62 protein-coding genes and 2 riboswitches (2 of these 64 only partly in view) are annotated in these 53571 nt (G+C 70.8%); of the genes, 21 read left to right on the top strand and 41 right to left on the bottom strand.

Annotated features, from left to right (window positions below):
- Nucleotides 1–253, bottom strand: the 5' portion of a protein-coding gene (gene hspQ, locus EFJ44_RS08230) for a heat shock protein HspQ (protein ID WP_125256703.1). It extends 53 nt beyond the left edge of the window; the window shows 253 of its 306 coding nt (coding positions 1–253); its start codon is at nt 251–253; the stop codon falls past the left edge of the window.
- 145 nt (nt 254–398) lie between these two features.
- Between hspQ and EFJ44_RS08225 the strand changes: the two genes are divergently transcribed.
- Nucleotides 399–1514 (top strand): Ppx/GppA phosphatase family protein, encoded by a 1116-nt coding sequence (locus tag EFJ44_RS08225; protein ID WP_125256702.1) that lies wholly within the window; start codon nt 399–401, stop codon nt 1512–1514.
- On the opposite strand, the gene EFJ44_RS08220 is transcribed toward EFJ44_RS08225, so the two are convergent.
- The 5 genes from EFJ44_RS08220 to gyrA all read right to left on the bottom strand — a co-directional run bounded on the left by EFJ44_RS08220 (nt 1472) and on the right by gyrA (nt 7388).
- Nucleotides 1472–2383 (bottom strand): peptidylprolyl isomerase, encoded by a 912-nt coding sequence (locus EFJ44_RS08220; protein WP_241209720.1) that lies wholly within the window; start codon nt 2381–2383, stop codon nt 1472–1474. The genes EFJ44_RS08225 and EFJ44_RS08220 overlap by 43 nt on opposite strands.
- Nucleotides 2380–3213, bottom strand: coding sequence for a peptidylprolyl isomerase (locus EFJ44_RS08215; RefSeq protein WP_125256701.1), 834 nt, complete (start codon nt 3211–3213; stop codon nt 2380–2382). Before EFJ44_RS08215 ends, EFJ44_RS08220 begins: the two co-directional genes overlap by 4 nt.
- A gap of 2 nt (nt 3214–3215) precedes the next feature.
- A complete protein-coding gene (gene coaD / locus EFJ44_RS08210; RefSeq protein WP_125256700.1) occupies nt 3216–3698 on the bottom strand; it encodes a pantetheine-phosphate adenylyltransferase in 483 nt (160 codons plus the stop codon).
- Nucleotides 3699–3777: 79 nt separating this feature from the next.
- The gene (locus EFJ44_RS08205; protein ID WP_241209734.1) at nt 3778–4557 is read right to left on the bottom strand and encodes an aminotransferase class IV; all 780 of its coding nucleotides are present in this window, start codon (nt 4555–4557) and stop codon (nt 3778–3780) included.
- 14 nt (nt 4558–4571) lie between these two features.
- On the bottom strand, nt 4572–7388 hold the full coding sequence (gene gyrA, locus EFJ44_RS08200; RefSeq protein ID WP_125256698.1) for a DNA gyrase subunit A: 2817 nt from the start codon (nt 7386–7388) through the stop codon (nt 4572–4574).
- Nucleotides 7389–7450: 62 nt separating this feature from the next.
- Between gyrA and EFJ44_RS08195 the strand changes: the two genes are divergently transcribed.
- Nucleotides 7451–8005 carry a superoxide dismutase family protein gene (locus EFJ44_RS08195; protein ID WP_125256697.1) on the top strand — a complete coding sequence of 185 codons (555 nt, stop codon included), beginning with the start codon at nt 7451–7453 and terminating at the stop codon, nt 8003–8005.
- Nucleotides 8006–8016: 11 nt separating this feature from the next.
- Here the strand turns inward: EFJ44_RS08195 and EFJ44_RS08190 are convergent, their stop codons facing one another.
- The 8 genes from EFJ44_RS08190 to EFJ44_RS08155 all read right to left on the bottom strand — a co-directional run bounded on the left by EFJ44_RS08190 (nt 8017) and on the right by EFJ44_RS08155 (nt 15649).
- On the bottom strand, nt 8017–8916 hold the full coding sequence (locus tag EFJ44_RS08190; protein WP_125256696.1) for a DMT family transporter: 900 nt from the start codon (nt 8914–8916) through the stop codon (nt 8017–8019).
- Between the two features lie 62 nt (nt 8917–8978).
- Nucleotides 8979–9446 carry a DUF2269 family protein gene (locus EFJ44_RS08185; RefSeq protein WP_125256695.1) on the bottom strand — a complete coding sequence of 156 codons (468 nt, stop codon included), beginning with the start codon at nt 9444–9446 and terminating at the stop codon, nt 8979–8981.
- Nucleotides 9446–10735 (bottom strand): SDR family oxidoreductase, encoded by a 1290-nt coding sequence (locus tag EFJ44_RS08180; RefSeq protein ID WP_125256694.1) that lies wholly within the window; start codon nt 10733–10735, stop codon nt 9446–9448. The genes EFJ44_RS08185 and EFJ44_RS08180 overlap by 1 nt, the downstream gene beginning before the upstream one ends.
- Entirely contained in the window at nt 10732–11187 is a 456-nt protein-coding gene (locus tag EFJ44_RS08175; RefSeq protein ID WP_125256693.1) for a thiol-disulfide oxidoreductase DCC family protein, read from the bottom strand. The genes EFJ44_RS08180 and EFJ44_RS08175 overlap by 4 nt, the downstream gene beginning before the upstream one ends.
- A gap of 7 nt (nt 11188–11194) precedes the next feature.
- Entirely contained in the window at nt 11195–11665 is a 471-nt protein-coding gene (gene ssb, locus EFJ44_RS08170) for a single-stranded DNA-binding protein (protein ID WP_125256692.1), read from the bottom strand.
- Between the two features lie 73 nt (nt 11666–11738).
- Nucleotides 11739–12179 carry a hypothetical protein gene (locus EFJ44_RS08165; protein ID WP_125256691.1) on the bottom strand — a complete coding sequence of 147 codons (441 nt, stop codon included), beginning with the start codon at nt 12177–12179 and terminating at the stop codon, nt 11739–11741.
- Nucleotides 12179–12844: a hypothetical protein gene (locus tag EFJ44_RS08160; RefSeq protein ID WP_125256690.1), complete on the bottom strand. Its 666-nt coding sequence runs from the start codon at nt 12842–12844 to the stop codon at nt 12179–12181. Before EFJ44_RS08160 ends, EFJ44_RS08165 begins: the two co-directional genes overlap by 1 nt.
- A 78-nt stretch (nt 12845–12922) precedes the next feature.
- Complete coding sequence (locus tag EFJ44_RS08155; protein ID WP_125256689.1) at nt 12923–15649, bottom strand: transcriptional regulator; 2727 nt, start codon at nt 15647–15649, stop codon at nt 12923–12925.
- A gap of 127 nt (nt 15650–15776) precedes the next feature.
- On the opposite strand from EFJ44_RS08155, the gene EFJ44_RS13830 reads away from it, so the two are divergent.
- On the top strand, nt 15777–15914 hold the full coding sequence (locus EFJ44_RS13830) for a hypothetical protein (protein WP_164511883.1): 138 nt from the start codon (nt 15777–15779) through the stop codon (nt 15912–15914).
- A gap of 1 nt (nt 15915) precedes the next feature.
- Here the strand turns inward: EFJ44_RS13830 and EFJ44_RS08150 are convergent, their stop codons facing one another.
- From EFJ44_RS08150 to EFJ44_RS08135, 4 genes are all read right to left on the bottom strand, one after another.
- Complete coding sequence (locus EFJ44_RS08150; RefSeq protein WP_125256688.1) at nt 15916–16749, bottom strand: flagellin; 834 nt, start codon at nt 16747–16749, stop codon at nt 15916–15918.
- 133 nt (nt 16750–16882) lie between these two features.
- Entirely contained in the window at nt 16883–17164 is a 282-nt protein-coding gene (locus tag EFJ44_RS08145; protein WP_125256687.1) for a hypothetical protein, read from the bottom strand.
- Nucleotides 17165–17270: 106 nt separating this feature from the next.
- Nucleotides 17271–18104, bottom strand: coding sequence for a flagellin (locus EFJ44_RS08140; protein ID WP_125256686.1), 834 nt, complete (start codon nt 18102–18104; stop codon nt 17271–17273).
- Nucleotides 18105–18336: 232 nt separating this feature from the next.
- On the bottom strand, nt 18337–18615 hold the full coding sequence (locus EFJ44_RS08135) for a hypothetical protein (RefSeq protein ID WP_125256685.1): 279 nt from the start codon (nt 18613–18615) through the stop codon (nt 18337–18339).
- 16 nt (nt 18616–18631) lie between these two features.
- On the opposite strand from EFJ44_RS08135, the gene EFJ44_RS08130 reads away from it, so the two are divergent.
- Entirely contained in the window at nt 18632–18925 is a 294-nt protein-coding gene (locus tag EFJ44_RS08130; protein WP_125256684.1) for a hypothetical protein, read from the top strand.
- Here EFJ44_RS08130 and EFJ44_RS08125 read toward each other — a convergent pair.
- The 6 genes from EFJ44_RS08125 to EFJ44_RS08100 form a co-directional block, all read right to left on the bottom strand.
- Nucleotides 18916–19299 carry a M15 family metallopeptidase gene (locus EFJ44_RS08125; protein WP_125256683.1) on the bottom strand — a complete coding sequence of 128 codons (384 nt, stop codon included), beginning with the start codon at nt 19297–19299 and terminating at the stop codon, nt 18916–18918. The two genes, EFJ44_RS08130 and EFJ44_RS08125, sit on opposite strands and share 10 nt — an antisense overlap.
- The gene (locus EFJ44_RS08120) at nt 19296–19556 is read right to left on the bottom strand and encodes a hypothetical protein (RefSeq protein WP_125256682.1); all 261 of its coding nucleotides are present in this window, start codon (nt 19554–19556) and stop codon (nt 19296–19298) included. Before EFJ44_RS08120 ends, EFJ44_RS08125 begins: the two co-directional genes overlap by 4 nt.
- Nucleotides 19557–19708: 152 nt before the next feature.
- Nucleotides 19709–21181: a DUF2793 domain-containing protein gene (locus EFJ44_RS14070; protein ID WP_125256681.1), complete on the bottom strand. Its 1473-nt coding sequence runs from the start codon at nt 21179–21181 to the stop codon at nt 19709–19711.
- 277 nt (nt 21182–21458) lie between these two features.
- Nucleotides 21459–22175: an anti-sigma factor gene (locus EFJ44_RS08110; RefSeq protein ID WP_125256680.1), complete on the bottom strand. Its 717-nt coding sequence runs from the start codon at nt 22173–22175 to the stop codon at nt 21459–21461.
- Nucleotides 22172–22729: a sigma-70 family RNA polymerase sigma factor gene (locus tag EFJ44_RS08105; RefSeq protein WP_125256679.1), complete on the bottom strand. Its 558-nt coding sequence runs from the start codon at nt 22727–22729 to the stop codon at nt 22172–22174. Before EFJ44_RS08105 ends, EFJ44_RS08110 begins: the two co-directional genes overlap by 4 nt.
- A gap of 74 nt (nt 22730–22803) precedes the next feature.
- Nucleotides 22804–23283 (bottom strand): DUF4112 domain-containing protein, encoded by a 480-nt coding sequence (locus EFJ44_RS08100; RefSeq protein ID WP_125256678.1) that lies wholly within the window; start codon nt 23281–23283, stop codon nt 22804–22806.
- Between the two features lie 56 nt (nt 23284–23339).
- Here EFJ44_RS08100 and EFJ44_RS08095 point away from each other — a divergent pair, with 56 nt between their 5' ends.
- Nucleotides 23340–24299 (top strand): endonuclease/exonuclease/phosphatase family protein, encoded by a 960-nt coding sequence (locus EFJ44_RS08095; protein ID WP_125256677.1) that lies wholly within the window; start codon nt 23340–23342, stop codon nt 24297–24299.
- On the opposite strand, the gene EFJ44_RS08090 is transcribed toward EFJ44_RS08095, so the two are convergent.
- From EFJ44_RS08090 to EFJ44_RS08065, 6 genes are read right to left on the bottom strand one after another with little or no spacing between them, the layout of a single operon-like run.
- Nucleotides 24271–25473: a CCA tRNA nucleotidyltransferase gene (locus tag EFJ44_RS08090; protein WP_125256676.1), complete on the bottom strand. Its 1203-nt coding sequence runs from the start codon at nt 25471–25473 to the stop codon at nt 24271–24273. The two genes, EFJ44_RS08095 and EFJ44_RS08090, sit on opposite strands and share 29 nt — an antisense overlap.
- The gene (locus tag EFJ44_RS08085; protein WP_125256675.1) at nt 25470–26096 is read right to left on the bottom strand and encodes an NUDIX hydrolase; all 627 of its coding nucleotides are present in this window, start codon (nt 26094–26096) and stop codon (nt 25470–25472) included. Before EFJ44_RS08085 ends, EFJ44_RS08090 begins: the two co-directional genes overlap by 4 nt.
- Nucleotides 26093–26638 carry a DUF1285 domain-containing protein gene (locus tag EFJ44_RS08080; RefSeq protein WP_125256674.1) on the bottom strand — a complete coding sequence of 182 codons (546 nt, stop codon included), beginning with the start codon at nt 26636–26638 and terminating at the stop codon, nt 26093–26095. The genes EFJ44_RS08085 and EFJ44_RS08080 overlap by 4 nt, the downstream gene beginning before the upstream one ends.
- Nucleotides 26639–26676: 38 nt before the next feature.
- Nucleotides 26677–27174 (bottom strand): GNAT family N-acetyltransferase, encoded by a 498-nt coding sequence (locus tag EFJ44_RS08075; protein ID WP_125256673.1) that lies wholly within the window; start codon nt 27172–27174, stop codon nt 26677–26679.
- 44 nt (nt 27175–27218) lie between these two features.
- Nucleotides 27219–27986 (bottom strand): enoyl-CoA hydratase, encoded by a 768-nt coding sequence (locus tag EFJ44_RS08070; protein WP_125256672.1) that lies wholly within the window; start codon nt 27984–27986, stop codon nt 27219–27221.
- Nucleotides 27983–29050 carry an MBL fold metallo-hydrolase gene (locus EFJ44_RS08065; RefSeq protein ID WP_241209719.1) on the bottom strand — a complete coding sequence of 356 codons (1068 nt, stop codon included), beginning with the start codon at nt 29048–29050 and terminating at the stop codon, nt 27983–27985. The genes EFJ44_RS08070 and EFJ44_RS08065 overlap by 4 nt, the downstream gene beginning before the upstream one ends.
- Before the next feature lie 131 nt (nt 29051–29181).
- Here EFJ44_RS08065 and EFJ44_RS08060 point away from each other — a divergent pair, with 131 nt between their 5' ends.
- From EFJ44_RS08060 to EFJ44_RS08045, 4 genes are all read left to right on the top strand, one after another.
- Nucleotides 29182–30150, top strand: coding sequence for a hypothetical protein (locus tag EFJ44_RS08060; RefSeq protein WP_125256671.1), 969 nt, complete (start codon nt 29182–29184; stop codon nt 30148–30150).
- 71 nt (nt 30151–30221) lie between these two features.
- On the top strand, nt 30222–31019 hold the full coding sequence (gene xth / locus EFJ44_RS08055; RefSeq protein ID WP_125256670.1) for an exodeoxyribonuclease III: 798 nt from the start codon (nt 30222–30224) through the stop codon (nt 31017–31019).
- Between the two features lie 3 nt (nt 31020–31022).
- On the top strand, nt 31023–31538 hold the full coding sequence (locus tag EFJ44_RS08050; protein ID WP_125256669.1) for a hypothetical protein: 516 nt from the start codon (nt 31023–31025) through the stop codon (nt 31536–31538).
- Nucleotides 31539–31599: 61 nt separating this feature from the next.
- Entirely contained in the window at nt 31600–32502 is a 903-nt protein-coding gene (locus EFJ44_RS08045) for a cobalamin biosynthesis protein CbiG (protein ID WP_125256668.1), read from the top strand.
- Between the two features lie 6 nt (nt 32503–32508).
- Here the strand turns inward: EFJ44_RS08045 and scpB are convergent, their stop codons facing one another.
- The 5 genes from scpB to EFJ44_RS08020 form a co-directional block, all read right to left on the bottom strand.
- Nucleotides 32509–33168, bottom strand: coding sequence for an SMC-Scp complex subunit ScpB (gene scpB, locus EFJ44_RS08040; RefSeq protein WP_125256667.1), 660 nt, complete (start codon nt 33166–33168; stop codon nt 32509–32511).
- On the bottom strand, nt 33165–33992 hold the full coding sequence (locus EFJ44_RS08035) for a segregation and condensation protein A (protein WP_125256666.1): 828 nt from the start codon (nt 33990–33992) through the stop codon (nt 33165–33167). Before EFJ44_RS08035 ends, scpB begins: the two co-directional genes overlap by 4 nt.
- Entirely contained in the window at nt 33989–35035 is a 1047-nt protein-coding gene (nagZ, locus tag EFJ44_RS08030; protein WP_125256665.1) for a beta-N-acetylhexosaminidase, read from the bottom strand. The genes EFJ44_RS08035 and nagZ overlap by 4 nt, the downstream gene beginning before the upstream one ends.
- Before the next feature lie 40 nt (nt 35036–35075).
- Nucleotides 35076–35780, bottom strand: coding sequence for an SPOR domain-containing protein (locus tag EFJ44_RS08025; protein ID WP_125256664.1), 705 nt, complete (start codon nt 35778–35780; stop codon nt 35076–35078).
- A 74-nt stretch (nt 35781–35854) separates the two neighbouring features.
- Nucleotides 35855–37039: a deoxyguanosinetriphosphate triphosphohydrolase gene (locus EFJ44_RS08020; RefSeq protein WP_125256663.1), complete on the bottom strand. Its 1185-nt coding sequence runs from the start codon at nt 37037–37039 to the stop codon at nt 35855–35857.
- A 122-nt stretch (nt 37040–37161) separates the two neighbouring features.
- On the opposite strand from EFJ44_RS08020, the gene erpA reads away from it, so the two are divergent.
- From erpA to EFJ44_RS08000, 4 genes are read left to right on the top strand one after another with little or no spacing between them, the layout of a single operon-like run.
- Entirely contained in the window at nt 37162–37479 is a 318-nt protein-coding gene (erpA, locus tag EFJ44_RS08015) for an iron-sulfur cluster insertion protein ErpA (RefSeq protein WP_420897387.1), read from the top strand.
- A 36-nt stretch (nt 37480–37515) separates the two neighbouring features.
- On the top strand, nt 37516–37836 hold the full coding sequence (locus EFJ44_RS08010; protein ID WP_125256661.1) for a metalloregulator ArsR/SmtB family transcription factor: 321 nt from the start codon (nt 37516–37518) through the stop codon (nt 37834–37836).
- On the top strand, nt 37808–38479 hold the full coding sequence (locus EFJ44_RS08005) for an SdpI family protein (protein WP_125256660.1): 672 nt from the start codon (nt 37808–37810) through the stop codon (nt 38477–38479). The genes EFJ44_RS08010 and EFJ44_RS08005 overlap by 29 nt, the downstream gene beginning before the upstream one ends.
- A 22-nt stretch (nt 38480–38501) precedes the next feature.
- Nucleotides 38502–39434: an alpha/beta hydrolase gene (locus EFJ44_RS08000; protein ID WP_125256659.1), complete on the top strand. Its 933-nt coding sequence runs from the start codon at nt 38502–38504 to the stop codon at nt 39432–39434.
- Here the strand turns inward: EFJ44_RS08000 and EFJ44_RS07995 are convergent.
- A complete protein-coding gene (locus tag EFJ44_RS07995) occupies nt 39421–40758 on the bottom strand; it encodes a dihydroorotase (RefSeq protein WP_125256658.1) in 1338 nt (445 codons plus the stop codon). The genes EFJ44_RS08000 and EFJ44_RS07995 overlap by 14 nt on opposite strands.
- Nucleotides 40755–41702, bottom strand: coding sequence for a glycosyltransferase family 9 protein (locus EFJ44_RS07990; protein WP_125256657.1), 948 nt, complete (start codon nt 41700–41702; stop codon nt 40755–40757). The genes EFJ44_RS07995 and EFJ44_RS07990 overlap by 4 nt, the downstream gene beginning before the upstream one ends.
- Before the next feature lie 63 nt (nt 41703–41765).
- Between EFJ44_RS07990 and ygfZ the strand changes: the two genes are divergently transcribed.
- Nucleotides 41766–42551 carry a CAF17-like 4Fe-4S cluster assembly/insertion protein YgfZ gene (gene ygfZ, locus EFJ44_RS07985; protein ID WP_125256656.1) on the top strand — a complete coding sequence of 262 codons (786 nt, stop codon included), beginning with the start codon at nt 41766–41768 and terminating at the stop codon, nt 42549–42551.
- A gap of 603 nt (nt 42552–43154) precedes the next feature.
- On the opposite strand, the gene acs is transcribed toward ygfZ, so the two are convergent.
- The gene (gene acs, locus EFJ44_RS07980) at nt 43155–45101 is read right to left on the bottom strand and encodes an acetate--CoA ligase (RefSeq protein ID WP_125256655.1); all 1947 of its coding nucleotides are present in this window, start codon (nt 45099–45101) and stop codon (nt 43155–43157) included.
- A 76-nt stretch (nt 45102–45177) separates the two neighbouring features.
- A riboswitch (glycine riboswitch) is annotated at nt 45178–45274 on the top strand.
- A gap of 3 nt (nt 45275–45277) precedes the next feature.
- Nucleotides 45278–45362: riboswitch (glycine riboswitch) on the top strand.
- 46 nt (nt 45363–45408) lie between these two features.
- On the opposite strand from acs, the gene gcvT reads away from it, so the two are divergent.
- From gcvT to gcvPB, 5 genes are all read left to right on the top strand, one after another.
- Complete coding sequence (gcvT, locus tag EFJ44_RS07975) at nt 45409–46524, top strand: glycine cleavage system aminomethyltransferase GcvT (RefSeq protein ID WP_125256654.1); 1116 nt, start codon at nt 45409–45411, stop codon at nt 46522–46524.
- 10 nt (nt 46525–46534) lie between these two features.
- Entirely contained in the window at nt 46535–46900 is a 366-nt protein-coding gene (gene gcvH, locus EFJ44_RS07970) for a glycine cleavage system protein GcvH (RefSeq protein WP_125256653.1), read from the top strand.
- A 75-nt stretch (nt 46901–46975) separates the two neighbouring features.
- Nucleotides 46976–47341: an MAPEG family protein gene (locus EFJ44_RS07965; RefSeq protein WP_125256652.1), complete on the top strand. Its 366-nt coding sequence runs from the start codon at nt 46976–46978 to the stop codon at nt 47339–47341.
- Between the two features lie 46 nt (nt 47342–47387).
- Nucleotides 47388–48728: an aminomethyl-transferring glycine dehydrogenase subunit GcvPA gene (gcvPA, locus tag EFJ44_RS07960; RefSeq protein ID WP_125256651.1), complete on the top strand. Its 1341-nt coding sequence runs from the start codon at nt 47388–47390 to the stop codon at nt 48726–48728.
- Entirely contained in the window at nt 48729–50300 is a 1572-nt protein-coding gene (gcvPB, locus tag EFJ44_RS07955) for an aminomethyl-transferring glycine dehydrogenase subunit GcvPB (protein WP_125256650.1), read from the top strand.
- Nucleotides 50301–50303: 3 nt separating this feature from the next.
- Here the strand turns inward: gcvPB and EFJ44_RS07950 are convergent, their stop codons facing one another.
- Entirely contained in the window at nt 50304–50894 is a 591-nt protein-coding gene (locus EFJ44_RS07950) for a TetR/AcrR family transcriptional regulator (RefSeq protein WP_241209718.1), read from the bottom strand.
- 79 nt (nt 50895–50973) lie between these two features.
- Between EFJ44_RS07950 and EFJ44_RS07945 the strand changes: the two genes are divergently transcribed.
- A complete protein-coding gene (locus EFJ44_RS07945; RefSeq protein ID WP_125256648.1) occupies nt 50974–51894 on the top strand; it encodes an SDR family oxidoreductase in 921 nt (306 codons plus the stop codon).
- 112 nt (nt 51895–52006) lie between these two features.
- Entirely contained in the window at nt 52007–52480 is a 474-nt protein-coding gene (locus tag EFJ44_RS07940; protein ID WP_241209717.1) for a DUF6789 family protein, read from the top strand.
- Nucleotides 52481–52555: 75 nt separating this feature from the next.
- On the opposite strand, the gene EFJ44_RS07935 is transcribed toward EFJ44_RS07940, so the two are convergent.
- Both EFJ44_RS07935 and EFJ44_RS07930 read right to left on the bottom strand, forming a co-directional pair.
- Entirely contained in the window at nt 52556–53068 is a 513-nt protein-coding gene (locus tag EFJ44_RS07935; RefSeq protein WP_125256647.1) for a F0F1 ATP synthase subunit B, read from the bottom strand.
- Nucleotides 53068–53571, bottom strand: partial view of a F0F1 ATP synthase subunit B family protein gene (locus EFJ44_RS07930; protein ID WP_125256646.1) — the 3' portion only. 96 nt of this gene lie beyond the right edge of the window; the window shows 504 of its 600 coding nt (coding positions 97–600); its start codon lies off the right edge, out of view; the stop codon is at nt 53068–53070. The genes EFJ44_RS07935 and EFJ44_RS07930 overlap by 1 nt, the downstream gene beginning before the upstream one ends.

Here is a 53571-nt window from a genome sequence, read left to right as displayed (position 1 = left end):
GCCATCCGGCCGGAAGGTCGATGGCGTCGACGCCCGCCGGAGCGAGAACGTCCTCTGCCGCATAGGCGACGAAGCCACCCTCCTCGCCGGTGGCGAGGACGCGGTAGAACGGCTGGGCCGCTTCGACATGGCCGACGTCCGCCGGGACGCCGGCGTAGGCGGCGTCCACGTCCACAACGACGCCGGCGAAGGCGTGATCGCGGTGCCGGACGGCCTGGCCAAGGCGAAAGCGAGCTGTGGGAACCTGGGTCATGCGCACAAGATACGGTCGCGCTTCTGAGCCGGACCCGAGCGCGCCGTTCATCTTCCTGACAGGCTCGGCATTGCGCGGACGGTTCGCCGCGCTATCGTCGTCGGCGACGGGGGTCGCTTTCGGACCGCCCAAAGAAAGTTCGGCCATGCCGGAGATCGACGGCGCGCCCGCGCGGCGCGACGCCCGGTCCCAACGCCGTGACGGCGGCGGTCGGGAAGCGCCCCTGTACGGCGCGCTCGACCTCGGGACCAACAACTGTCGTCTGCTGATCGCCCGCCCGGCGCGCGAGGGTTTCCGCGTGGTGGACAGCTTCAGCCGGATCGTGCGGCTGGGCGAGGGCGTGTCGCGCAGCGGGCGTCTCGACGACGCCGCCATGGACCGGGCCTATGACGCGCTGGACCAGTGCGCCGAACGACTGGCGCGACGGGGGATCGAAGGCGCGCGGATCAGCGCAGTGGCGACGCAGGCCTGCCGTCAGGCGGCCAACGGCGCCGAGTTCGTGGAGCGGGTGCGCACGGGCACCGGGCTGAAGCTGCGGATCATCGGACCGGAGGAAGAGGCGGCCCTGTCGGTCGAGGGGTGCCGCAACCTGCTGGACGCGCGGCACGAGGCGGCTCTGGTGATCGACGTCGGCGGGGGTTCGACCGAACTGTCGTGGATGCGGGGAGACGGCCGCGGCTTCACGACGGTGGCGTGGATGAGCGCGCCGGTCGGGGTGGTGACCCTGGCCGAGGCCCATCCGGAGCCGGAGGACGGGCTGACCGACTGGTTCGAGGCGATGGTCGCAACCATGGCCCGGGCGCTGGAAGCGGCGGACTGTCCGGACGACCTGACGGCGGCGTTCCATGACGGACGGGGGCATCTGGTCGGAACCTCAGGCGCCATCACCAGCCTGGCGGGCGTGCATCTGGGGCTGAGACGGTACCGCCGGGACCAGGTCGACGGGCTGTGGATGACGCGGAGCGACTGCGCCGCCGCGGCGAGAAAGCTGCTGCATCTGGGACCCCGGGGTCGGGCCGCGGACAGTTGCATCGGGCAGGAGCGCGCCGACCTGGTGATGGCGGGCGCCGCGATCCTGGAGGCGGTGCAGCGGGGCTGGCCCAGCGAGCGGGTGCGCGTGGCCGATCGCGGCCTGCGCGAAGGTCTGCTTCTGCAGCGCATGAGGGAAGACCGGCAGGGCGGCCGGTCGCGACGCCGACGCCGCCGACGCGGCGGCGGTCAGGCCGGCGGCGGCGCGGGCGGGGGCGGCGGCGAAACCTGAACCGGCAGGCTCAGGTCGCAGATCGAGAAGTCCGCGCCCCGATCAGCCCGCATCTGCGAGACCATGCCTCCGAAGGCCGGGTTGTCGGCCCGCATGACGTGGACCACCGGCCGTTCGGCTTCGGGAAGGTCGGCGACGACGCGGGCGCGGATCATTCGATCCGGCTCGGTCACCACGCCGGACGGGTCGGTGCCGGCCTTCAGCGCGCGGACGACGTCCAGCCCCTCCAGCGTCATGCCCCAGATGGTGTAGCGCTTGTCCAGCGACGGATAGGCCTGCCGCATGATGAAGAACTGGCTGTTGGCCGTGTCCGGATCCTCGTCGCGCGCCATGCCCGCGACCCCGGGGCAATAGAGGCCCCAGGCGTGAACCTTGCCGTCCGAGGTGCCGGACATCAGACCATCCGGCTGGGTCTGGACGGGCAGGCTGTTCATGAACCCCAGCACCGCGCCGGTTGGAGCGGCGACGGGAGCGAACGGCAGGTCAGTCCCGCGCCGGAAGGTGAACTCGCCGATCAGGTCGGGCCAGGCGCTCTGCCCCTCGCCGGTGCCGAGCGGATCGCCGGTCTGGGCCATGAACCAGTCGATGACCCGGTGCCAGACGAGACCGTCGTAAACGCCGAGCCGCGACAGCAGCCGGATCCGCTCGACGTGCAGGGGCGCGGCCTCGGGCGTCAGTTCGAGGATGATCCGACCCTTGCTGGTGTCGATCAGGAGGAGGTTCTCCGGCGCCACGCGACGCCAGCCTGCCTCGTCCATGGCCATTCCCGTCGATCCGGGCGTGGCCCCGAGACGGGGGTCCTGTGCCGTGGCCGAGCCGGCGATCGCCGAGAAGGCGACGGAAATGGTCAACGCGATCAGTCTCTTCACGGCGTCACCTCCACCACGGGCATCAGGTCACAGACATTGAAGGAGCCGCCGCGCGCGGTGCGCGTGGTCTCGATCGACGCCTGATAGGTCGGGCTGGACGGGTCCATGACGCGAACCGTAGGCCGGTCGCCGGCCGGCATCGCCTCCGCGGTACGCACGCGGGTCATGCGGTCCGGCTCGCCCCGCACGGCGCCGTCCTGGGCGTCCTCGCCCGCCTTGATGGCCCGGACGGCGTCCATGCCCTGAAGCACGCGACCGAAAGGGGTGTAGGCGCCGTTGAGTCGGTCGTTCCGGCCGGTCATCAGGTAAAACTGGCTGTTGGCGCTGTCGATCGGCCCGGACCGCGCCATGCCGACCGTCGCCGGACAGAACAATCCGTGCGCGGGGGTCTTCTTGTCGACGGTGAACATCATCTGGGCGTCCGGCTGGCTGGAGACGGGCATCGACCCCATCAGGCCGACCAGACCAGCCCCCGCGTTCGGCACCGCGACGAACCCGTCCTCGGCGCCGCGCCGGAAGGCGAACTCGGCCTTGACGTCCGGCAGGTCGCTGCCGCCCGCACCGGTGCCCGTCGGATCGCCGGTCTGGGCCATGAAGCCCGGAATGACGCGGTGAAAGGGCACGCCGTCGTAGAAGCCCTGATCGGCCAACGTCCGCACCCGCTCGACGTGGTTCGGGGCCATGCGGGGCTCCATCTCCACCAGGATGCGCCCGTGGACGGTGTCGATGACCAGCAGATTGGCGGGATCGACCGTGCGCCAGACGTCCTGTGCCGACGCCGAACCGGCGAACAGGGCCGCGACGGCGGCGAAGCAGGCGGCGAACTTCATTCTCATCCCTTGACCTTGGCCCGGACGGCGGCGGCGACGCCGGGGCTGACGAAACTGTCGATCGCGCCGTCCAGACGGGCGATCTCCTTGACCAGCCGGCTGGCGATGGCCTGGTGACGCGGATCGGCCATCAGGAAGACGGTCTCGATGTCGTCATTGAGGCGCTGGTTCATCGCGGTCATCTGGAACTCGTACTCGAAGTCGGCGACGGCTCGCAGGCCGCGCACGATGACGGTGGCGTGCAGCTCCTCGGCGAAATGCATCAGCAGGCTGTCGAAGGGCCGCACCTCGACGACGTCCGCGAAGCGGGCGACCTCGGCGCGGACCATGGCGACGCGCTCGTCCGTGGTGAACAGCGGCCCCTTGTCGTCGTTGCGGGCGATGCCGATGACCAGCCGGTCGACCAGCTTCACCGCCCGGCCGATGATGTCCAGATGGCCGTTGGTGATCGGATCGAAGGTGCCGGGATAGAGCCCGATGCGCATGCGGTTCCCCTTTGCCGCTCCACCTTGGTCTAGCAGGCCTCGCGGGTCCCGGTCACGCCGGGAAAATGATGATCGCCCGTCAGATCTCCTGCTCCGGCGCGAAAGCCCAGGCCGCGGTCAGTCGCGCGATGAGTTGGGGGTTCGGCGGGAAGTCGTGCTCCCCGACGGCGACGATGGACGCCGCCGGTGTCGCGCTGTTGCAGAGGAAGGCGTGATCGAAGTCGGCCAGATCGGTGAGACGCACCGACCGGTCGGACGTCGTCAGTCCCACCGAGGACAGGCCTGCCGCGATCAGCGCCTGGGTCACCCCTTCCAGCTTCGGTCCCTCCGGCCAGACGACCTGGCCGCCGGCGACGAATCCGACGTTCCAGAGCGTGCCCTCCAGGACGCGGAGGTCAAAGTCGGTGAAGAGCGCGTCGTCGAAGCCCGCCCGAACGGCGGCGCGGCGCGCGCGGATCAGGCCGAAGGTGGCGACGTGCTTGAGATGGGGGACTTCGCGGATGTAGGGCGCCGGCATGACCCGCAGGTCGGCGCCCAGCGGCGCGGGCGGGTCGAAGACGCCGATCATGACGCGGGGACGGCCTGTCCAGCTCACGGCGCGGTGCGTGATTTCCGGAGAGAACAGACTGACGCGCATGAACGCGTCGGTGCGGTCCGCCAGCGCGGCGCGCATCAGGTCACGAAGGCGATCCTCGCCGACCGGTTCGCCGAACAGTTCGACCGAGGCGGCCTCCAGCCGGGCGAGGTGGAGGTTCAGTCCCCGCACCGCGCCGTTCTGCGCACGGAAGGAGGTGTAGGCGCCGTGGTTGACGAGAGCAGGATGCGCGAGATCGACGGCCGTCGCAGGCGCGCCGTCGATGAAGAGGGCGGGCGTCAGCCCTCCCCCTCCCCCACTTCACCGGCGTCGACCCCGCCGTCGTCCCCGCCGGAGTCCGGCAGACGCTCGACCGAGACGACCTTCTCGCCTTCCGCGGTGCGGAAGATCGTGACGCCCTGGCTGGCGCGGCCGACGATCCGGACCTGGTCCATCCGGGTGCGGATCATCTGGCCGCCCGAGGTGACCAGCAGCAGGTCGTCGCTCTCCTCCACCGGGAAGGCGGCGGCCAGGCGATTGCCGGCGCGGCCGCCGAGGCCGTGGGCGGTCAGACCTTTGCCGCCGCGGCCGGTGCGGCGGTACTCATAGGCCGAAGAGCGCTTGCCGAACCCGGTTTCGGTGACGGTCAGGATGAACTGCTCGGCGGCGCCCAGCTGGGCGATGCGCTCGACCGACAGGACGGCGTCGGCGACCGCCTCCTCGTCCTGCTCCACGGCCGACTCCTCTTCGCCTTCTCCATTCGCCGCGCGGCGCATCGCGTTGGAATGTTTGACGTAGGCGGCGCGCTCTTCGGGCGTTGCATCGACCCGGCCGAGGATGGCCATGGAGATGACCTCGTCGCCCTCGGCCAGACGCACGCCACGCACGCCGGTGGAGTCGCGGCCCTTGAAGACCCGGACGTCGTCGGCCTTGAAGCGGATCGCCTGGCCCAGCGCCGTGGTCAGCAGGACGTCGTCGTCGGCGGTGCACAGGCCGACGCCGACCATGGTGTCCCCGTCCTCCAGCTTCATGGCGATCTTGCCCGCGCGGTTCACGCTGGCGAAGTCCGACAGCTTGTTGCGGCGGACGTCGCCGGATCTCGTCGCGAACATGATGTCCAGATCGGCCCACGCCGCCTCGTCTTCGGGGATCGGCAGGACGTTCATGATGGTGTCGCCCGGCTCGATCGGCAGCAGGTTGACGAAGGCCTTGCCGCGCGACTGGGGATTGCCCAGCGGCAGGCGCCAGGTCTTCAGCTTGTAGGCCTTTCCGTTGGTGGCAAAGAACAGCACCGGGGTGTGCGTCGAGGCGGAGAAGACGCCGACGACGGCGTCGTCCTCCTTCATCGCCACGCCGCTGCGGCCCTTCCCGCCGCGGTGCTGGGTCCGGTAGGCGTTCAGCGCCACGCGCTTGACGTAGCCGCCATGGGTGACGGTGACGACCATGTCCTCGCGCGGGATCAGGTCCTCGTCTTCCATCTCGCCGTCGCCTTCCCCGATCAGGGTGCGGCGGGGGACGGCGAACTTCGCCTTCACTTCCTCAAGCTCCTCGCGGATGACGCCGAGGATGTTGGCGCGGTCGCTGAGCAGGGTCAGGTGGCCCTGGATCGTGCCGGCCAGCTCGCGCGCCTCGCCGAAGATGTCGTCGCGGCCGAGGCCGGTCAGGCGCGACAGGGTCAGGGCCAGGATGGCGCGGGCCTGTTCGTCGGTCAGGTTCAGCTTGTCGCCGTCGATCAGCATGGAGCGGGGATCCGCGATCAGCTCGACCAGGGCGATCATGTCGCCCACGGGCCAGGACTTGGCCTGGAGCCGCTCGCGCGCCTCGGACGGATCGGCCGAGGAGCGGATGATGTGGATGACCTCGTCGATGTTGGCCACGGCGACGGCCAGACCGACCAGGACGTGGCCGCGGTCGCGGGCCTTGGCCAGTTCGAACTTGATGCGGCGGACGACGACCTCTTCCCGGAACTCCAGGAAGGCCTCCAGGAGGGCGCGCAGGCCCATCTGTTCGGGCCGGCCGTGGTTCAGGGCCAGCATGTTGACGCCGAACGAGCTCTGCATGGCGGTGAAGCGCCACAGCTGGTTCAGGACCACGTCGCCTGAAGCGTCGCGCTTCAGCTCGATCACCATGCGCATGCCATGGCGGTCGGACTCGTCGCGGACGTCGGAGACGCCCTCGATCTTCTTCTCGCGGACCAGTTCGGCGATCCGCTCGATCAGGCTCTGCTTGTTGACCTGATAGGGCAGTTCGGTGACCACGATGGCCTCGCGGTCCTTGCGGATGGTCTCGATCGAGGCCTTGCCGCGCACGACCACCGAGCCGCGGCCGTCGCGCAGCGCGACGCGGGGCGCGGTCCGGCCCATGATCTCGCCGCCAGTCGGGAAGTCGGGGCCGGGCACGATGTCCAGCAGGGCCTCGTCGCCGATGCCGGGATCGTCCAGAAGGGCCAGGCAGGCGTCGACGACTTCGCCCAGATTGTGCGGCGGGATGTTCGTCGCCATGCCGACGGCAATGCCGCCAGCGCCGTTGACCAGCAGGTTGGGGATCCGGGTCGGCAGGACGGCCGGCTCCAGTTCCTTCTCGTCGTAGTTCGGCTGGAAGTCGACCGTGTCCTTGTCGATGTCGGCCATCAGGGCCGTCGCCGCCGAGGCCATGCGGCACTCGGTGTATCGCATCGAGGCCGGCATATCGCCGTCGACCGAGCCGAAATTGCCCTGGCCGTCGACCAGCATAAGCCCCATCGAGAACGGCTGCGCCATGCGCACCAGCGCCATGTAGACCGACGCGTCGCCGTGCGGGTGGAAACGACCCAGCACGTCGCCGACCACGCGGGCGCATTTCGAATAGGCGCGGTCCGGCGACATGTTCAGATCGTGCATCGAGTAGAGGATGCGACGATGCACCGGCTTGAGGCCGTCGCGCGCGTCCGGCAGGGCGCGGCTGACGATGACGCTCATCGCATAGTCGAGATACGACTTGCGCAGTTCGTCTTCGATGGTGATGGAGGCCACGTCGCCGCCACGGGGGGCGCCGTTCTCAGGGGTGATGTCGGTCAAGGAATTCGGGCTTTCGTCCGGCGGAATCGGAACGTGTTCCGCGCCCCCGGTTTCTAGCATTCATAAGGCTTTCGGGCCAAGTCGAAGGGGTCGTCCGGATCCCGCCGTCCACGGAGAAAATCATGCGCCGTCCGACCCTCGCCGCCCTCGCCGCCTCCATGGCCCTGCCGCTGGGCGCCTGCGCCTCGATGGGAGCGGCCGAGCGCGCGCCGCTGGGAGACTTCGGCGAGGCGACGCTGGTGAACGCACAGGGTGCCCGGGTCGGGCGCGCAGTCCTGACGCAGGGCCCCACCGGCCTGCTGATCCGGATCGAGGCCACGGGGATGACCCCGGGCTGGCACGGCATCCATCTGCACCAGACGGCGCAATGCGAAGGCGCCTTCACCAGCGCGGGCGGCCATATCCACGGCGGCGAAGGGGGCAAGCCGCATGGCCTGCTGAATCCTGCCGGCCCCGACGACGGCGACCTGCCCAACGTTCACGCGGACGCGCAGGGTCGAGTGATGGCGGAGGTGTTCACGCCGCGCGCCCGCATCTCGGCGACGGGACCGGGCGCCTGGCTTTGGGACGAGGATGGCTCGGCCATCGTCATCCACGCCAATGCCGACGACCACACGACCCAGCCGATCGGCGGCGCGGGGGATCGCGTCGCCTGCGGAATCCTGGCCGCCGGCTGAGTCGGCGCGATTCAGGCCTTCGCCGCTCCGGCCCTGAGACCCCGCTCGGCGAGGGCCACCACGCCGACGCCGCAGATTGTCAGCGCCGCGCCGGTCAGGATCTGGACGGTCAGGACGTCGCCCAGCCACAGCGCGCCGATCAGGATCGACACCACGGGCGTGGCCAGCAGATAAGGCGTGACGCGCCCCGCCTCTCGCCTCTGGACCAGCCAGAACATGAGGGTGGTGGCGACGATCGAGGAGGCCAGCCCGGACCACAGGACGGTGCCCCAGACCAGCGGCGTGGCCTGCGCAGCCGCCTCGAACTGGCCGCGCTCCCACAGGGCCGAGCCCGCGGCGAGCGTGGGCACGCAGGTCAGGGCCAGCAGGCCCTGCATCTTCAGCGGCGGGATGGAGGTGGTGCGGCGCGCGACGACGGTCGTCAGCGCCCAGGCCGCGCTGGCGCCGACCACGATGACTATGGCCTGCCAGTCCTCGAGCGCGTGCGGATCGGCGGCCATCCAGGCGATGCCAAGGAAGGCCACGACCAGACCGGTCAACGCCAGAAGCGTGAGCCTTTCGCCGAGGATCAGGAAGGCGAACAGGGCCGTGAACGGGATCCAGAGCTGCGTCGCCACCGAGGCCGGGCTGACGTCGTTGGCGAGCGAGAATCCGAGATAGATCAAGCCATAATGGACGGGTCCGCCCATCAACACGATCAACAGCAGGCTCTTCCAGTTTGGAAACGGCGGCCGCACGAAGGGCAACAGGCAAAGGCCGGCGAGGCCGAACCGCAGCGCGGCGGCAAAGAGCGGCGGCAACTGCTCGGTCGCCACCTTGGCCGCGGCGTTGTTCGCTCCCCAGATGACGACGATCAGCAGGATGGCGCCGATCTCGAGCGCGGTCAGGCGGTGGGGCGTCGGAGAGGTCACCGTCGCGCTATGGCATGCGGCGTCGCGTCACGCCCCTCAAACCGGGTGACGAACGGTTACGGTCAGGCCGGCTTGGCGATCATCAGCCAGTAGATGCCCAGCACCGCGGCGAAGGCGGGGAAGCCGAGGGCGAACCAGATCCGGTAGAGGCGGTCGTACCGTGCGGGCAGCGGCGCGCCGGATGCGGCGGCCGCGCGCGCGAGGTCGCGCAGGCGGATCTGGATCGCCACCACAGGCAACCAGCAGACGCCGGTGAGGACGTAGAGGCCGTAGGCCCAAAGAAGCCACGGCTCGGTCAGGGCGTAGCCCTGCAGACGGATCAGGGTCACGCCGCTGAGCGGCTGGACCACCACGGCCACGGCGGTGAACAGGGCGTCGGCGACCACGACGGCGCCGGCGACGTGGGCGATCGCCGCGGGGTCGCGCGCGCGGTTGGCCCAGACCATGAAGAAGGCGATGCCCATGCCGGTGCCGAACAGGACGGCTCCGGAGAGGATGTGGATCATCTTCACCGCGACGTAGAGGTCCATCAGCGGCGGGCCTCCGTGGCGGCGACGTAAAGGGCGAGGAGGATGCCCGGCAGGACCTTCAGCCAGGGCCCGAGCGGGTCCAGCCAGAGGTGCGGCAGGCTGAGGGTGCCGGCGATCAGATAGCCGACGGACACAAGCGCCATGCCGACGGCGGCGCGGGCGGACCAGGACCGCTTCAGGATCGCCATGCCGAGCAGCAGATCGACGACGGCCCCGCCTCCGGCGATCCACGGCGAAAGGTCGCCGAAGCCGCCCGCCTGAAGCGTGGCCACGGAAGCGTCCCAGCCCCAGCGGAGCGTGATGATGCCGGTGGCGATCCAGAACAGGCTGAGCGTGACGATCGCCAGCGGCCTCACGAACCACAGCCGGGCGTGATGGACGTCCTGGACCGAGGCCGGAACCTGCCGCAGCACGACGTCGAAGCCGCGCGGCGGCCGTCCCAGCGCGGACGGCCACGGGGCGTCCCGGCCGGCCACGTCGTGGTTCATCTGCCGCAAGGAGGTGGTGCGCAGCGGCGAACTCCAGCCCAGGTGGCCGAGGAAGTCTCCGACCGCCAACGCCGGTCGGGCCATCGAGCGCGGCACTCGCAGCACCGGCGCGGGGGGCAGGCCCAGCCACGCGCGATATCGCCGAAGCAGGTCGGCCTGGCTCACCGCCTGCGGGCCGCCCAGGTCTGCAGTCAGTCCCGGAGGGGCGTCGGCCGCCGCCACGATCGCCTCCGCCAGATCTTCGGCGAGGATGGGCCGGAAGACCTGCTCCCCGCCGACCATCGGCATGACCAGGGGGAAGGCCGCCAGGGCGCGGATCAGGCCCGTGCCGCCGAACGCCCCGCGGCCGATCACCAGCGAAGGGCGCAGGATGACCCAGTCCAGCCCGGAAGCGGCGACCATGCGTTCCGTTTCCGCCTTGGTCCGCGCGTAGTCGGTGCCTGCCGCGTCGTCGGCTCCGACGGCCGAGAGGTGGATCAGACGATGCACGCGGGCGGACCGCATCGCGGCGATCAGGCGGCGCGGACCGTCGACGTGGGCCGCGATCAGGCTGTCATCGGCACCGTCCTGAAGCGCGCCGACGCAGTTGACCACGGCGTCCGCGCCGGAGAGGGCGGCGGCCCAATCGGCGTCCGGATCGGCGAAGTCGAGAGCGACCCAGTCGAACGCGGGCGCGCGCCGGGCCGACCTGGCCGGTCGGCGAGCGGCCGCGCGCACCTCCCAGCCGGCCCGGTCGAAGGCGGCGGCGACCTGGGCCCCGATGAAGCCGCCCGCACCGAGGATCAGGACGCGCCGGCTCACCCCAGCACCCTGTCGGCGAGGTTGAGGCCGGCGTCGGGCAAGGCGCACCAGCGACGGCCGGGAAAAAGCCGACGTCGCCGGGCGATCTGGTCGTAGATCGCGTCGCGCACGGGTCGCGGAATCAGACGAAGGACGGTCACCGCGGCGTGGGGCCAGCCAAGTCGAGACGCCACGCGGATCGAGCCTTCGGTCTTGCCGAAGGCCCGGCCGTCCTCAAGCAGCAGCATGGTCGAAGGATCGTCGGGGTCGAGGCCGTGGTGCGCCATCAGGGCTTGGCCGAGCGGGGACTGAACCGGCGCGAGACGAAACAGGCCGGCCCTGTCGCGCTTCAGGATCGTCCGCGCCCAGCCGGAGCACAGCGCGCAGTCGCCGTCGAACAGGACGAGGGGCCGGTCGTCGGGAAACGCCGGGACCGCGGGGTCCGCGCGCCAGCTGTAGCCCCCCTGCCCCACCCTGCGATCAGAACGGAATGTCGTCGTTCAGGTCGTAGCTTTCCTTGGGCCCCGACGACTTGGGCGCCGGGCCGCCGGAGAAGCCGTAGTCGTCGTCAGAACGGCCCCCGCCCGAAGACGCCCCGTCGCCTCGGCCGCCGAGCATGGTCAGGTTGCCGTTGAAGCGCTGGATCACGACCTCGGTGGTGTACTTCTCAACGCCGTTCTGCTCGTACTTGCGGGTCTGGAGCGAGCCCTCGACGTACACGGTCGAGCCCTTCTTCAGGTAGTTCTCGCAGACCTTCACGATGTTGTCGTTGAAGATCACGACGCGGTGCCACTCGGTCTTCTCCTTCCGCTCGCCCGTCGACTTGTCGCGCCAGGTCTCGGACGTCGCCAGCGACAGGTTGGCGACGCGGTCGCCGTTGTTGAGCGAGCGGATTTCCGGGTCCTTGCCCAGATTGCCCACCAGGATCACCTTGTTCACGCTTCCGGCCATTGCAGGCTCCTTGTTCTCGGACGTTTAGGAACGCATAGCCGATCCCGGCCGGATGTTCCAGATTTGTTCTGGTTCAGCCCGCGGGTGCGGCCTGCTCGGGCGGGGCGATGACGCCGACGGGACGGCCGTCGATGTCCCGCTGGATGGCTCCGGGAATGGCCAGGCGACCGTCTCCCGTGCGCGCCAGGAAGAAGTATCGTCCACCCGTCAGGGAGTCCCCCACCTTCACGCCTGTGGCGTCGATGAAGATGAACTTGCCCTGATAGGATCCCATGATCTCGCGGTTGGAGCCGCCCATGCCGAGGAAGCGCAGACGCATCTCCTCGAGGCGCGCTGCGCAGTGCTCCATCTGCGGCTGGTCGCGGGCGACGACGTTGAAGCGCACGCCGCTCTCCTCGGCCTCGTCGGGCACGACGTAGTAGCAGACGCCCGGATCGTAGGGAGCCTCGACGGCGCTGGAACAGGCGGCGAGGGAGGCCAGCGCCGCGGCTCCGGCGAGGAAGGTCAGGCGCATCAGTTGATCGGGCCCAGATTGCAGCGACGGTCCTGCTCCACCAACGTGCGGAAGTCGGCGTTGTTCTCCGACCGCTCCACGCGGCCCGGGACGAGTCGCAGGGTCGTGTTGCCCCACCGGCCGTAGAGGGCGTCGCCCGGGCGCACGCAGGTGCCCGAATAGAGGGCCTGGACGCAGGCGGAGAGGCTCATGCTCGACGACACGGCGCGCCAGTCGCCGCCGACGTGGCGCAGGCAGCTTTCACCGGCCGCCGCGACGGGCTGGCCGGCGTCCGTGACGGGTGGAAGGTCAGGCATCGGTTCCTGGTCGATCAGCGCCGAGGGCTCGACGGGCGGTGGGGCCAGCGAAGCCGTCGGGGCGGCGGCGAGGGCGCCCGTTTCGTCGATGCCGACGTCCAGCGCGTCGGTGGCCAGACCGTTGCGCTCGGCGCACTGGGCCAGGGTGGCCATGCCGACGAAGCGCCCGGCGACGAAGCAGCGCAGTTCGCGCGTGCTCTCCAGTGCCGGGGCGTCGGCCACGTCGACCGTCAGACCGCCCTGCGACGCCGGCGGCGCCGTGGTCGGGGCGGGTCCGCGCCCGAACCACAGGGCCAGCGAGACGGCCACGATCAGGACCGCGGCGGCGCCGGCGATCAGGAAGACTCGGTTGTCGGACGGCGTGGCCATGGGGATCGCTCGCGGAGGCTTCCCCCTCAATGACCCGCCGACGCCGGGGGCGTCAACCGTGAAGCCGAAGACCGCCGGTCAGCCGCCGAGCCGCGCGAGGGCGGCCTGATAGTTGGCGATCTGATTGCTCAGATAGGCGGGCACGGCGCCGGACGCGGCCCCGGTCGCCGTGGTCGGATTGAGCGCGCGGTAGGCGTCGCGCACGGCCTTCATCGCGGCCTGCAGGCGCTCGCCGGCGGCCTTGACCGCATCGGCGTTCGCGAGGCTCAGCGTGCGGGGCAGGTCCAGACCGAAGGTCCTCGCCTCTCCCTCGCCCGCCGTCGGCCCGATGAAACCGGCGGACAGGCCGAGACCGGCGAGGGCGTCGCGCCCGGGCTCGCCTGCTGTGAAGACCGCCCCCTCGCGGCCGTCGCGAGCCATGATCGACAGCCGCTGCAGGCCGGCGAAGGCGGCCTCGAGCCCCGGCGCCCCGTCGGGCTTGGCGGATTCCGAGGCCACGGTGACCTTGAGCCGGCCCAGGGACGCGCCTTCGATCTTTCGGGCCAGGGACTGAAGCGTGTCGCGCGCGTCGACGGTGACGGCCACCGCCCGCCCGCCGCCGGGCGGCGTGACGTAGAAGCGGTCGCCGGGCCGAAGCGCGGTCGCCTCCACGAGACGCTTGGAGTCGGACTGGGCGATCTCCCCCTTCGGGAGGCCCAGCCGATCCAGCACGCCAGCGGCGCCGGACGCCACGGCCAGGGTCGCGGGCTTCGCCTGATTGCCCTCGCCCGCCCAGTCGCGGGTCCATTCCACCGCGCCCGTCAGGGGGTCGAGCCGGGCCAGATAGCCGCGCGTGGCGGCGTCCTCCCCGGCATCCGTCGGCCGATTGGAAACACCGGTGATCCAGACCTTGCCGTCGTGGACCTTCACGTCGGCGACGTCGTCGTTTCCGGTCCCGCCGAAGTACGTCAATCGATCGTCGGCGGAGACGGCCAGATCCGCGTCCAGGGCGATCACATAGGCGTCGGCGCCGCCGGAGTGGGCGTTGGTTACCATGCCGACGTTCAGCGCCGCGTTGTGGGTCGTCCCCGACACGATCACGCGGCCGCCTTCGACGGCGATCCCCGCCGGTTCTCCGCCGGCCGTGCCGAGGTCGCGCTGGGCCGCCAGCGTCGGCTTGCCGGCGCCGTCCAGCGTCCACTTCCGTACGACCAGCCGGCCGTTCTCGACGCCCGTGGTGAACACGTCCTGGCCGACGGCGACCGACGCCGAGACGGTGTCGTCGCCCGTCGAGCCGAACTGGGCGACCCCCACGGCGGCCGCCGAGAAGGGAGCGCCGGGATAGAGCTGGTCCGCCCGAAAACTCTGGACGTAGCCGTCCCAGCCGCCGACCTGGGCGGCGCCGGTCATCGCCGACCTCGCCCGACCGGCCACCACGACCGTCCCGTCCGCGGCGAAGGAGACGGAGGTCGCCTCGTCCGCCGCCCGGGCCCCGCGGCGCTGGGTCCATTGTTCCGCGCCGCCGGCGTCGAAGACCGTGACGAAGCTGTCGGCCTCGGTCGGAACGTCGCCGGATTTGCCCGGCTCCAGGGCCCCAACGACCGATCCGGCGACGGCGACGCGACCGTCGGCGGCGACGGACAGGGCATAGCCGTTCGCCTGGCTCGCGGCGCCGAGGGTGCGGGTCGATACGACGCGGCCGGCGGAGTCGAGGCGCACCAGGGCCACGTCGGACGTGCCCTTGATCGCTTGATCGGCGACCGCGCCGTCGACGTCGGCGACCAGCCACAGGCCGCCGTCGGCGGCGGAGGCCGAGGCCCGGACGGCGGAGTAGCCGTCCGGTAGGGCGGTCTGGGAGACGCGGCCGTCGACCCACTGGGTCTCGCCGACGCGCGGGGCCGTGGACGGTGCGCCGCCGCCCTGATCCGACTGGAACTTGAGAACCTCGTGCGCGCCCGTCTTGCCTGAGGCTTGGACGACATAGACGGCGTCGCGGGGCGCCGCCTCGGAAAAGGAGACGGCCTCGGACGTGGAGCCGCGGATCGCCAGAGCCCAGCGATCAGGTCCCGCCGGAAGGGTCACGGCCTTGCCGTTGACGGTGACGGTCCTGGGTTCGGCCTTGATCGCCTCGCGGCCCAGTCGGGTCTCGACGCCGGCCGCCTGAAGCGCGTCGTTGACGTGCTTGAGCACGGCGTCGAGCGTGCGAGGCGTGGCGCCCATGTCGGCCAGGTCGATCTGGACCGGCGTCGTGGTCGTCGTCGTGCCGATCGTGTTCCGGATGCCGATGGTGAAGGCGACGTCGCCCTGGAAGGCGGCCACCACCTGGTCGGTCGCCCCTTCGTGGATGGGCGCAGTGATCGAGATCGCCGAATCCCGGCGGACGGCGGCGGTCGTCTTCGAGATCGCCGCGGTCGTGCCCTGGACCATCCGGACGTCCTGAAATTCAGCGCCCCCCAGCCACGTGCCGATTTCCGAGAGACCTGAGGCGAACCGCTTCTGAAGCAGGGTCAACTCCGAGGTGGAGATGCCCTTCACGGACGCGCGGTTGGTCAAGGCGGTCAGGGTCTCGAGACCCTGATAGAGGGCGAACAGGCGCTTGTAGTCGCCGGAGGCGTCCGCGGCGTCGAGGGCGTAGGCGTCCTCGTCGACGAGGCGACGACCGCCCAGCGCCGCGCGGACGCGCTCGTCGGCCTGCGGCACGGCCGCCCCGCTCGACCACGGCGCCGTCGGCTGACGCTTCTTCGCCGCCAGCACGCCGGACGCGCTGAAGCCGGAGGACAGGGACGTCCCCCCGAACAGGCCCAGAAGATAGCTGTTGTCGATCATGTGGACGCCTGGATTCAGGGTCTTCGATCGGCGCTTACGCCGGGTTAACGTCCGCCTGCGGAACGGTGTTCGCACCGATTCGTTAAGACGCCGCCGATCCGTCACCACCGCCGAAGGGTATGATGCGATGATCCGTCCGCGTTCGCTGTTCGCCGCCCTGCTGTCTCTCTACGGCCTCGCCGCGAAGCCCGGCCCCCGCGTGAGGCCCGGCCCGATCCAGATCGGCGCCCGCTCGGGCGGCCTGACCTACGCTTCCCGGCGCTGATCTAGCCGCGGAACAGCGACAGGATGACCTGCGGCGCCTGGTTGGCGATCGACAGAGCCTGCGCCCCCAGCTGCTGCTGGACCTGAAGCGCCTGAAGCCGGGCGCTTTCCTTGGCCAGATCTGCGTCCACCAGATTGCCGACGCCGGATTCCAGCGTGTCGGACAGCTTGCCGACGAACTTCGCGTGCGCGGAAATCTGCTTCGATTGGGCGCCGATGTCGCCCAGCGCCGAGTTCAGCTGGGTGATCGAGTCGTCGAGGGCCGCCAGGGCCGACGTCGCACCGGTGACCGTCAGCAGTGAGTTCGCCAGCGAAACCTCGATGATCGAGCCGCCCAGCGTGAGGTTCTTGGCCGACAGGGTGACGGTCTGCGTCGCGTCCGAGTTGGCCAGGAAGCGAATGCCCGGCGTCACGGTGCCGTTGAAGATGTTGGAGCCGTCGAACGTCGCGTTCTGGATGGCCGAGTTGATCGCCCGCAGGAGAGCCTGGAAGTCGTTGTTCAGCAGCTGGCGCGACTGGGTGCCCAGCGACTGGTCCTTGGCCGCCACAACCTTCTCGCGCAGCTGATTCAGGAGGTCCGAGATGCTTTCGCCGGCGGCCAGCGCGACGTCCGAGATCGCCGTGGCGCGATCCAGGCTCTGCTTCACGGCCCCCAGTGAGGAGATGTCGGCCCGCTGCCCCTGGGCGATGGCCCAGATGGCGGCGTTGTCCTTGGCGCCCTGGACCTTCAGGCCCGTCGAAATGCGGCCCTGGACGTCGCCGAGCCGGTCATTGGTGCGCGACAGGTTCTGCAGCGCGATCTGCGCGGCGGTGTTGGTGTGGACGCTGTTCGTCATCCGGCCCCGAGCCTCTTTGAGTTCGGGCCAAGGCTATGGGGCGAGTCGTGTGCGTATGGTTAACGGCGATTCACCACGACGAAACCCGCGCGGCTCGGGAGCGGCGCGGCGGCGATCCGGAGATCCGGACGGTTCAGGCGCTGGTGTCGATCACCGAGCCTGAGGCGTAGTTCGGGCCCTGCATGAGTTCGACGACCTTTTCGCGCGGCACCTGCCGCACGATCTCGCCGGTCAGCCGGTCCAGGGTCTTGTAGATGTAGGAGCCCGCGCTGGGCCCTTCCTCGATCACAAGTCTGTACCTGGCCGCCTCTTCAGCCTGCCGCGAGGCCGGCGAGCGGTCGAAGTCGCCCGACGTCGCGGCTCCCGAAGGGCCGGCGACCGGGGCGATGCGGCCTATTCTGGCATTGGTTTCCATCTCTCCTTACCGGCCGTTCGGGCCGGCGCCTCCATTGGAGGGCTTTCCGGACGTGCCGGCGGGCGGATCCCGGAGGAACCGCCCGCCGTACGTCTTGGGTCTGCCCTTAGCGGAAGAGTCCGAGCAGCATCGACGTCGACGAGTTGGCGATGGACAGCGCCTGCACGCCCAGTTGCTGCTTCGTCTGCAGCGCCTGGAGGCGAGCGCTTTCCTTGGCCAGGTCGGCGTCGACCAGGTTGCCCACGCCGGTCTCGATCGTGTCCTGCAGCTTGCTCACGAACTTCAGGTGAGTGCTGAGCGAGTTCGAGCCCGTGCCCAGACGGGCCAGAGCCGACGACACGTTGTCGATCGAGGTGTTGATCACGCCCAGGGCGGTGTTCGCCAGGGTCGCGGTGCCGATGGTCGCCGTGGCGGCCAGGGTCACGTTGGCGCCGCCCAGCGACAGGTTCTCACCCGCCACCTTGATGGTGGAGCCGGTGGCGTTCGACAGGGCCTTGAAGCCGTTCGTGCCGGTCGAGTTGTCCAGCAGGTTCACGCCGTTGAACTTCGCGTTGTTGACCACCGTGGTGATCTGGTCGCGAATGGACTTGAAGTCCTCGTTCAGGGCCTTGCGGGCCGAGGTGGTCAGCGAGGTGTCGCTGGCCGACAGGGCCTTTTCCTTCAGCTGGATCAGCAGGTCCGAGACCGATTCGCCGGCGGCGATGGCCACGTCCGTGGCCGACTGGCCGCGCTGGAGGCTGTCCTTGACGGCATTCAGAGCGCCGATTTCCGAGCGCTGGCCCTGGGCGATGGCCCAGATGGCGCCGTTGTCCTTGGCGGTCGAGATCTTCTTGCCGGTGTTGATCCTGCCTTGCACCACGCCCAGTTCGGAGTTGGTGACCTGCAGGTTCTGGAGGGCGATCATCGCGCCCACGTTCGTGTTAACGCTGTTCAGCGCCATGGCACGTAGTCCTTCTTTCAAGGTGTCCGACGCCATTTTGGCTGCCGGGAGCGTTTTGCTCGGCAGTGATGGCAGCAAGGACGGGGCCAGGAGGCCGCCCGGCCTCTGAGAGCCTACCCGTTGTTTTCGCTTCGGTACTTCTCGTTCACCACGTCGGGAGCCCGGCAATCATTGCCGGGACCGACCCTCGCGGCGGCAAGTTCTGCCGGGCGACCGGGCAGAACTTGCCCGGTTAGGGGTCGGCCAGAAGCCGCTCGGCCCTCAGCGCCTCGACGGCGAGGCGGCGCGCGCCGTCGCACTCCACGAGGGCCGCTCCCCGCTCGACGTAGACCCGCTCAAGGTCCGCCTGGGTCGGCGTTTCCGGCAACGTCGGGAGGCGACAGGACGCCGTCGCCGCCGTCGGAAGGCTGAGGCGCCCCGGCGGCGCAGGCGTCGGGGGCGAGGCCGCACAGGCGGCGGTCAGCGTCATGAAGGCGAGCGGCGCGATCAGCCGGCAGAGGAAGGCGGGCATCCGGGGACTCCGTGGAGTGGGCGATCAGATCGGCGACGACCCGTGCGGCGTCGGCGGTCCTGCGATGATGGAAGTCGACGCGGACGGCTTGGTCGGCTTCCGCGCGGGCGAGGCGCGCGGCCGCCGCCGCCGCGGCTTCCACCTGGGCCAGTCGCGCCTCGAGATCCGAGATCCGGCGTTTCGCCCGGTCGAACGGATCCCAGCGGAAACCGAGCGCAGGCGCGGCCAGAACGACGGCGGCGGCGCATGCCAGGACGGTCGCGGCCCCGGTCAGGAGCAGGCGACGAAGGGCGGCGGGGATCATGGGTAGGCCTTTCGATCCAGTTCGAAATGCGGCCCGTCACGCAGGCGCGGCCAGTCTCCACCCCAGACGAGGGGGACGCCGCGGCGTCGGGCCGCCGCCTTCATCGCCTGGGCGATGCGCGGATAGAGCGGCCAGTCCCAGCGAACCCGACCGTCGACGAAGGCCGCCAGATCGACCGCATGACCCGTCAGATGGCGGGAGTTCAGGGTGCGGCTTGCCCCCGCCCGGACCAGTTCGGCCTGCCGGCGCGGAGAACGGAGGCCCTCGGTCACCATGAAGTCGATCGGGCTGACCGCCAGCGCCTCGAGGACCACGCCGACTAGGTCGGGGTGCACGCCCTTCAGCCGGGCGCGGGAGCGTTCGGACAGGCGGAAGCTCATGGCCGGCCTCCGATCTTCAACTGGGCGACGAAGGCGATCAGCTGCTGGGCCGTTGGGGCCACGAGGTAGAGCACCACCGTGAGGCCCAACAGCGTCATCAGCCCTTCGCACACGCGCACGGCCGCTTCGGGGCCCACCCGATCCACGGCGCGAGCCAGCAGGGCGTGCAGCCCGGCCGCGGTCAGGAAGACGAAGAGCCGGCGCCACAGCCAGCGGCCTTCCGCGAGCTGAGAGGGGGCCCCGGAGTTTCCGGTCATCGATCGTCCTCCGCGTGGGGGGCACGGTCGGGACGCGCGGGGAAGGCCGTCTCTTCGAGGCATTCCTCCCAACTGAGATGGTCGGGCAGGTCCCACATTTCGGGGTCAGGGACGCCGGGAGCGTCCAGGGGTGCGAAATGGTCCTCCATGGCTCAGCCCACGGCCGTCAGCACGACGAGACCCGCGGCTCCGGGGCCGCCGACGCCACCGACGGAGAGGCCACCTCCTCCCCCGCCGCCGCCCGCGCCCCACAGACCGCCCGCGCCGCCCGCATGACCTTCACCCGTGGCGGAGCCGCCGCCCCCACCCCCGCCCGCGCCGGACCGGCATAGTTCTACGAGAGGCGCGGCCGCGCCGACGCCCCCGGCGGCGGCGGACCCGGCCGTCCCCCCGGATGCGGACACGGCCATAACGCCGCCCGCGCCTCCGGCGCCGCCCGGGTGCGCCACATTGGCCGCGGTGACGGCGCCGCCGCCTCCGCCGCCGCCGGGTCCCTCAGGACTGGACGAGGCCGCGCCGGCGCTGGCGGCCGACGCCGCGAAGCTTGGGCCTCCGGCGTTGCCCGTCCGGCCGGCCAGTCCTCCCGAGCCGCCGGTCCCGGCCGGAGCGCCGCCGCCCCCGCCGAAGGCACGCAGCAGAGGGGTCCCGTCCAGCATCACGGCGCTGTGGCCACCGCTGCTTCCTGAGGCCCCCGACGCGCCGCCGGCCCCGCCCGGGCCGACGGCGACCGTCACGGCTCCGGCAAGTGCCTCGACGGGCCAGACGGCCTGGGCCGTTCCGCCGGCGCCGCCCCCGCCGCCGCCCATCCGCAGGGTTCCGGCAGCCGCGCCCTGACCGCCGCCGCCGCCGCCGCCCGCCCCGATCAAAAGGACCTCGATGCGGCGGGCCCACGTCGGCGGAACGTAACCACCCGGGGCGGCGAAGACGGTCGCTTCGCGCCGGAGCGTGCCCTTCGGGAAGGCGACCCGCCCGTCGGAGGGATCGACGCTCAGGCCCTCGTGCCAAACCTCGCCGTCCGGGCTGACCTTGATGCTCAGACGGTCTTCGCCGACGAGGCCGATCTCGGCCCGGGCGGCGAAGGCCGTCTGAAACACGACGGAGCCGACGTCGGCCGCGCTTTCCTTGCTCAACGAAAGGCGAACGTCGCCTGTGCCGCCGTCCGCATCCGGCAGGGCCGTGAACAGGGCGCCGTTGAGCCGCGCGATCAGGGGATTGGCTTCGTCGGCCGAGCCGCCGACGCCGAGCCGGTCGATGAAGTCGACGGTTCCCAGGACGTCGCCGAGCGACACCCAGCCTTCGCCCGTGCGGATGACGGCGCGCCCTTCGTCGATCACGAAGGCCATGGCGCCGACGGGCGGGTCGAGCCGGACCCAGCCGCCGTCCTGGAAGGCGGCGACCGACCCCTCCTCCATCAGGGTCCAGGCCGAACCGGTCGCCCCGGCCGGCAGCAGCCAGGCTTCGCCGTCCGCGGGGTCCCCAGGCTGGACCGCGAGGGCGCGACTCGAGACGCCCAGGTGCACCAGGGCGTCGAGGCGGGACAGGGCGGCGTTGAGGGTGACGTGCTTCTGCAGCTGGCCGCCCGCAAGGAAGGGCATTCCCAACCGGGCGGAGGTCTCATCGGACATGTTCGGCGCTCCCGTTCAGATGTCGGGAACAGGCTGGTCCGGGCCGTCACCGACGGCGGTTTCGGGGGCGAAATCGGCCGACGAGGCTTGATGCGGATGAGCAATTCGGCGCCGGCCGTCATAACGACGGCTCACGCGCCGCCGCATCCCGGGGACGGGGAGGCCCACGGAAGGGCTTGGGGAGGACCTCCCCGTCCGACGGCCGAAGCGGCGTCCATGGAAGGAGGTCGCGGCGTCGTCCGTCGACGAAGCTACGTCCGCGGGGCCGGCGCGGATGTCAGAGCCGCTGCAGGCTGCCGCTGGCGACCACCGGTCCGTCCGGCGCGTCGATCGCCGGCGTATGTCCCGGCTGTTCCATGGAGACCGCGACCTGCGCGGCTTGACCGGCGAGATCGTGCACAACGCCGCTGAGGGTGTGCCGCGAGGTGGCCGAGCCGTCGATGGCGCCCACCAGCCGCACGCCGCCTTCCGGCATCAGAAGCCAAAGGTGCGGAACCCGCGGATCGCCGTGCATCTTGTCGGTCGGCGCAAGATAGAGCTCGCCCGTGGCCGGGTCGTAGGCCAGGGTCATGGCCACGCCGCCGTCTTCCAGCGTCAGGGTGGCCACGCGCGTGATCGGCGCCGGGACCGGGGCCTGGACCACGGGCTCGGGCCGCACGATCAGGAAGATCACGGCGGCCAGACTGGCTGCCAGGGCGGCCGTCGAGCCGACGGCCCAGCGGCGCCAGAAGCGCAGGGCGGGTCCCTGATCGTTGGCCGCGCCGGTCACGGCGTCGACGCGAGGCCAGACGCCGCCGCCCGGCTCCGCGGGCGCGATCTCGTCCGCGAGGACTCCAAACCTCTCGTCCCAGTCCTCGACGCGGCGGGCGAAGGCAGGATCGGCTGCGGCGCGCGCGCGCGCAGCCGCTTCCTCGACCTCCGACAGGACGCGCAGGGACAGTTCCGCCGCCAGGGCGTCTTCGTCTTCGGCGGGGGTCAGCGGGGAGTCGGTCATCGTTCCAGACAGGCCCTGAGGCGCAGCAGGCCGCGGCGGATCCAGCTCTTCATCGTGCCCAGCGGCGTGCCTTCGGCGGCCGCGAGCTGCTCATAGGTCGCGCCCTGGAAGAAGGCGGTTCGGATGGCCGTCGAGGTGCGAACGTCCAGTTCGTCGAGACAGCCGGCCAGGCGCAAGGCCTCCTGCTTGCCCGCGACCAGGTCGTCGGCGGACGCGCCGTCGTCGGCGAGGTCGAAGGCCTCGTCGACCGGCACGGCCTTGCGCAGGGCCGCGCCCGAGCGGAGCCGGTCGATCGACCGGTTGCGGGCGATCGTCACCAGCCACGTGATCGGGCTGGCGCGCGCGGCGTCGAAAGCTCCGGCCTTGTTCCACACGGCGACGTAGGTTTCCTGCAAGACGTCCTCGGCGAGCTGTCTGTCGGACAAGATACGCAGGCAGACGCCCATCAGCTTCGCGGAGGTCGATTCGTAGACGCGGCGGAAGGCCGCGCGGTCGCCCTGTCCGACGCGCGACAACGCCGCGCTGAGCTCGTCACGGGTCAGGCTGACGCTCAATTCCACCCCCTGCAGCCGCACTCGGGCCCCGGAACGACTTGGCCGCTCGACAGGGCGGCCGTCAAGCGGGAGCGTCAGTCGTGCAGGTAGATGACGCGCTTCAACTTGCGGTCGGCGCGCACCTTTTCGACATGACGATCGTGCTCGCCACTGGCGCGCGCGTCGGCATAGGATCCCTCCACCCAGTGGGTGCTTTCGATGTGGGACTGGAGCGCCCTGGCGGCGAGGAGGTGACCGGGGAACAGCACGTCGACGACGCTGGGCACGAAGTCGAGGAATGGCACCTCGCCGACCGCCGTCGTGGCGCTGTCGAGGCCGAGATAACCGAGCATCTGCACGATCGTGCCGGCCGGCGCCTTCGCCTTGACCGCCTGGACCAGCAGCCAGCCCGCCGCCCCGACCGTGTAGGCGGTGCCGACTACGGGAATCCAGGTCAGGAGGCCGTCCAGACCGATGCCGAAGGGCCCGACGCCGATCGCCCGGTCCGACGTCTTCTTCAGACGGTCGACATTCAGCCAGATCTTCTCGATATCGGCGATGCTGCGGCGCGCCATGCGTCCCGGTCTCCCTGCCCGCCGGCCGAAACGCCCAAGCTCGAGCGCCGTTCACCATGTCACGTTTTCACGTTCGCGCGCAGATCGTTCTGGTCACCCTGGCGACCGCCGCGGCGCTCGGCCCCCTGCTGGGCATCGCCCTGGCGGACCTGAGCGGGATCGGCCACCGCTGGTTTGACCTCGCCGCCCAGTTCTCCGCGCCCGCCGCGGTCGGCGCGCTGATCGTCACCGCCGGATTCGCCCTGCTGCGCTGGAGAGTTCCCGTGCTGGCCGGAGCGGTCACGGCGGCCCTGTGCGCCGTCGCGGCCGCCCCGCAGGCCTTCACCGGAATGCCGCGGCCCGACGAGGACGCACCCTCGATCCGGCTGTATTCGGCCAACCTGTATGCGGGCAACGCCGACGTCGAGGCGATCCGCGCCAGCCTGAAGGAGGCGCGGCCGGACCTCGTCTTGCTGATCGAGGCCGGGGATGAGGTCCATGCCGCGCTGGACGACGTCCTGGACGGCCTGCCGCATCGCCACGTCTCGCCGCGCGTGGCCTGGCGCGGCTTCGGTGCACGAACCGTGATCGCCTCGCGCTGGCCGCTGGAGGCCATGCGCACCGACCCGCGCGTCCACGTCTTCAGCGCGGTGACGCGCACCCCGCTGGGACGGCTCGACCTTTCGGGCGTCCACCTGACGCGCCCCTGGCCCTACCAGGTTCAGTGGGAGCAGATCCGCCAGGCGGAGATCGCGGCGCGCGTCCCCGGCGCGCCGGGCCTTCCGCGGATCGCGGCCGGCGACTTCAACAGCGTGCCCGACGCCCGTATCGGCAGGATCTTCGCCGCAGGCAGCGGACTCCGGCCGGCTCCCGCGTTTCCCGGAACCTGGCCTGCCGCCCTGCCTTCCGCGTTGGGCGTCGGCATCGACAACGTCTGGGTCAGCGAGGGCCTCACCGTGACCGAGCGCCGCCTGGGCCGGCCCAACGGCTCCGATCACCGGCCGGTCGTCACCGTCCTGAGCCGCGCACGGCGCTGACCGCGGCGGCGAGGCGTTCGGCCGTTCCGTCCGCCGGGAAGTCGTCGGCGATCCACGATCGCTCGAACGCAAGCAGGACGGCGCCCGTCTCCGGCCCCGGAGCGACGCCGAGGCGCGCCACGTCCTTGCCCCCGACCGGCAGCCGGGGCGGCGTCCAGTCGCGGGCGACCGCGAGGGTGACGGCGGCGGCGGGCGCGTCGGGCGACTTCAACGCCCGGTCCTGGGCCGCCAGCGGGCCGATTGCATGCACCAGCCGGCGGGCGGCCCTTGGGTCGGCCGACGGCAACGACAGAGGCTCGGCCGCGTCCTCAAGCCGTTTCCACGCCGCCCGGGGCAGGCGCAGACGGCGCGCGGCCGCGGCCACGAAGACGCGGTCGTCGGGCCAGAGGGCCGAAAGGCGCAACAAGGGATCGGCCGAGCGAGCCTGCACGGCGACGAAGCGGTCCAGGTCCCCCTCCGACCCCAGCACGCGGGTCAGAACGCCGGCGACGGCCATGGCGCGGACGGCCTCCGTCGGATCCGGCGCGGCCAGAAGTTTCAGCAACTCGGACGACACGCGCTCGGCGGAAAGGCGGTCGACGCCTTCCGCCATGGCGGCGCAGGCGTCGAGGCCGTCAGGGTCAGGCCGATCATGGCCGAACCAGGCGAAGAAGCGGAAGAAGCGCAGGATGCGCAGGTGGTCCTCTTCGATCCGGCGACGCGCGTCGCCAACGAAGACGACGCGGCCCGCCCGAGCGTCGGCGACGCCCTCGCCGGTGGGGTCGAACACCTCTCCGTGGCGATCGGCATAGAGGGCGTTCAGGCGGAAGTCGCGTCGGCGCGCGTCCTCGGTCCAGTCGTCGGTGAAGGCCACCACCGCTCGACGCCCGTCGGTGGCCAGGTCGCGGCGGAGGGTGGTGACCTCGAACGGGCGACCCGCGCTGACGGCCGTGACGGTCCCGTGCTCAACTCCCGTCGGCACGGCCTTGAGGCCCGCAGCCTTCAGCGCCTCGATCACCCGCGGCGGCTCGAGGGTCGTGGCCAGATCGACGTCGCCGCCCTCGCGCGCCAGCAGAGCGTCGCGCACGCAGCCGCCGACGAATCGAACGCAGCCCTCGCCCCCCTCCGCCGTCAGCGCGTCGACGACGGCCACCGCGGCAGGGTCGGTGAGCCAGGGGGCGGCAAGCCGGATCACGCCGCACGCTCAGCGGCTGCGCGTCCCAGTCGCGACGCCAGACCGACGATCATTCCGGCGGTCGCGCCCCAGACGAGCCGGTCGTGCCAGTCGATGGACCAGAAATGCCGCCGCACGCCGTTCAGGTCATAGTGGTCGCGGCGACGGTTGGCCGGATCCGCCAGGTGTGCCCACGGCACGTGGAAGACCTCCGCCACCTCCGCCGGAGACGGGCTCAGTTCGGGCAAGGGAGCCACCCAGGCGACCACGGGGGTCACAAGATAGCCGGTGCCCGTGCGATAGCGGTCTCCCAGTCCCAGCGGACGGACCGCGGCGGGCGGCAGGCCGATCTCCTCCCAGGCCTCTCGCACCGCCGCCTCGGCCGGCCCTTCGCCGGGATCCAGGCGGCCGCCGGGAAAGGCGATCTGGCCGGTATGCCGCGCCAGGGTGTCCGCCCGGCGCGTGAGAGTCAGGCTCGGGCCCCGTTCGCCCGGAGTGAAGGCGACCAGCACGGCGGCCTCCGCAGGCGCGCCCGGCTGAGGCTCCATGCCGGGGTTGAGATCGTAGTCCGACCCCCCGGCGACCTCGTCGGCCCTCCATCCCTCGATGGGCAGGAGCACGCGCGCGAGTTGATCCGGGGTCATGCCCCCACCTCCACCGCGCCCAGATCATGCGCCTGACCGCCCGTACGCAGGATCAGCCGTCCGTTCTCGACCTTCGCGGCCTCGACCAGTTCGTAGAACACGGCTCGGGTGATCCGGGCCCAGAGATCTCCCCTCACCAGAACGCGCGGCGCCGGTTGGTCGTCCGGGCCGCGATCGACGACCATCGGGTGCTCCGCGTCCACCGTGACGTCGTCGCCCATGTCGGTCGTGAACCTCAGCGCATCGCCGCGGTCCGCGGCCACGGCCCGGAAAGGCAGGTCCTCAACCTGGATCGACAGCTTCTCCATCGGGGTGACGAGGCAGTGGCCGTCGGGGTCCTTGCGCAGAACCGTCGAGAACAGCCGGACCAGCTCCGGACGGCGGATCGGCGCGCCTTCGTGCATCCACGTGCCGTCGGCGCGGATCACGATGTCGATGCGGCCGCAGTTCGGCGGATTCCACAGGTGGACGGGCGGCACTCCGCGGGGCTTCGCGGCGTCCGCGAGGCGGTCGAGGGCGTCGGGGGGCGGGCCGTCCGTCATGGGAGAAAGCTAGGCTCAGTCGCGCCGGCTGCAAACCGTCAGTCGCGCAGCCCGATGACGGCGCCCGCCGGAGCCTCCACCGAGATCGGGCGCCACAGCAGGCGGCGCGGATCCACCGGACCGGGCATCGCGGCGCCCGAAAGCTCAAGGAAGCCGAACCGGCCGAAGAAGGGCAGGTCCCCGACCAGCAGGACGCCCGCCACGCCCTCGCGCGCGGCGCATTCGAGGCTGGCCTCGACCAGGGCGGCGCCGAGGCCGGCCCTCCGCTCGGTGGCGTCCACCGCGATGGGGCCGAGGAAAAGGGCCCGCGTCTCGCCCACGCGGATGCGCCAGAGGCGGACGGAGCCGATCACGCGGCCGTCATGGCGGACCACGAGGCCGCAAGCCGGCGACGACGTCTCGCGCAGCCGTTCGGCCGTCTTGGCGTGACGCCCGGGACCGAAGGCGGAGTCGACCAGGGCGGTCACCTGACCGGCGTCGGCGGGGGTCTCCGGTTCGACCGGGGGAAGGTTGGCGGGCGCGGGCTGAGCGGACATGGGCGCGCGCCTTTACGCCCGCGCCGATCCGCCTGCAATCGGGATCAGCCGAAGTTGGGCGCGCGCTTCTGGCTGAAGGCCATGAAGGCCTCCATCGCCTCCGGGCTGCGCATCTGCGCTCCGAACGCCTCACCCTCCGCCTGCATCAGCGTCCAAAGGCGCTCGGCGTCGCGCATGAGGGCCTTGGTCTTGCGGATGGAGTTGGGGGCGCGGGCCGCGAGCTTCTCCGCCAGCTCCCTCGCGACGACCTCGACCTGTTCGGCCGGGACGGCGCGGTTGGCCAGACCCCAGGTCAGGGCCGTCCGGCCGTCGATCGGCTCGCCGAGGGCGAACACCTCGAAGGCGCGCTGGTGTCCCAGCACATGCGGGAGCAGCATCGACGACGCGGCCTCGGGCGCCAGCGCCAGGTTGACGAAGGGCGCCGACAGCAGGGCGTCTTCCGCCACCACAACCATGTCGCAGTGCAGCAGAAGGGTCAGACCGATGCCGACCGCGCGCCCGCGCACGGCGGCGACCGCGGGCTTGTCCAGATCGGCCAGGGCCTTGAGGAAATGGAATACCGGAGCGTCCGTCAGCTGCCCCTCGCCGGAGGCCCCGATGGCGATGAAATCCGCGATGTCGTTTCCCGCGGAGAAGCTGTCGCCCTCGCCCCGGAACAGGATCACCCGCACGGCGTCGTCGTCGCGGGCGCGACGCGTCGCCTCGGCCAGGGCGGCGTACATGGCCTGGGTGATGGCGTTCTTCTTCTCCGGGCGCGACAGGGCGACGGTCAGGACGCCGTCGGTCAGTTCGGTGCGGACGTGGTCGGTCACGAGGCGTCTCCGGTCAGGACGGTCCAGCGGTCTGCGCCGTCTTCGTCCGGCGCTCGCCGGACACGGCCCTGCCGCTCAAGGTGGTTGAGATGGGCGATCGCCTCGCCGGTGGCCATGCCCAGCAGGCCGTCTCCCACCGGACGGCCGAAGAGGGTCGCGAACACGTCGACGGCGCGACACGGCTCCTTGAGTCGGCGCTCGAGCCGCTTCAGCGACGTGGCGTGACCGCGGGCAAGGGCGTCCAGACGCGCATGCACGCCCCGGAAAGGTTCGCCGTGGGAGGGCAGAACCAGCAGGTCGGGAGGCAGAAGGCCTCGCAATTTCGCGATCGAAGCCAGCCAGTCGCCGAGCGGATCGGCAGCGGGCTCGGTCGGCCACACTGAGACGTTCGAGGAGATGCGCGGCAGAATCTGGTCGCCGGCGACGAAGACCCCGTCGCGTTCGCGCCAGAGGCAGACGTGCTCCGGGCTGTGGCCGTCGCCGACCACCACGCGCCAGACGTCGCCCCCGATTTCGACTTCGTCGCCGTCGGACAGTCGGACGTAGGTCGCCGGCAGAGCCTCGACGGCCGAGCCGAAACGCCCGTAGGCCTTGCGCCAGCCCTCGATCTGATCGTGGCTCCAGCCGGCGCGCCGGTAGAAGTCGGCGCCCGTCTCGGGGGCCGGCCCGACGTCGGCGATCAGCATGCGGCCGGTGACGTATTCCAACCGGGACATCAGAAGGGGCGCGTCGAAGCGGTCGCACAGCCAGCCGGCCAGACCGATGTGGTCGGGGTGCATGTGGGTGCAGATCACCCGCGTCACGGGCCGCCCGCCCAGAGGGCCGGACAACGCGGCCTCCCAGGCCTCCAGAGAACCCGGAGTCCGCAATCCCGCATCGACGATCGTCCAGCCGTCGCCGTCCGCGATGGCCCAAACGTTCACATGATCCAGCGCCATCGGCAGAGGAAGACGCATCCACAGAACGTCGGGGGCCACCTCGACGGCACGGCCGGCGCCGGGAATATGCGTGAAGGGATACGACAGGCTGCGTTCGCCCTCGCCCGTCGAGCCGCCGTCAGCCACTGTGCGTCTCCAAAAACAACCCGCTCACATAAGCCGATGCGGCTTGCCGCGTCCAGACACGGACATGCCCGCGCCTTGACCCTGCCGCATCCACAGGTCATCCCTGTCGGCTGGTCATTCAGAGGTTCCCCATGTTGAAATCCCTCGCAGTCGCAGCGGCGCTCGGCCTGCTGGCGGCGACCCCCGTCGCGGCGCAGAGCGTCGACGGCCGGTCCGTCTACGACACCGTTCCGCAACCTGGTGACGAGCCCGTGGTTCAAGGTCGTCGGGAAACCTCCGCTTCGCGTCTGCGGGATCGGGAGCGCAGCGAGATGCGCGACGCCGCCGCCGGCCAGCCCACCAAGGAGATGGTGATGGCTGAGGTCACGCCTCTCGCCGCCGCCGCCGCGCCCTCCTGCCAGCCGACGGACGCGGCCTTGCTCGGCGCGCGCGAGGACGGCGTCCGTCTCTACGAGATCGCCTGCGCCACCGGCCCCGGCTACGTCATCGAGGCCGCGGCCGCGGGTCCGAAAGCGCACGATTGCGTGTTGCAATGGAGCTTCGGCGTTCTGGCCCGCGAGGCCGACCCCGCCGCCAACGTCGGCCTGCAATGCGCGCTGCCGGGCAACCAGAATCCGACCCAGGTGATCGCGGGCTACGGCCGCGAGCTGGGCCTGAACTGCGAGGTCGACCAGGCCGTGGCGACCGCCGTCGACGTCTATGAGATCGGCTGCGCCGGTCGCGACGGCTGGCGTCTGGAAAAGTCCGCTGCCGGCTGGTCGTCGACGGAATGCTGGCAGTTCGCGCTGCGGACGGACGGCACGTGCCGCTACACCAGCCGCGAGGAAAGCGCGGCGGAGTGGCCCAAGCTCGTGGCCGGCAGCGACGCCGCGGCCTGCCAGATCGAGGACGTGGCGTGGATGGGCGACAACGCCGAGCGCGGCTCGTTCTATGAGCTGAAGTGCTCGTCCGGCGAAGGCGTGATCGTGCGCTTCAAGGACGGCGCGGCGCAGCAGACCTACTCCTGCATCGACGCCCAGCAGATCTTCCGCAAGCCGTGCAGCCTGACGCCGACCGAGGCGCCCGCCGCCGCGCCGGCGCCCTCGGGCGGTCGCGCCTGATCTGAATCGATCACATACGGGGGCTCACACCCCCTTCCGATAGGGGCCGACGCGGACTAGCGTCGGCCCCTATGCGCATCGCCACGTGGAACGTGAACTCGGTCAACGCCCGTCTGCCCACCGTGCTGGCGTGGCTGGAGGCCGCCCAGCCCGACGTGGTCGGCTTCCAGGAGATCAAATGCCTGGACGAGAAGTTCCCGCGCGAGGCCTTCGAGACTCTGGGCTACAACGTCGAGACCCACGGGCAGAAGACCTACAACGGCGTCGCCCTGCTCTCGAAATTTCCGATGTCCGACCTCCGACGCGGCCTGCCGGGTGAAGACCGGTCGGGCGTCGAGGTGGACGGACCTCAGTCACGCTACGTCGAGGCGCTGATAGAAAGCCCGCGCCCCGTGCGCGTCGGGTGCCTCTATCTGCCCAACGGCAATCCGGTCGACACGCCCAAGTTCGCCTACAAGCTGGACTGGTTCGGGCGGCTTCACGCCCATGCCGCCGACCTGCTGAAGCAGGAGGAGGCCTTCACCCTGATGGGCGACTACAACGTCATCCCGACGCCGGACGATGCGAAGAACCCCGCCGCCTGGGTGACCGACGCCCTGTTCCAGCCGGAAAGCCGTGCGGCGTTCCGCGCCCTGAAGGGTCTGGGCCTGTACGACGCCGGCGAGCTGGGCCGCCAGCCGCCGGGGGCCTACACCTTCTGGGACTATCAGGCCGGCGCCTGGCAGCGCGACCACGGCATCCGCATCGACTTCCACCTGCTGTCGCCGCAGGCGGCCGACCGCTTCAGGGCTGTTGAGACGCACCGGGACGCGCGCGACATGGACAAGCCGTCGGACCACGTGCCGGTCGTCGTCGAGCTGGAGGACTGAGCCTTGGGCGAGGCGATCCGGCTGTTCCTGCTGGTCGCCCTGGTCGCGGCGGCCGGCACCACGGGGGTGCTGGGCCTCGCCTGGTGGATGGAGCCGGAGCGCCGGATGCGCCGCGCCATGCTGAAGTCGCTGGGCGCGCCGGCGGAGACCGAGGCCTATTCCGCCGCGGAGGGGCGCGCGGCCGGGCTGGACTTCGAGGGAGGGCAGATCGCCGTGCTGTGGGATCGGGGAGGATCCGGCCTCGTCTACGCGTTCGAGGAGATCGAGGGCGGCGAGGTGATCGTGGACGGCCACGTCCTGGCCCGCGTGCGGCGCGGCGAGGCGCGGAAATCGCTGGACGTCCTGGCACCGGATGCGGAGCAGGTGGTGCTGCGCCTCATGTTCGCCGACGCCCGGCACCCGGAGTTCGAACTGGACCTGTGGAACGTGACGTCGCCGACGCAGACCGGGTCGCCCGCCGAGGCGCTGCGGCTGGGGCGGCGCTGGCTGTCGCACCTCGAGGCCCTGCTGCGCGGTTGAGCGGGGGAACGGCGGGCGTTAGAAGCGCGCTTCCCTTCCGCCTCCCCTGCCGAGAATTCCCGTGGCCCGTCTGTTCGACGCCTACATCATCGCCGACTGGACCGCCGCCGAAGGCAAGAAGCTGGGCGACAACTCCGTCTGGATCGGCGTCGCCAAGCGGGACGTGCGCTTCCGCCTCTATTGCGAGACGCACAACGTCGCGACGCGGGCGGAGGGCGAAAAGCTGATCGCCGACCTGCTCGCCGACCACCGCAAACGCGGTGACCGCGTGTTGCTGGGGTTCGACTTCAATCTCGGTTATCCCGCGGGCACGGCGAAACGGCTGGGGCTGGACGGCACGCCGTGGTCGGCCATGTGGAAATTCGTGGCCACGAACGTCGTGGACAAGGCCGACAACACCAACAACCGCTATCAGGTCGCGGCGAAGATGAACCGGCTGATGACCGACGCCGCATGGCCGTTCTGGGGCGCGCCGGCCAAGCAGACCCAGCGCTGGCTGACGGCCACCAAGCCGCCGGAGGGTTCGGGCGACATGCCGGAGTTCCGCGCCACCGAACTGGCGGTCAGGAAGAGCAGGCTGCAGCCCAAGAGCGTCTGGCAGATGCACGGCGCGGGCGCCGTCGGGGGCCAGACCCTGGTGGGCATCGCCGCAGTGCGGCGGCTGATGGACAGGCTGGGCGAGAGCGCCGCCGTCTGGCCGTTCGGCACGGGCTGGCGCAAGCTGGACGTCTCCGACGTGGAGCCACTGTCGACCCTGATCGTCGAGGTCTGGCCGTCGATGTGGGACGCCAGGGCGAACCCGGGCGAATTCAAGGACCAGGCGCAGGTCCGGGCGACCGCCGAACACCTCGCGCAGATGGATGAAGCGGGCACGCTGTCGACCGCCTTCGCGCCTCCCAAGGGGGCGTCCGGGGACCTGATCGCCAAAGTGGAAGGCGAAGAGGGCTGGATCCTCGGCGCCTGACCGGCGTCAGTCTTCCCGCACGAAGTCCTGGGCGAACTCCGGGGCGGCGTCGTCGAGGTCCAGCAGGTCCTCGCCGTCCTCGCTGGCGCCCGGCTGGGGCACTTCGAAGCCGGCCGGGATGGCGAAGTCCAGCAGGCCGGCCGCCTTCATGTCCTGCAGCCCCGGGAGGTCGGCCAGGCTGGCCAGACCGAAATGCTCCAGGAAGCGGTCGGCGGTGCCGTAGGTGACCGGCCGGCCGGGCGTGCGGCGGCGGCCGCGCAGGCGGACGAAGCCCATCTCCAGCAGCAGGTCCAGCGTGCCCTTGGACAGGGAGACGCCGCGCACGCTCTCGATCTCGGCGCGCGTGCAAGGCTGGTGGTAGGCGATGATGGCCAGGGTCTCCAGCGCCGCACGCGAGAGCTTGCGCGGTTCGTCGCGCTCCTCCGTCATCAGAAAGCCGAGGTCGGGCGCGGTGGCGAAGCGCCAGCGGTCGGCGACGCATTCCAGCCGCACCCCGCGGTCGCCGTAGCGGTCCTTCAGCGCCATCAGGGCCGCCGTGACGTCGGCCCCTTCCGGCAAACGACGGGACAGGTCGGCGGCCGACAGGGGCGCGGCGGCCGCGAACAGCAGCGCCTCGACCCGGCGTTCGATCTCCGCCTCGTCGGGCTGAAACTTCAAATCGGTCACGGCGTCAGCTCCAGCGGCAGGCCCTTGCCGCGCCGCTTGACGTAGAGGTCGGCGAAGATCGCCTCCTGCCGCACGTCCATGGCCCCTTCCTTCACCAGTTCCAGCCCCGCCGACAGGGTGGAGGCCAGATAGCTGGCGCGGCTGGGACCGCCGGGATCGTCCGGGTCGGCGTCGGGAGCGACGGCGGTCAGCGGCGTCCATTGCTGCACCGTCGGCAGGCGGGCGCGCAGCCAGTCGCGCGCCGCCTCCAGCGGATAGGCCTCGATGCGCTGGCCGGGCGTGTACTGCCGCCGGGCCTCGCGCCGGCGCTGGGAGACGTAGGCGCTCATCAGTCCGTACAGGTCGGCGTCGATCCGGTCGGACGGGATGATCACCGTCGCCTCCGGATCGCCACGCGTGAAGATCTCGCGGCCCAGCACGGGCCGCTGCGTCAGCGTCTCGCCCGCCTTGCGGATGGCCTCCAGCTTGCGCAGCCGAAAGGCCAGGGCGGCGGCCAATTCCTCGGCAGGCACGTCGCCGTCCTTCTCCTTCTCCGCGCGCGGAATCAACAGCTTCGACTTCAGGAAGGCCAGCCAGCTGGCCATGACGAGGTAGTCGGCGGCCAAGGCGAAGTTGCGCCGCCGCGCCTCCTGCACGAAGGCCAGGTACTGCTCGGCCAAGGTGGTGATCGACAGCTTCAGCAGATCGACCTTCTGCGCCCGGGCCAAGGCCAGAAGGACGTGAAGCGGGCCTTCGTAGCCCTCCAGATCGACCACGAAGGCGTCCGCGGCGTCGGCCTGTTCGACGGCGGTGAAGTCCAGATTGGGCTGGAAGGCCTCGGTCACGACTGCGCCTCCCCCACGTCCGGCCCCTTGGCCGCTTCCAGCCGGCCCGCCAGCAGGGCGGCGAAGCGCGACCGGGCCTCGCGCTCGTCCAGCGGCTCCGGCGTGTGGACGATGCGGGCAAGCGCGGCGGACGCGCGTCTTGCCGACTTGCCCTGCAGCTTGCCGACGCCGGCGGCGACCTGCTTCATCTCGGACATGTCGCCGTTCCAATGAACCACGGCGTCGCAGCCCGCCTTCAACGCCGCCTCGGCCCTTTCCGTCAGCGTGCCGGACAGGGCGTTCATGACCAGATCGTCGGACAGCAGCAGGCCTTGGAAGCCCAGATGCTCGCGCATCAGCTTCACCGCCTTCTTCGACGTCGTGGCCGGACGCTTCGGGTCGATGGCGGTGAAGACGACGTGCGCCGACATGGCGATCGGCATGTCGGACAGCGCCTTGAAGGGCGCGAAGTCCCAGGCGTCCAGGGCGTCGAAGTCGGCGTGGACGGTCGGCAGCTCCTTGTGGCTGTCGGCGAAGGCGCGACCGTGGCCGGGCATGTGCTTGACGACCGGCAGCACGCCACCCGCCAGCAGCCCCTCGGCCGCTGCGCGGCCCAGCTGGGCCACCGTCGCGGGATCGCGGCCATAGGCGCGGTCGCCGATGATGTCGTGGGCCCCGGGCACCGGCACGTCCAGGACCGGCACGCAGTCGACGTTGACGCCGACGGCCTTCAGGTCGTGCGCCATCAGCCGCGCGCCCAGCCGGGCCAGTTCGCGGGCGGCCAAGGGGTCGTTCGTCGCCTTCAGATAGGCCTCGCCCGGCGGATATTTCTGCCAGTGCGGCGGCCCCATGCGCTGGACCCGACCGCCCTCCTGATCGATCAGGATCGGGGCCTCCCTGCCCACGGCCGCGCGCAGGGCGTCGGTGAGGCGTCGCACCTGATCGGGCGACTCGACGTTGCGCCGGAACAGAATGAAGCCCCAGGGATCGGCGTCCGCGAAGAAGGCCGCCTCCTCGCGCCCGAGCTCCGGCCCGGCGCAGCCGAGGATCATGGCGGTGCTCATGCCCGTCTCCCCGGAATGGCGCGCGCGCTCAGCTGGAACCTCAGCGGACGATGCAGTCGCCGCCGGCGGCGCGGATTCCCCCGCACAGGGCGCGGGCGTTCTCGGTCGTCAGGCCGGTGATCGAGGTCCGGTACAGGGTCGAGCCGCCGGACGACGTCACCTCCTGCACACGCTTGCCGGCGCCGCCCGTCAGCTGGGGATAGCGGGCGACGGTCGCGGCCCACTGCTGGTCGGCCTGACCCGGCGTGGAGAAGGCGCCGATCTGGACGCTGGCTGAGCCGGTCGCGGCGGGCGGCGGGGACTCGGTCTTGGCTGGAGGGACCTCCTTGGCAGGCGGCGGGGTTTCCGTCTTCGGTTCCGGGCGCGGGCGCACCGTCTCCGGCGGCGGGGCATAGGTGGGCGCCGTGTCGGGGGCGACCGCCTCGTCATAGACGTCGATGCCCTCGGCCGGGTCGATCGGCTGGGCGTCGGCGGGCGCTTCGACCTTCAGGTCGCCGACGGGGGTGCCGACGGTCGGCGGCGCGTCCTCGGACCCGCGCGGGCCGGCGCGGTAGTACAGGATCACCGCCACGATCAGGACCAGCAGAACGCCGGCGCTGACCAGCAGGGTCACCGGCGGGGCCTTGCCCCCTCCCCCACCGGCGCGGCCGCGAGGGTCGTAGCCGCCGCGGCGGAAGGCCAGGTCGTCGTCGGTAGGCGGGGTATAGGCCCCCCGGTCCTGGCGGTGCGGATCTTCGTGCGACATGGCGGCCTCGCTGGCGGTCCGGGCGAATCGAATGCGCGGGCTTCGATCTTAGCCCCGCGCGGACACCTTTCGCATCACAGATCGAGGGCCAGATCGAGGCTGAACAGCCGCTTGTGCTCCTCGATGGCGTAGCGATCGGTCATGCCGGCGATGTAGTCGCAGACGGCGCGAGCCTTGCGGACCTCGTCGCCGCCGAGCGCCTTGCCCGACCATTCCGGCGGCATGACCTCCGGCTCGGCCATGAACAACTCGAACATTTCAGCGAGGATGCGGCGGGCCTGACTGCGGGTCCGATTCACGCGGTAGTGGCGGTACATCCGCTCGAACAGGTGCTTCCTGAGCACGGCGAGGTCGACCAGCATGGCCGGCGAGAAGGCGACGACGGTCCGGCCGGCCGCACGGACGTCTTTGACCGTCTCGATGCCGTCCGCCGCCAGTCGGGCCTCGGTTTCGGCCAGCACGTCCTCGACCATGACGCCGATCATGCGGCGCACGGCCTCGAGCCGCACCATGCGGTCGTCCAGGTCGGGCCAGTCCCGGCGCGTGGCCAGCAACTGCGGGCCGATCAGCGGCACGGTTTCCAGTTCGGCGAGGCTGAGAAGCCCTGCCTGCACGCCGTCGTCGACGTCGTGGTTGTTGTAGGCGATGTCGTCCGCGATGGCGGCCGCCTGGGCCTCCAGCGAGGCGAAGCCGCCCGGCTCGACGTCCCATTGGCGGTGATAGTCCCGGATCGGCGCCCACGCCGGCTCCTCCAGCCGGTGTGCGATCGGGCCGTTATGCTTGATGACCCCCTCGACCGTCTCCCACGACAGGTTCAGGCCCTTGAAGGCGGGGTACCGCTCCTCAAGCTTGGTCACGACACGGAAGGTCTGGACGTTGTGATCGAAGCCGCCGAAACCCGCCATGCAGGCCTGTAATTCATCCTCGCCCGCGTGGCCGAAGGGCGGATGGCCCAGATCGTGGGCCAAGGCCACGGTCTCGGCGAGATCAGTGTCCAGCCGGAGCGCATGTGCCAGGGAACGGGCGATCTGGGCCACCTCAAGCGAATGGGTCAGGCGCGTGCGGTAGTGATCGCCCTCGTGCGCGACGAAGACCTGGGTCTTCTCCTTCAGCCTGCGGAAGGCGGTGCAGTGGATGATGCGGTCACGGTCGCGGGCGAAGGCGGTCCGGGTGCGGCTGATCGGCTCCGGAACGAGACGCCCGCGCGAGGCGGCGACGGTCTCGGCGTAGGGAGCAAGGCGACGGTCTGAAGTGCTCAAGGGGTCTGCGCCGATGACGGCGGGCCTTTCCGAACGCCCGCCTGCGCCTCATATAGACCGGCGTGAGCACCGTCCAATCCACAGATTTCCGCATCGAACCAGCTCGCGGCGCCACGCCGGAGGTGACGCTGACCGCCGCCGCCGCCGCGCGGCTGGACAGGCTGTCCGAGCAGCGGGGTCGGCCGCTGATGCTGCGCGTGGCGGTGGACGGCGGCGGCTGCTCCGGGTTCCAGTACCGGTTCGAACTCGTCGAACGGGCCGAGCCCGACGACCTGAGGATCGAAGCCGACGGTCGCGCGGCGCTGGTCGACCCGGTGTCGCTGCCCTTTCTGGTCGGCTCGGCCGTGGATTTCGTCGATGATCTGGGCGGGGCGCAATTCGTGGTGCGCAATCCGAACGCGGCTTCGAGCTGCGGCTGCGGGGTCAGTTTCTCGATCTGAGTTGACTTAGGCACATTCCTAATTAGTCTTTCGCCTATGAACGACCTGTTCAAGGCCCTGTCCCATCCCGTGCGGCGCCGCATAGTCGACATGCTGCGCAAGGGACCGCTGACCTCCGGCGAGATCGCCGACGCGTTCGACCTGAGCTGGCCGACGGTGACCGGGCATCTGAATGCGCTCAAGGCCGCGCACCTCATCTCGGCGGAGCGGCACGGGACGTCCATCCGCTACCGCCTTGAGATTTCCGCCGTCGAAGAGGGCCTCGCCTTCATGCTTGCCGTGCTGGAAGCGGCGAGGGCCTTGACCCCCGAAAGCAAGGAGAGGCCCGATGAGCGGCAGACGACTGCATCCAGCTGACATCGCCACGGCCCTGTCCGCGTCGGGGATGGCGGCGGCCGCGGCATGCATCGCCCTGGCGGGGCCTGCGCGCAGCCTGCCGATCCATTACGGCTGGGACGGCACGGCGGACGCCTTCGGCACGCGGGGGACCGTGGCCTTCATGCTGGGCCTGCTGGCCTTCCTCACCGCGGCGTTGGGAATGGGCATGGGGATCGCCGCGCGCGGCGCCGTCGACGCGTCCCGAGCCCGCGCCCTGCGCGCCGGGCAGCTGCTGATCCTCGTCTCGCTGACGGCCGTGGCGGTGCTGGCGACGACCGCCAGCCTCACGGGCGTGACCAACGTCGCGGACGAGGCGCCGACGGCCGCCCTGGGCCTGATGCTGTTGCTCATCGGCGCGGTCGTCGGGCGGGTGGGCCCGAACCCGATTGCGGGCGTCCGCACCCCGTGGGCGCTGAAGAGCCGGCTGGCGTGGGACCGCTCCAATCGGCTGGCGGGACGTCTGCTCAGCCTGATCGGTCTGTCGGCGCTCATCGCGGCCCCGTTCGCCCCGCAGCCGCTGGCCTTCCAGGTCGTGATCGCCGCCGTTCTGCTGGCGGCCGCCGCCGCAGTCTTCGAGAGCTGGCGGGTCTGGGACAAGGATCCCGACCGCCAGCCGTTCTGATCCGCCGGCCAAGGAGCCCGCCATGCTGAGCCTCGCCCTCGCCGCCGCCCTGACCCTGAGCGACCCGACCGCGACGCCGGTGCAGGTCGACAGTCCGCTGGCCCCGCTCCACGGCACGCTGCTGACGCCGGAGGGAGGGACGCGCGCCGCAGCGGTGATCATCGCCGGTTCCGGTCCCACCGACCGCGACGGCAACAGCCCTCTGGGCGTGTCGGCGGGCTCCTATCGGCTGCTGGCCGAGGGATTGGCCGAGCACGGCGTGGCGACCGTGCGGTACGACAAGCGCGGGGCGGGAGAGAGCGTCGCGGCGTTGGGGAACGAGGCCGACCTGCGGTTCGAACACATGGTCGACGACGCCCTCGCCTTCGCCGCGGAGGCGCGAGCGCGGACCGGTCAGGACTGCGTCTGGCTGATCGGGCACAGCGAGGGGACGGGCATCGCCCAGATGGCGGCGGCGCGCAGCCCGGAGGGCATCTGCGGGATGGTGCTGCTGGCCGGGATGGGGCGACGTCCGCGGGCGATACTGGAGGAGCAGCTGGGGGCGCAGTTGCCCGAGCCGCTGAAGACCCAGACCTTCGACGCCCTGGCGCGGCTGGAGGCGGGCGAGCTGGTCGCCGACACGCCGCCGGCGTTGGCGGCGCTGCTGCGGCCCTCGGTGCAGCCCTTCCTGATCGGCCTGCTGGCGCTGGATCCCGCCGCGTTGATCTCGGCGTATGAGGGGCCGGTGTTCATCGGCCAGGGCGCGACGGACATCCAGACGACCGTCGAGGACGCCCGGGCCCTGAAGGCGGCGCGGCCCGACGCCACCCTGGTGATCTGGGAGGGCGTCAACCACCTGCTGAAGGTCGCGCCGGCCGAGCGCGCGGCGAACATCGCCACCTATTCGAACCCCCGCCTGCCGCTGGCGGACGGTGTGGTCGAGGACGTGGCGGGCTTCATCCTCAGCCCGCGCTGAGAGTTTCCATGAACCTCACCGGGCGGCCATGGGCCGTACCGATCAGTTCACCGTCCTGCATGACATGTCGGCCGCGGATGATGGTGGCCATGGGCCAGCCCCTGGCCTCAAAGCCGTCGAAGGGGGTCCAGCCGCAGCGGCTGGCCTGCCGCTCGTGCGTGATGACGCGCCGGGCGTTCAGATCGACGAGGGTCAGATCGGCGTCGTAGCCCTCGGCCATGCGGCCCTTGCCGGCCGTGCCGAAGACGCGCTGGGCGCCGGCGCTGGTCAGGTCGATGAAGCGTTCCAGCGTCATGCGGCCCTCGGCGACGTGGGTCAGCATGACGGGGACCAGCGTCTGCACGCCCGGCATGCCCGACGGCGAGGCAGGATAGGGCCGCGCCTTTTCCTCCAGCGTGTGCGGCGCATGGTCGGACCCGAGGACGTCGACGACGCCTTGCTGGATGCCGCGCCACAGGCCGTCGATGTGCGGCCGGTTGCGGATCGGCGGGTTCATCTGGGCTAGGGCCTTCAGCCGCGCATAGGCCTCGTCGCCGTCGAGCGTCAGGTGCTGGGGCGTGACCTCCACCGTCGCCACGTCGCGGTGGTGAGCGAGGAATTCGATCTCCTGAGCCGTCGACACGTGCAGCACGTGGATGCGGGCGCCGGTCTCGCGCGCCAGCCGCACCAGACGCTCGGTCGACTGGATGGCCGACTGGGCGTCGCGCACCTCCGGATGGCTGGTCCAGTCGCCGGTGCGGGCCAGTTCGCGGCGTTCGGCCAGACGGTATTCATCCTCGGAATGGAAGGTGGCGCGGCGGCGGACGTTGGACAGCACCTGCCGCACGCCGTCGTCGTCGGCGATCAGCAGGTCGCCGGTCGAGGCGCCCATGAAGACCTTCACGCCGCAGCACCCGGGCAGGCGCTCCAGCTCGTTCAGGTGGTCAGCATTGGCGTGGGTGCCGCCGACGTAAAAGGCGTGGTCGGTCCACATCCGGTCCCGGGCCCGGGCCAGCTTGTCGGCGAGCGTGTCCGGGTCGGTCGTGTTGGGATTGGTGTTCGGCATTTCGAACACCGCGACGACTCCCCCGAGCGCCGCCGCACGGCTGCCGGTCTCGAGGTCTTCCTTCCACTCCAGCCCCGGCTCGCGGAAGTGGACCTGGGTGTCGATGACGCCGGGCAGGACGGTCAGGCCGCTCGCGTCCACCACCTCGCCCGCCGAGGCCTGGGAAAGGTCGCCGATGAAGGCGATCTTGCCCTCGCGCACGCCGACGTCGGCCATGCCGCGCCCGGAGTGGTTGGCCACCTCGCCGCCGCGGACGATGAGGTCGTAGGTCTGGGTCATCCGGTCCGCTCCAGCCGCTTCACGGCGGCCTTGAACACCCTGTCGGCGGGCAGGTCCAGCAGATGCTGGATGGCCTGGTCCAGGCGCGGGTCGATGGCGCGGTATTCGTCCATGGTGCGCGGGCCGCGGCAGACGACCTCGCCGAAGGGGCCGCGCACGGCTTCGTCGGAGGGGCCGAAGACGGCGACGACGGGGGCGCCGGCGGCCACGGCCAGCTGGGTCCAAAGGCTGTCGCCGCCCAGCACCAGCGCGGCGCGGGACAGGGCGGCGCAGGTCTGGAGCCGCGTCAGATGGCGGGTCTCCATGGTGCGCTTCAGCGGCGCGGCCATGCGCAGGGCCGTGCGCGTCTCACCGTCCAGATCGTCGCCGACGATCAGCAGGCGGCCTCCGGCCAGCGGACCGTCGTCGGCCAGCAGACGGGTGGCGACCTTCACGTAGCGGTCGGTGGGCCAGACCTTGCCGATCCAGTCGGCGGTCGGGGCGACGGCGAGAATGCGCCCCTCCCCCTTGGCCAGCAGAGCGTCGGCGGCGGCGCGGGTCTCGTCGCCGAGGAAGAGGCGCGGCCGGGGCGTCTCGTCCAGTTGCAGGGTGCGGGCGGCGGTCGCGGCGGCGTGCTCGCCCGGCTCGGGCTTCACGCGGACGGCGCGCTTCTGGCGCTTCAGGCGGGCCGACAGCTCGGTGCCGCGCATGTCGACGACGAGACCCCAGCGGCGATCGCGGACCTGGCCCCAGAGCTTCAGCCAGTCGAGGCGTCCCTCCCGCTCCAGCACGATCAGCCGGTCGAGACCGGGCAGGTCGGCGAACAGGGGCGCGGACTGGGGCGAGCCGACGACGGTGACGCGGGCGCCGGGCATGGCGTCGACCACGTGCGCCAAGGCGCCCGAGGACAGGACGGCCTCGGTGGGGTCGGCCTCGGCGACGTAGAGGATGGGAAAGCCCGCCATTTGCCGACCGTATACGGATTCTCGCGGTTTCACGGGGGCGGGGGAGCGACTATCTGGGGACGCATGAGCCTGAAGATCGCCCGACTTGAGGACCGCGCCGTCGTCGCCGTGACGGGTCCGGACGCGCGGTCGTTCCTGCACGGCCTGCTGACCCAAGACGTGCTGACGCTGGCGCCGGGCAAGGTTCGGTTCGGGGCGTTTCTGTCACCGCCCGGCCGGCTGATGTGGGATCTGTTCCTGTGGGGCGCGGAGGACGGCGTACTGCTGGACGTGGCTGCGGATCGGCGCGACGCGCTGGTGACGAAACTGACGATGCACCGGTTGAGGGCACAGGTGACGATCGCGGCGGAGGGCACTCCGGTCGCCGTCTGCTGGGAGGGCATGGCGGAAGGGTTCGCGCCCGATCCCCGGCTGGCGGCGCTGGGCGGGCGACGGCTTGGGGAGGCGGAGGCGACCGCGAGCGCCGACGACTGGCAGGCGCACCGGCTGACGCTGGGCGTACCGGACCCGGATCGTGATTGCGGCATGGATCGAACCTATCCGATCGAGGCGAACTTCGACGTGCTGAACGGCATCGACTTCCAGAAGGGCTGCTTCGTGGGCCAGGAGACGACCTCGCGGATGAAACGGCGCGGCGCGATCAGGAGCCGGATGCTGCCGCTGACGTTCGACGGACCGACGCCGGCCGAGGGCGCTGAGGTGCTGACGGAGGCCGGGCTGCGCGCCGGTCAGGTGCTGACGGGCCGCCCTGGCCGGGCGATGGCTCTGCTGCGGCTGGATCGCCTCGACGGGCCGCTGACGGTGGACGGCCGGGCGGTGGCGGTCGAGCGGCCGGGCTGGCTGGGCTGAAGGCACGACTTTCGGCTCCGTCGTTGAGGCGCGGAGGTGGAGGGCGGGCGGAGCGCCGGGCCTTCGCCCGGAAGCAGATGTGATTACCGTTTCGACGAAGACAGACGCTCCGCGCGCATGGTTTTCCGGAAGCCCGCGTCGGGTGGCGCTGTTCGCGCCTTACCGCGGTCGCCTCCGGCGGGCGGCGACGTCCTGCGACGTCTGCCGGATCGGTCCAGGTATCCCCCCCGACCCTTGCCCGGGATCATCTCTTGGTGACCCCGATCGGCTCTCGATGACGGCATTGCAGCCCGCGAAGAACGGCACCCGTCACCCTCGACCTGACGGCCTCAAGCGGCGAGCGTCCGCGACGCGAGCGATCGGCCGAACAGCAAGACCCCGCTCCACACGCTCCCGCCGCCGCAAGGTCGCAGGCCTTACGAGCCCTCCAGTGCGACGGGACGAAGTGAGGATGGGTCAGGCGTGGACCGACGTCGGCGTCTGAGCCGAAGTCTTTCGGAAGGCGTTGATTCCGCGCGGGTTTCCGGCCCGGATCGTCACAATGGAGACGGGTGAGCCGACGGAATCCTTCCCCCGTTCGCCGGGGCAGGCCTCATTGTCCGGTCAGCGCCGCGCGGTCTTCGACGCGGCGATCAGATCGTCGACCACCGCGGGGTCGGCCAGTGTGGACGTGTCGCCCAAGGCGCCCGTCTCCCCTTCGGCGATCTTGCGGAGGATTCGGCGCATGATCTTGCCGGATCGGGTCTTGGGCAGGCCCGGGGCCCACTGCAGGGCGTCGGGGGCGGCGATGGGCCCGATGACCTTGCGGACGTGGGCGACCAGGTCGGCCTTCAGCGCATCGGTCGGGTCGACGCCGGCGTTGAGAGTGACGTAGGCCCAGATGCCCTGACCCTTGACGTCGTGGGGGAAGCCGACGACGGCGGCCTCGGCCACGTCTTCGTGCAGCACCAAGGCGCTTTCGACCTCGGCGGTGCCCATGCGGTGGCCCGAGACGTTGATGACGTCGTCGACGCGGCCGGTGATCCAGAAATAGCCGTCCTCGTCCCGCCGCGCGCCGTCGCCGGTGAAGTAGCGGCCGGGGTAGGTCGAGAAATAGGTGTCGAAGAAGCGCTGGGGGTCGCCGTAGACGGTGCGCATCTGACCGGGCCAGCTGTCGGCCAGACACAGGTTGCCGCTGACGGCGCCGTGCAGCTCGGTCCCCTCGGCGTCCACCAGGATGGGCTGGACGCCCGGCAGCGGCAGGGTGGCGGAGCCGGGCTTCAGGTCCGTCGCGCCGGGCAGCGGCGAGATCAGGATGCCGCCGGTCTCGGTCTGCCACCAGGTGTCGACGATGGGCAGACGGCCCTGCCCCACCACCTCATGGTACCAGCGCCAGGCCTCGGGGTTGATCGGCTCGCCCACCGTGCCGAGCAGGCGCAGCGAGGCGCGGCTGGTGGCGTTCACGGGGCCGTCGCCCTCTCGCATCAGGGCCCGCAGCGCCGTGGGGGCGGTGTAGAAGGTCACCACCTGATGCTTGTCCACCACCCGCCAGAAGCGGCTGTGGTCCGGGTAGTTCGGCACGCCCTCGAACATCAGCGTGGTCGCGCCGTTGGCCAGGGGGCCGTAGACCCCGTAGCTGTGGCCCGTGACCCAGCCCACGTCGGCGGTGCACCAGTAGACCTCTCCCGGACGGTGATCGAAGACGATCTCGTGCGTCCAGCTGGCCCAGAACAGGTAGCCGCCGGTGGTGTGCAGCACGCCCTTGGGTTTGCCCGTCGAACCGGACGTGTAGAGGATGAACAGCGGATCCTCAGCCGACATGGGCTCGCACGGGCAGTCGTCGGAGACGCCGTGCTTGGCCTCGCCGTAGCGGACGTCGCGGCCCGCGACGATCGGTACGTCGGCGTTGGTGTGGGAGATCATCAAGACCTTGTCGACCGCGACCTTTTCCAGCGCCGCGTCGACGTTGGCCTTCAACGGCACGCGCTTGCCGCCGCGCAGGCCCTCGTCGGCGGTGATGACGACCTTCGAGCCGCAGTCTTCGATGCGGCCGGCCAGGCTGTCGGGCGAAAAGCCGCCGAAGACGACGGAGTGGACGGCGCCGATGCGCGCGCAGGCCAGCATGGCCACGGCGGCGGCCGGGATCATGGGCAGGTAGATCGTCACGCGGTCGCCCTTGGCCACGCCCAGCGATTTCAGCACATTGGCCATGCGGCACACCTCGCGGTGCAGCTCGGCGTAGGTCAGGTGACCGGATTGGGCGGGGTCGTCGCCCTCCCACAGGATGGCGCGCTGGTCGCCGCGGGCGGGAAGGTGCCGGTCGACGCAGTTGAAGCAGGCGTTCAGCACGCCGTCCTCGAACCAGCGGATGCGGAAGTCCTCCTTGCGGAAGGAGACGTCCTTGATCCGGGTCGGGGGGGTGATCCAGTTCAGCCGGGTGGCTTTTTCAGCCCAGAACCGCTCGGGATCGGCGGCGCCGGCGGCGCGAGCGGCGTCATAGGCCACGCGGTCCATGCGGGCCGCGGCGGCGAACGCCGGGTCGACGGGGTAGAGTTCCTGGTCTTCCGACACGCGCGGCCTCCCTGCGGCTTTTGCTCATGGGTAGCCCGCGCCGCTTGACAGGGGCAAGGTTCCGGGGCCTTTGGGCCGCGCTCTCGCGGGAGAGATCGGGCCTGTGATTCCGGCCCGACGCCGAAGGCGCAACCGCCCCGGAAACGCTCAGGCAAAAGGACCGCGAAGCGCACGGACGCTGGAAAGAACCCGGCCGGGTTCGCCGACGGAGCAAGTCCCGGATCGCGTCCGGGATGGAATCTCTCAGGCTCATGGACAGCGGGGGCTCCTGACGGGCGGATCGCCCGCGCCCGGAGACCCGACGCCGATGACCGACGAGACCCTGAAGACCACGCCTCTGAACGCCAATCACCGCCGACGCGGCGCGCGCATGGTCGGCTTCGGCGGCTACGACATGCCGGTGCAGTACGAAGGCGTCCTGGCCGAGCACCGCTGGACGCGGGAGCACGCGGGCCTGTTCGACGTCTCGCACATGGGCCAGGCCAAGATCACGGGCGCGGACGCCGTCGCCTGGTTCGAACGCTTCGTGCCCGGCGACTATCAGGCGCTGAAGGCGGGCAAGCAGAAGTACTCGCTGCTGCTGAACGACCGGGGCGGAATCCTGGACGACCTGATGGCGGGCAAGCCGGACCACGACGGCCTGTACGTGGTCGTCAACGCCGGCAACAAGGACGCGGATTTCGCGCACCTGAAAGCCCATCTGTCGGGCGACGCGAAGCTGACAGTGCTGGACGACCGCGCGCTGCTGGCGATCCAGGGGCCGGAGGCGGCCGAGGTGATGGAGAAGCACGAGCCGGTGCTGGCCGAGTTCGGCTTCATGGACACCGCGCGGCTGATGCTGTTCGGCGTCGACTGCTACGTCTCGCGCTCGGGCTACACGGGCGAGGACGGCTATGAGATCTCGGTGCCGGCGGCGGAGGCGGACCGGATCTGGGACCTGCTGCTGGAGGACGCGCGGGTGAAGCCGATCGGGCTGGGCGCGCGGGATTCGCTGCGTCTGGAGGCCGGCCTGCCGCTGCACGGCCACGACATCGACGCGGAGACGACGCCGGTCGAGGCGGGGCTGACCTTCGCCCTGTCGAAGTCGCGCAAGGAGCGGGCGGACTTCGCCGGCGCCGAAGCGATCAACCGCCAGCTGGCCGAGGGCGTGGAACGCGTGCGGGTGGCCCTGCTCGTCAAGGAAGGCGCCCCGGCGCGCGAAGGGGCGGAGATCGCCGACGCGGACGGGACGGTGATCGGCAAGGTCACCTCCGGCGGGCCGTCGCCGACCCTCGGCAAGAACATCGCCATGGGCTATGTGCCGCCGAAGTTTTCCGGACTGGGCGGCGAGCTCAAGGTCGTGGTGCGGGGCAAGCCCGCCGCGGCCGAGGTCGTGGCCCTGCCCTTCGTCGCCCAACGCTATCACCGCAAGCCGAAAGCCTGAGGATCAGACCATGAAGTTCACCAAGGATCACGAGTGGGTGCGCCTCGAGGGCGACGTCGCGACGGTCGGCATCACCAGACACGCCGCCGACGCGCTGGGCGACGTGGTGTTCGTGGAAGTGCCGGACGCGGGCAAGGCCGTGAGCAAGGGCGACGGCTTCGCCGTGGTCGAGAGCGTCAAGGCCGCCTCGGACGTCTATGCCCCGGTCGACGGCGAAGTGATCGAGGGCAACGCGGCCCTGTCGACCGCGCCGGAAACGGTCAACGCCGATCCGGAAGGCGACGGCTGGTTCGCCAGGATCAAGGTCTCGGACGCCGGCCAGCTGGACGCCCTGATGGATCGCGCCGCCTACGACCAGTACCTGACCACGCTCTGAGAGCGCTGAAGCGAGCCGACCTTGACGTGGCTGGGCAGTCCATACGCGCCGCTCTTCGCCCATTTCGCATGGGTCATGGGCCTCTACGCGCTGCTGACGGCGGTGCGTCTGGACGCCGTCCGGGCGCGTCGGGCGACCCTGCGGGACTTCGTGCGAGCCGACGGCGACACGCCGCTGGGCGCCCGGGTGGCCCGCAACCTGGCCAATCAGTTCGAACTGCCGATGTTCGCCTGGATCGCCGTGGCCATCGGCGCGCCAAGGGATCTGTTCGGTCCGATCGATCTGGCGGTCCTGTGGATCCTCGTCGCGGGTCGGGTGGCCCACAGCGCCGTGCAGATCCTGACCACCGACGTCGCCCTGCGCGGGCTCGTCTACACCGTCACCGCTCTCGCGGTCCTGTGGATCGTCGCCCGCGTCGCGCTCGGCGTGCTCCCGCAATGACCTCTCCCTCCCCGCCACCGCCCCGAATTTTCCGGAACGTCTGAACATGCGCTACCTCCCCCTGACGCCCGACGACCGGACGGCGATGCTCGCCGCCATCGGGGCCAAGTCGATCGACGACCTGTTCACGGACGTGCCGCAGTCGGCGCGGCTGGACGGGCCGGTGGACCTGCCGCGCGTGGCGGGCGAGCTGGAGGTGGAGCGGGCTCTGGGCGCGCTCGCCGGCAAGAACGCCACGGCGGGGACCGTGCCCTTCTTCTGCGGGGCCGGCGCCTACAAGCACCACGTGCCGGCGACGGTCGACCACGTGATCCAAAGGTCAGAGTTCCTGACCAGCTACACGCCCTACCAGCCGGAAATCGCCCAGGGCACGCTGCAGTACCTGTACGAGTTCCAGACCCAGGTCGCGAACCTGACCGGGATGCCGGTGGCCAACGCCAGCCTTTATGACGGCTCGACCGCCATGGCCGAGGGCGTGCTGATGGCCACCCGGGCGACGCGCCGCAACAAGGCGGTCATCTCGGGCGGGGTGCACCCGCACTACGTCGCCGCGACCGAGACGGTGGTGCACGCCGTCGGCGTCGAGACGCAGGTCCTGCCGGCGGCCGTGGACGCCGAGGCCGAGGTGATCGCCCAGATCGGGCCGGACACGGCCTGCGTGGTCGTGCAGACGCCGAACGTGTTCGGCACCGCGACGGACGTGACGAAGATCGCCGAGGCGGCGCATGCCGCCGGGGCCCTGCTGATCGTCGTGGTCACCGAGGCCGTGTCGATGGGCCTGCTGAGGTCGCCTGGCGAGATGGGCGCGGACATCGTGGCGGCCGAGGGCCAGTCGATCGGCAACGCCCTGAACTTCGGCGGGCCGTACGTCGGCCTGTTCGCCACGCGCGACAAGCTGATCCGCCAGATGCCGGGCCGCCTGTGCGGCGAGACGGTGGACGCGGACGGCGAGCGCGGCTTCGTCCTGACCCTGTCGACCCGCGAGCAGCACATCCGGCGCGACAAGGCGACGTCGAACATCTGCACCAACTCCGGCCTATGCACCCTGGCCTTCACCATCCACATGAGCCTGCTGGGCGAAACCGGTCTGCGACGGCTGGCCCTGCTGAACCACGAGGCGGCGGTGAAGACGCGCGACGCGCTGAAGTCGATCCCGGGCGTCGAGGTGCTGACGCCCCGCTTCTTCAACGAGTTCGCGGTGCGGCTGCCGAAACCCGCCGCCGAGGTGGTGGAGCGGCTGGCCGAGAAGCGCATCCTGGCCGGCGTGCCCTACAGCCGTCTGGCGCCGGACGCAGGCATGGACGACGTCCTGCTGGTCGCCGCCACCGAGATCACCACGGACGCGGACGTCGCGGCCCTGAAAGCCGCCCTGGCGGAGGTTCTGTAAATGAGCACCATGAACACCGTCGGCCGCCCGACCACGCCGAACCAGGTCGAGACCAGGCCCGCCACCCTGACGGGCGGGCGCGGCCTGCTGCAGAACGAGGCCCTGATCTTCGAGGGGGACGGCTGGGGCAAGACCGGGGTCGATCTGCCGGAGCCCAAGGGCGACGCGTCCGATCTGGGCGACCTGGTCCGCAAGGATCCGATCGGCCTGCCGGGGCTGAGCGAGCCGGAGGCGATGCGACACTATGTGCGGCTGAGCCAGAAGAACCACGCCATCGACCTGGCCATCTATCCGCTGGGTTCGTGCACGATGAAGCACAACCCGCGTCTGAACGAGAAGATGGCGCGCCTGCCCGGCTTCTCGGACATCCACCCGCTGCAGCCCCAATCGACGGTGCAGGGCGCGCTGGAGCTGATGGATCAGCTGGCGCACTGGCTGAAGACGCTGACCGGCATGCCGGCCGTCGCTCTCTCTCCGAAAGCGGGCGCGCACGGCGAGCTGTGCGGCCTGATGGCCATCCGCGCGGCGCACGAAGCCAGCGGCGAGCATGAGAAGCGCCGCAAGGTGCTGGTGCCGACCTCGGCGCACGGGACCAATCCGGCCACGGCCGCCTTCGTCGGCTACACCGTGGTCGAGGTGGCCCAGACCGACGACGGCCGCGTGGACGTGGCCGATCTGGCGTCCAAGCTGGGCGACGACGTGGCCGCCATCATGGTGACCAACCCCAACACCTGCGGCCTGTTCGAGCGCGACATCCTGGAGATCAGCCGCCTGACGCATGAGGCGGGAGCCTACTTCTACTGCGACGGCGCCAACTTCAACGCCATCGTCGGCCGGGTGCGGCCGGGCGATCTGGGCGTCGACGCCATGCACATCAACCTGCACAAGACCTTCTCCACGCCCCACGGCGGCGGCGGGCCGGGCGCGGGTCCGGTGGTCTTGTCCGAGGCGCTGGCGCCGTTCGCGCCGGCCCCGTGGGTCGTCTCGGACGGCGACGGCTTCAGGCTGATCGAGCGCGAGGAAGAGGACGCGGCGCAGGCGTTCGGTCGCCTGTGCGCCTTCCAGGGGCAGATGGGCATGTACGTCCGCGCCCTGTCCTACATGATGAGCCACGGGTCGGACGGCCTGCGGCAGGTCGCCGAGGACGCGGTGCTGAACGCCAACTACATCAAGGCCCGCCTGTCGGACCTGATGTCGGCGGCTTTCCCTGAGGGTCCGTGCATGCACGAGGCGCTGTTCGACGACGAATGGCTGAAGGGCACGGACGTGACCACGCTCGACTTCGCCAAGGCGATGATCGACGAGGGCTTCCACCCCATGACCATGTATTTCCCGCTGGTCGTGCACGGGGCCATGCTGATCGAGCCGACCGAGACGGAATCCAAGGCCGAGCTGGATCGCTTCATCGAGGCGATGCGCGCCCTGGCGACGGCGGCGAAGGCCGGGGACGTCGACCGGTTCAAGGGCGCCCCGTTCCACGCGCCGATGAAGCGTCTGGACGAAACCCGCGCCGCCCGCGCCCCCAAGCTGCGCTGGACCGCCCCGGAAGGGTCGAACCTGGCGGCGGAGTAGGCGTCAGGTCCTGCCCGCGGCCAGCTCGCGCAGTCGGGCGAAGGCCGCGTGACCGACGGCCTCTGGCGTCTCCGTGGCGCCGGAGGACCAGGCCTGGGTCGCCAGCTTGAACACGTCCACGCCCACGGCGGCGGCGAGGCGGCAACCGAGATCGTCGGGGTCCAGCCCCTTCTGCGCGGCGAGCGCCGCCGCCAGAGCCCGCTCGACGGCGTCGTACTTGGCCTGATCACCAGCAGCGAGGGCCGGGGTCGAGCTGATCAGCCGCGCAAGCGCCACGCCCCTCGGGTCGCGTGGGGCCGCGGCCAGATCTGCGAAGGCGTTCTCGACCATGTCCAGAAGCGGCTCGTCCGCGGGACGTGCGGCGACGGCCGCGGCCACCACGGCGGGAAACCCGGCCTTGGCGGACAGGACGATCTCTTCCTTGGTGTCGAAATAGTGGAACAGGCTGCGACGGGAGACGCCGGCGGCCTGGGCGATCTGGTCGAGCGTCACCGACTCGAACCCCTGCTCGAGAAACAGTCGGACGGCCTCGGACTGGATCCGGGCGTGCGTCTCCGACCGCTTGCGTTCGCGCAGCCCGCCGTCGCCGCTCATGGATAGTTTTTGCACTGGTTGCATATTTGCACTGCGTGCATATAATCGCTCGTCATCATCGAGCGCAAGGATACCGACAATGGCCGACTGGACCACCCGCGACATTCCCGACCAGACCGGAAAGCTGGCCGTCGTCACCGGCGCGACGGGCGGGATCGGGCTGGAGACGGCCCTGGGTCTGGCGGCGGCCCGCGCGGACGTGATCCTGGCGGCGCGCAATCCGGACAAGGGCCATGAGGCCGAGGCGTGGATCCGGGCGCGGGCCCCCTCCGCGAAGGTGAGGTTCGAGCCCGTGGACCTGGCCGACCTGTCTTCGGTCAAGGCCTTCGCCGACAGAATGGTCTGGGAGGGGCGAGCCATCGACGTGCTGGTCAACAACGCCGGCGTTATGGACCTGCCGACGCGGAAGACGACCGCGGACGGGCACGAGATGCAGCTGGGCGTGAACTATCTGGCCCACTTCGCCCTGACGGCGGCGCTGCTGCCCCTCCTGCAAGCCGGTCGGGCGCGAGTGGTGCAGCTGTCCAGCGTGGCGCATCGCGGCGGGCGGATCGAGATCGACGACCTGAACGCCGAGCGGGGGTACCGGCCGTGGGCCGTCTATCAGCAATCCAAACTGGCCATGCTGATGTTCGCGATCGAGCTGCAGCGGCGCAGCGACGCGAACCGCTGGGGCCTGACCAGCGTGGCGGCGCATCCCGGCGTGGCACGCACGGACCTGGTCGCCAACGGCGCCGGCGGCGAGCGACCGGTCCGGACCTTGCTCACCCGCGCCCTGATCGGCGTGATGGCGCAGTCCGCGGCGGCCGGGGCACTGCCCGTCTTGATGGCGGCGACGCTGCCGGCGCCGCGGCCGGGCGGCTATTACGGGCCGCAGGGGCTGGGCGAGACCCGTGGCCGACCGGGGCCTGCACGGATCGACCCGGCGGCGAAGGACGCGGAGGTCGCCGGACGCCTATGGGAGGCGTCGGAACGCCTGACCGGCGTCCGCTTCGACTGACCGGTCTCCCGCACCTGCGAAGCACGGCCTTGTGAACGCCGGTTCTCCGGATCGGCGTATGCTTCTCCCCGCGTAATCAGAACCGAAACGAGCGCAGGGAGGCGCACTGGTCATGATGTCACGCGTAACCAAGGGCATGATCGCGGGCTTTTCCGCAGCATTGGCGGTGGCCGCTCTGGAAGCCGTCCAGATGTGGGCCGGACCGTGGTTCGTCAGCTTTCCCCGACTTCTGACGGTCATCATGGACACGGAGGGCGTGGCCTGGACCGGATGGGCCGCGCACTTTGCGGTCGGGACGTTCATTCTCGGGCCGCTGTTCGGCATTCTCTGTCCGCGCATGCCGACCGACACGCCCGAGACGAAGGGCATCGTCTTCGCCGTCGGAGCCTTCGTGCTGATGGGGCTGACGATCGCGCCGCTGGCCGGCATCGGCATGTTCGGTCTGCGGGCGGGTTTCCCGACCCTCGCCTGGCTGATCCTGACCCACGCCGTGTTCGGCGCGGTGATGGGCAACGTCTACGCCCGAATGGTCGGCCGCGACTGGCGGGTGCACCGCGCGCGGGACGACATCCACCTGGCGCACTGACTGGGCGCCGGCCCAAAGAGAAAGGCCCCGGAGCGCCGCCCCGGGGCCTTTTTCATGTCCGCTCGGAGCGGACGATCAGTTCAGCCGGTCGCCGATCTGGGCCACGGCCTGATCCAGCACCGGATCGGCACCGCCGGCGGCCAGACGGGCCGCCAGAATCGTCTCGGCCTGCTTCGCGGCCAGCTCGACCGCGGCGGCCTTCACGTCGGCGGTGGCCTGGGCCTCGGCCTGGGCGATGCGGCGCTCGGCCAGCTGCTGGCGGCGAGCCAGCGACTCTTCCAGCTTCGCCTTGGTCTCGGTCTCCATGCGACGGGCCTCGTCCTCGGCGGCCTTCAGCATGTCGGCGGCCTGGGCCTCGGCCTCGGCCTTCTCCTGACGGATCTGGGCCAACAGGGCCTCGGCCTCGGCCCGCAGACGCGCGGCCTCGTCGAGCTCGGACTGGATTTTGGCGGCCTTGGCGTCCAGCGCCGCGCCGACCATCTTCAGCGCGCCCGAGAAGACGACGATGGCAAGGAACAGGATCAGGCCGACGGCGACCCAGAGTTCCGGGTTCGACAGGTCGTAGAGATGCGGGTTGAAGAATTCCATCAGGCGACGCCCTTCAGCTCGGCGGCGGTGGGGGCCTTGCCGGTCAGGCGTTCGACCATCGCGGAGGCGGCGTCGGCGGCGACGGTGGAGACGTTGGCCATTGCGGCGTCGCGGGTCCTGGCGATGGCGCCTTCGGCCTCGGCGATGCGGGCGGCGACGACGGCTTCCTCGGCGGCGGCGCGGGCGGCAGCTTCGGAGGTAACGCGATCCTTGGCCGACTGGGCCGTGGCGCGCGAGGCGGCGCGGGCCTCATCGACCTCACGCTTGGCGGCCTCGGCCTGACCGGCCGCTTCGGCCTGGACCTGACGGGCCGCGTCGACGGCGCCGGAAATGGTGCTGGACCGCTCGTCGAACACCCGGCGCATGCGCGGGGCGAAGACCTTGGCGATCAGGAAGTACAGAACGGCGAACAGGAAGATCAGATAGACGATCTGCCCGAACCAGTGCTGAAACTCGAACTGCGGCAGGCCGCCCGAGCCGTGCGCCTCGCCGTGAGCGACCTC

Origin of the sequence: Brevundimonas fluminis (genome assembly GCF_003934285.1) — a bacterium.
Lineage (GTDB): Bacteria > Pseudomonadota > Alphaproteobacteria > Caulobacterales > Caulobacteraceae > Brevundimonas > Brevundimonas fluminis.
The sequence above is the reverse complement of the archived record's forward strand: the minus strand, read 5'-3'. Positions and strand labels throughout refer to the sequence as shown.

Excerpts from the sequence above, each read along its gene's own strand:
- EFJ44_RS07945 (WP_125256648.1), top strand. The coding sequence starts at position 50,974 with ATGGCCGACTGGACCACCCGCGACATTCCCGACCAGACCGGAAAGCTG.
- EFJ44_RS08150 (WP_125256688.1), bottom strand. The coding sequence starts at position 16,749 with ATGACGAACAGCGTCCACACCAACACCGCCGCGCAGATCGCGCTGCAG.
- coaD (WP_125256700.1), bottom strand. The coding sequence starts at position 3,698 with ATGCGCATCGGGCTCTATCCCGGCACCTTCGATCCGATCACCAACGGC.
- EFJ44_RS07965 (WP_125256652.1), top strand. The coding sequence starts at position 46,976 with ATGGGCCTCTACGCGCTGCTGACGGCGGTGCGTCTGGACGCCGTCCGG.
- EFJ44_RS08025 (WP_125256664.1), bottom strand. The coding sequence starts at position 35,780 with ATGTCGCACGAAGATCCGCACCGCCAGGACCGGGGGGCCTATACCCCG.
- EFJ44_RS07935 (WP_125256647.1), bottom strand. The coding sequence starts at position 53,068 with ATGGAATTCTTCAACCCGCATCTCTACGACCTGTCGAACCCGGAACTC.
- EFJ44_RS08160 (WP_125256690.1), bottom strand. The coding sequence starts at position 12,844 with ATGGCCACGCCGTCCGACAACCGAGTCTTCCTGATCGCCGGCGCCGCC.
- EFJ44_RS07990 (WP_125256657.1), bottom strand. The coding sequence starts at position 41,702 with ATGGCGGGCTTTCCCATCCTCTACGTCGCCGAGGCCGACCCCACCGAG.
- EFJ44_RS13830 (WP_164511883.1), top strand. The coding sequence starts at position 15,777 with ATGATCCGTCCGCGTTCGCTGTTCGCCGCCCTGCTGTCTCTCTACGGC.
- gcvT (WP_125256654.1), top strand. The coding sequence starts at position 45,409 with ATGACCGACGAGACCCTGAAGACCACGCCTCTGAACGCCAATCACCGC.
- EFJ44_RS08195 (WP_125256697.1), top strand. The coding sequence starts at position 7,451 with ATGCGCCGTCCGACCCTCGCCGCCCTCGCCGCCTCCATGGCCCTGCCG.
- EFJ44_RS08155 (WP_125256689.1), bottom strand. The coding sequence starts at position 15,649 with ATGATCGACAACAGCTATCTTCTGGGCCTGTTCGGGGGGACGTCCCTG.
- EFJ44_RS08185 (WP_125256695.1), bottom strand. The coding sequence starts at position 9,446 with ATGGACCTCTACGTCGCGGTGAAGATGATCCACATCCTCTCCGGAGCC.
- ygfZ (WP_125256656.1), top strand. The coding sequence starts at position 41,766 with ATGAGCCTGAAGATCGCCCGACTTGAGGACCGCGCCGTCGTCGCCGTG.
- EFJ44_RS08005 (WP_125256660.1), top strand. The coding sequence starts at position 37,808 with ATGAGCGGCAGACGACTGCATCCAGCTGACATCGCCACGGCCCTGTCC.
- nagZ (WP_125256665.1), bottom strand. The coding sequence starts at position 35,035 with ATGAGCACCGCCATGATCCTCGGCTGCGCCGGGCCGGAGCTCGGGCGC.
- EFJ44_RS08215 (WP_125256701.1), bottom strand. The coding sequence starts at position 3,213 with ATGAAGTTCGCCGCCTGCTTCGCCGCCGTCGCGGCCCTGTTCGCCGGT.
- ssb (WP_125256692.1), bottom strand. The coding sequence starts at position 11,665 with ATGGCCGGAAGCGTGAACAAGGTGATCCTGGTGGGCAATCTGGGCAAG.
- EFJ44_RS08165 (WP_125256691.1), bottom strand. The coding sequence starts at position 12,179 with ATGCGCCTGACCTTCCTCGCCGGAGCCGCGGCGCTGGCCTCCCTCGCC.
- EFJ44_RS08100 (WP_125256678.1), bottom strand. The coding sequence starts at position 23,283 with ATGGCGCGCCGCAGCATCGCCGATATCGAGAAGATCTGGCTGAATGTC.
- EFJ44_RS08085 (WP_125256675.1), bottom strand. The coding sequence starts at position 26,096 with ATGACCCCGGATCAACTCGCGCGCGTGCTCCTGCCCATCGAGGGATGG.
- xth (WP_125256670.1), top strand. The coding sequence starts at position 30,222 with ATGCGCATCGCCACGTGGAACGTGAACTCGGTCAACGCCCGTCTGCCC.
- EFJ44_RS08145 (WP_125256687.1), bottom strand. The coding sequence starts at position 17,164 with ATGGAAACCAATGCCAGAATAGGCCGCATCGCCCCGGTCGCCGGCCCT.
- EFJ44_RS08125 (WP_125256683.1), bottom strand. The coding sequence starts at position 19,299 with ATGAGCTTCCGCCTGTCCGAACGCTCCCGCGCCCGGCTGAAGGGCGTG.
- gcvH (WP_125256653.1), top strand. The coding sequence starts at position 46,535 with ATGAAGTTCACCAAGGATCACGAGTGGGTGCGCCTCGAGGGCGACGTC.
- gyrA (WP_125256698.1), bottom strand. The coding sequence starts at position 7,388 with ATGCTAGAAACCGGGGGCGCGGAACACGTTCCGATTCCGCCGGACGAA.
- EFJ44_RS08010 (WP_125256661.1), top strand. The coding sequence starts at position 37,516 with ATGAACGACCTGTTCAAGGCCCTGTCCCATCCCGTGCGGCGCCGCATA.
- EFJ44_RS08000 (WP_125256659.1), top strand. The coding sequence starts at position 38,502 with ATGCTGAGCCTCGCCCTCGCCGCCGCCCTGACCCTGAGCGACCCGACC.
- EFJ44_RS07940 (WP_241209717.1), top strand. The coding sequence starts at position 52,007 with ATGATGTCACGCGTAACCAAGGGCATGATCGCGGGCTTTTCCGCAGCA.
- EFJ44_RS08135 (WP_125256685.1), bottom strand. The coding sequence starts at position 18,615 with ATGCCCGCCTTCCTCTGCCGGCTGATCGCGCCGCTCGCCTTCATGACG.
- gcvPA (WP_125256651.1), top strand. The coding sequence starts at position 47,388 with ATGCGCTACCTCCCCCTGACGCCCGACGACCGGACGGCGATGCTCGCC.
- EFJ44_RS08110 (WP_125256680.1), bottom strand. The coding sequence starts at position 22,175 with ATGACCGACTCCCCGCTGACCCCCGCCGAAGACGAAGACGCCCTGGCG.
- EFJ44_RS08225 (WP_125256702.1), top strand. The coding sequence starts at position 399 with ATGCCGGAGATCGACGGCGCGCCCGCGCGGCGCGACGCCCGGTCCCAA.
- EFJ44_RS07995 (WP_125256658.1), bottom strand. The coding sequence starts at position 40,758 with ATGACCCAGACCTACGACCTCATCGTCCGCGGCGGCGAGGTGGCCAAC.
- EFJ44_RS08060 (WP_125256671.1), top strand. The coding sequence starts at position 29,182 with ATGTTGAAATCCCTCGCAGTCGCAGCGGCGCTCGGCCTGCTGGCGGCG.
- EFJ44_RS08075 (WP_125256673.1), bottom strand. The coding sequence starts at position 27,174 with ATGTCCGCTCAGCCCGCGCCCGCCAACCTTCCCCCGGTCGAACCGGAG.
- EFJ44_RS07950 (WP_241209718.1), bottom strand. The coding sequence starts at position 50,894 with ATGAGCGGCGACGGCGGGCTGCGCGAACGCAAGCGGTCGGAGACGCAC.
- EFJ44_RS14070 (WP_125256681.1), bottom strand. The coding sequence starts at position 21,181 with ATGTCCGATGAGACCTCCGCCCGGTTGGGAATGCCCTTCCTTGCGGGC.
- gcvPB (WP_125256650.1), top strand. The coding sequence starts at position 48,729 with ATGAGCACCATGAACACCGTCGGCCGCCCGACCACGCCGAACCAGGTC.
- EFJ44_RS08120 (WP_125256682.1), bottom strand. The coding sequence starts at position 19,556 with ATGACCGGAAACTCCGGGGCCCCCTCTCAGCTCGCGGAAGGCCGCTGG.
- EFJ44_RS08080 (WP_125256674.1), bottom strand. The coding sequence starts at position 26,638 with ATGACGGACGGCCCGCCCCCCGACGCCCTCGACCGCCTCGCGGACGCC.
- EFJ44_RS08140 (WP_125256686.1), bottom strand. The coding sequence starts at position 18,104 with ATGGCGCTGAACAGCGTTAACACGAACGTGGGCGCGATGATCGCCCTC.
- EFJ44_RS08095 (WP_125256677.1), top strand. The coding sequence starts at position 23,340 with ATGTCACGTTTTCACGTTCGCGCGCAGATCGTTCTGGTCACCCTGGCG.